Annotated in this window: 52 protein-coding genes (2 of these 52 cut by a window edge); all 52 read left to right on the plus strand. The window is 44.6% G+C overall.

What is annotated here, in order from left to right:
* Positions 1 to 532 carry the 3' portion of a tRNA lysidine(34) synthetase TilS gene (gene tilS, locus EO124_RS03965; RefSeq protein WP_127058431.1) on the plus strand. The gene continues 881 nt to the left of window position 1, outside the view, so only the last 532 of its 1413 coding nucleotides appear in the window; its start codon lies beyond the left edge, outside the window; its stop codon occupies positions 530 to 532.
* Positions 533 to 1075, plus strand: a complete 543-nt coding sequence (hpt, locus tag EO124_RS03970) for a hypoxanthine phosphoribosyltransferase (protein ID WP_021840855.1) — start codon at positions 533 to 535, stop codon at positions 1073 to 1075.
* Positions 1076 to 1213: 138 nt separating this feature from the next.
* Positions 1214 to 3151: an ATP-dependent zinc metalloprotease FtsH gene (ftsH, locus tag EO124_RS03975; protein ID WP_206512533.1), complete on the plus strand. Its 1938-nt coding sequence runs from the start codon at positions 1214 to 1216 to the stop codon at positions 3149 to 3151.
* A gap of 73 nt (positions 3152 to 3224) precedes the next feature.
* Entirely contained in the window at positions 3225 to 4211 is a 987-nt protein-coding gene (locus tag EO124_RS03980) for a biotin--[acetyl-CoA-carboxylase] ligase (RefSeq protein ID WP_127058433.1), read from the plus strand.
* Positions 4212 to 4218: 7 nt separating this feature from the next.
* Positions 4219 to 4986, plus strand: a complete 768-nt coding sequence (locus EO124_RS03985) for a type III pantothenate kinase (protein ID WP_006556385.1) — start codon at positions 4219 to 4221, stop codon at positions 4984 to 4986.
* Complete coding sequence (dusB, locus tag EO124_RS03990) at positions 4970 to 5965, plus strand: tRNA dihydrouridine synthase DusB (RefSeq protein ID WP_127058434.1); 996 nt, start codon at positions 4970 to 4972, stop codon at positions 5963 to 5965. The genes EO124_RS03985 and dusB overlap by 17 nt, the downstream gene beginning before the upstream one ends.
* A gap of 157 nt (positions 5966 to 6122) precedes the next feature.
* The gene (gene greA / locus EO124_RS03995) at positions 6123 to 6596 is read left to right on the plus strand and encodes a transcription elongation factor GreA (RefSeq protein ID WP_021840860.1); all 474 of its coding nucleotides are present in this window, start codon (positions 6123 to 6125) and stop codon (positions 6594 to 6596) included.
* Positions 6597 to 6713: 117 nt separating this feature from the next.
* Positions 6714 to 8252 carry a lysine--tRNA ligase gene (lysS, locus tag EO124_RS04000; RefSeq protein WP_127058435.1) on the plus strand — a complete coding sequence of 513 codons (1539 nt, stop codon included), beginning with the start codon at positions 6714 to 6716 and terminating at the stop codon, positions 8250 to 8252.
* A 157-nt stretch (positions 8253 to 8409) separates the two neighbouring features.
* The gene (gene serS / locus EO124_RS04005) at positions 8410 to 9690 is read left to right on the plus strand and encodes a serine--tRNA ligase (RefSeq protein WP_127058436.1); all 1281 of its coding nucleotides are present in this window, start codon (positions 8410 to 8412) and stop codon (positions 9688 to 9690) included.
* Positions 9691 to 9779: 89 nt separating this feature from the next.
* Entirely contained in the window at positions 9780 to 10424 is a 645-nt protein-coding gene (gene fsa, locus EO124_RS04010; protein ID WP_021840863.1) for a fructose-6-phosphate aldolase, read from the plus strand.
* 55 nt (positions 10425 to 10479) lie between these two features.
* Entirely contained in the window at positions 10480 to 11445 is a 966-nt protein-coding gene (glpX, locus tag EO124_RS04015; RefSeq protein ID WP_021840864.1) for a class II fructose-bisphosphatase, read from the plus strand.
* A 217-nt stretch (positions 11446 to 11662) separates the two neighbouring features.
* Positions 11663 to 12925, plus strand: a complete 1263-nt coding sequence (gene murA / locus EO124_RS04020; protein ID WP_127058437.1) for a UDP-N-acetylglucosamine 1-carboxyvinyltransferase — start codon at positions 11663 to 11665, stop codon at positions 12923 to 12925.
* On the plus strand, positions 12897 to 14075 hold the full coding sequence (locus EO124_RS04025; protein ID WP_127058438.1) for a rod shape-determining protein: 1179 nt from the start codon (positions 12897 to 12899) through the stop codon (positions 14073 to 14075). The genes murA and EO124_RS04025 overlap by 29 nt, the downstream gene beginning before the upstream one ends.
* Positions 14076 to 14317: 242 nt before the next feature.
* Entirely contained in the window at positions 14318 to 15715 is a 1398-nt protein-coding gene (locus EO124_RS04030) for an AMIN domain-containing protein (protein WP_127058439.1), read from the plus strand.
* A gap of 111 nt (positions 15716 to 15826) precedes the next feature.
* Positions 15827 to 16129: a biotin-requiring enzyme gene (locus tag EO124_RS04035; RefSeq protein WP_127058440.1), complete on the plus strand. Its 303-nt coding sequence runs from the start codon at positions 15827 to 15829 to the stop codon at positions 16127 to 16129.
* A gap of 66 nt (positions 16130 to 16195) precedes the next feature.
* The gene (locus EO124_RS04040) at positions 16196 to 18079 is read left to right on the plus strand and encodes a SpoIVB peptidase S55 domain-containing protein (protein WP_241230661.1); all 1884 of its coding nucleotides are present in this window, start codon (positions 16196 to 16198) and stop codon (positions 18077 to 18079) included.
* Positions 18080 to 18325: 246 nt separating this feature from the next.
* Positions 18326 to 19087, plus strand: a complete 762-nt coding sequence (locus EO124_RS04045; protein ID WP_021840870.1) for an MlaE family ABC transporter permease — start codon at positions 18326 to 18328, stop codon at positions 19085 to 19087.
* A 181-nt stretch (positions 19088 to 19268) separates the two neighbouring features.
* The gene (locus EO124_RS04050; RefSeq protein WP_127058441.1) at positions 19269 to 20036 is read left to right on the plus strand and encodes an ABC transporter ATP-binding protein; all 768 of its coding nucleotides are present in this window, start codon (positions 19269 to 19271) and stop codon (positions 20034 to 20036) included.
* Positions 20026 to 21330, plus strand: a complete 1305-nt coding sequence (locus EO124_RS04055; protein ID WP_127058442.1) for an MlaD family protein — start codon at positions 20026 to 20028, stop codon at positions 21328 to 21330. The genes EO124_RS04050 and EO124_RS04055 overlap by 11 nt, the downstream gene beginning before the upstream one ends.
* Before the next feature lie 17 nt (positions 21331 to 21347).
* Positions 21348 to 22811 (plus strand): TolC family protein, encoded by a 1464-nt coding sequence (locus EO124_RS04060; RefSeq protein ID WP_127058443.1) that lies wholly within the window; start codon positions 21348 to 21350, stop codon positions 22809 to 22811.
* A gap of 70 nt (positions 22812 to 22881) precedes the next feature.
* Positions 22882 to 27192 (plus strand): translocation/assembly module TamB domain-containing protein, encoded by a 4311-nt coding sequence (locus tag EO124_RS04065; RefSeq protein WP_127058444.1) that lies wholly within the window; start codon positions 22882 to 22884, stop codon positions 27190 to 27192.
* Between the two features lie 19 nt (positions 27193 to 27211).
* Positions 27212 to 27844 (plus strand): sigma-70 family RNA polymerase sigma factor, encoded by a 633-nt coding sequence (locus tag EO124_RS04070; RefSeq protein WP_127058445.1) that lies wholly within the window; start codon positions 27212 to 27214, stop codon positions 27842 to 27844.
* 400 nt (positions 27845 to 28244) lie between these two features.
* On the plus strand, positions 28245 to 28871 hold the full coding sequence (locus EO124_RS04075) for a RodZ family helix-turn-helix domain-containing protein (protein ID WP_127058446.1): 627 nt from the start codon (positions 28245 to 28247) through the stop codon (positions 28869 to 28871).
* A gap of 138 nt (positions 28872 to 29009) precedes the next feature.
* Positions 29010 to 31157 carry a BamA/OMP85 family outer membrane protein gene (locus EO124_RS04080; protein WP_127058447.1) on the plus strand — a complete coding sequence of 716 codons (2148 nt, stop codon included), beginning with the start codon at positions 29010 to 29012 and terminating at the stop codon, positions 31155 to 31157.
* A 2-nt stretch (positions 31158 to 31159) separates the two neighbouring features.
* Positions 31160 to 32434, plus strand: a complete 1275-nt coding sequence (locus EO124_RS04085; protein ID WP_127058448.1) for a hypothetical protein — start codon at positions 31160 to 31162, stop codon at positions 32432 to 32434.
* 82 nt (positions 32435 to 32516) lie between these two features.
* Positions 32517 to 33026 carry an OmpH/Skp family outer membrane protein gene (locus EO124_RS04090; RefSeq protein WP_127058449.1) on the plus strand — a complete coding sequence of 170 codons (510 nt, stop codon included), beginning with the start codon at positions 32517 to 32519 and terminating at the stop codon, positions 33024 to 33026.
* 43 nt (positions 33027 to 33069) lie between these two features.
* Positions 33070 to 34053, plus strand: a complete 984-nt coding sequence (locus EO124_RS04095) for a hypothetical protein (RefSeq protein ID WP_127058450.1) — start codon at positions 33070 to 33072, stop codon at positions 34051 to 34053.
* Between the two features lie 15 nt (positions 34054 to 34068).
* Complete coding sequence (locus tag EO124_RS04100) at positions 34069 to 34590, plus strand: OmpH/Skp family outer membrane protein (protein ID WP_127058451.1); 522 nt, start codon at positions 34069 to 34071, stop codon at positions 34588 to 34590.
* 37 nt (positions 34591 to 34627) lie between these two features.
* The gene (lpxD, locus tag EO124_RS04105) at positions 34628 to 35659 is read left to right on the plus strand and encodes a UDP-3-O-(3-hydroxymyristoyl)glucosamine N-acyltransferase (protein WP_127058452.1); all 1032 of its coding nucleotides are present in this window, start codon (positions 34628 to 34630) and stop codon (positions 35657 to 35659) included.
* Positions 35660 to 35667: 8 nt separating this feature from the next.
* The gene (locus tag EO124_RS04110; protein WP_021840883.1) at positions 35668 to 36573 is read left to right on the plus strand and encodes a lysophospholipid acyltransferase family protein; all 906 of its coding nucleotides are present in this window, start codon (positions 35668 to 35670) and stop codon (positions 36571 to 36573) included.
* 141 nt (positions 36574 to 36714) lie between these two features.
* Entirely contained in the window at positions 36715 to 37548 is an 834-nt protein-coding gene (gene lpxC / locus EO124_RS04115) for a UDP-3-O-acyl-N-acetylglucosamine deacetylase (RefSeq protein ID WP_127058453.1), read from the plus strand.
* 1 nt (position 37549) lies between these two features.
* Positions 37550 to 37981 carry a 3-hydroxyacyl-ACP dehydratase FabZ gene (gene fabZ, locus EO124_RS04120; protein ID WP_021840885.1) on the plus strand — a complete coding sequence of 144 codons (432 nt, stop codon included), beginning with the start codon at positions 37550 to 37552 and terminating at the stop codon, positions 37979 to 37981.
* Between the two features lie 190 nt (positions 37982 to 38171).
* Positions 38172 to 38984, plus strand: coding sequence for an acyl-ACP--UDP-N-acetylglucosamine O-acyltransferase (gene lpxA, locus EO124_RS04125; protein ID WP_127058454.1), 813 nt, complete (start codon positions 38172 to 38174; stop codon positions 38982 to 38984).
* Positions 38985 to 39122: 138 nt separating this feature from the next.
* Positions 39123 to 39944, plus strand: coding sequence for an LpxI family protein (locus EO124_RS04130; RefSeq protein ID WP_127058455.1), 822 nt, complete (start codon positions 39123 to 39125; stop codon positions 39942 to 39944).
* Between the two features lie 87 nt (positions 39945 to 40031).
* Positions 40032 to 41273, plus strand: coding sequence for a lipid-A-disaccharide synthase (gene lpxB / locus EO124_RS04135; protein ID WP_127058456.1), 1242 nt, complete (start codon positions 40032 to 40034; stop codon positions 41271 to 41273).
* 18 nt (positions 41274 to 41291) lie between these two features.
* The gene (gene msbA, locus EO124_RS04140) at positions 41292 to 43022 is read left to right on the plus strand and encodes a lipid A export permease/ATP-binding protein MsbA (protein WP_127058457.1); all 1731 of its coding nucleotides are present in this window, start codon (positions 41292 to 41294) and stop codon (positions 43020 to 43022) included.
* 2 nt (positions 43023 to 43024) lie between these two features.
* Complete coding sequence (locus tag EO124_RS04145) at positions 43025 to 44329, plus strand: 3-deoxy-D-manno-octulosonic acid transferase (protein WP_127058458.1); 1305 nt, start codon at positions 43025 to 43027, stop codon at positions 44327 to 44329.
* 43 nt (positions 44330 to 44372) lie between these two features.
* The gene (gene lpxK / locus EO124_RS04150) at positions 44373 to 45503 is read left to right on the plus strand and encodes a tetraacyldisaccharide 4'-kinase (RefSeq protein WP_127058459.1); all 1131 of its coding nucleotides are present in this window, start codon (positions 44373 to 44375) and stop codon (positions 45501 to 45503) included.
* Complete coding sequence (kdsB, locus tag EO124_RS04155) at positions 45500 to 46231, plus strand: 3-deoxy-manno-octulosonate cytidylyltransferase (RefSeq protein WP_127058460.1); 732 nt, start codon at positions 45500 to 45502, stop codon at positions 46229 to 46231. Before lpxK ends, kdsB begins: the two co-directional genes overlap by 4 nt.
* A 65-nt stretch (positions 46232 to 46296) precedes the next feature.
* Complete coding sequence (gene kdsA, locus EO124_RS04160; protein ID WP_021840893.1) at positions 46297 to 47115, plus strand: 3-deoxy-8-phosphooctulonate synthase; 819 nt, start codon at positions 46297 to 46299, stop codon at positions 47113 to 47115.
* A gap of 33 nt (positions 47116 to 47148) precedes the next feature.
* Complete coding sequence (locus EO124_RS04165) at positions 47149 to 48120, plus strand: KpsF/GutQ family sugar-phosphate isomerase (protein WP_021840894.1); 972 nt, start codon at positions 47149 to 47151, stop codon at positions 48118 to 48120.
* Positions 48120 to 48641: a KdsC family phosphatase gene (locus EO124_RS04170; RefSeq protein ID WP_127058461.1), complete on the plus strand. Its 522-nt coding sequence runs from the start codon at positions 48120 to 48122 to the stop codon at positions 48639 to 48641. Before EO124_RS04165 ends, EO124_RS04170 begins: the two co-directional genes overlap by 1 nt.
* A gap of 20 nt (positions 48642 to 48661) precedes the next feature.
* The gene (locus EO124_RS04175) at positions 48662 to 49597 is read left to right on the plus strand and encodes a lysophospholipid acyltransferase family protein (protein ID WP_127058462.1); all 936 of its coding nucleotides are present in this window, start codon (positions 48662 to 48664) and stop codon (positions 49595 to 49597) included.
* Positions 49584 to 50123, plus strand: a complete 540-nt coding sequence (gene lptC, locus EO124_RS04180; RefSeq protein WP_127058463.1) for an LPS export ABC transporter periplasmic protein LptC — start codon at positions 49584 to 49586, stop codon at positions 50121 to 50123. Before EO124_RS04175 ends, lptC begins: the two co-directional genes overlap by 14 nt.
* 16 nt (positions 50124 to 50139) lie before the next feature.
* A complete protein-coding gene (locus tag EO124_RS04185; protein ID WP_127058464.1) occupies positions 50140 to 50853 on the plus strand; it encodes an LptA/OstA family protein in 714 nt (237 codons plus the stop codon).
* Positions 50854 to 50865: 12 nt separating this feature from the next.
* Positions 50866 to 51585 carry an LPS export ABC transporter ATP-binding protein gene (lptB, locus tag EO124_RS04190; protein ID WP_021840899.1) on the plus strand — a complete coding sequence of 240 codons (720 nt, stop codon included), beginning with the start codon at positions 50866 to 50868 and terminating at the stop codon, positions 51583 to 51585.
* A gap of 19 nt (positions 51586 to 51604) precedes the next feature.
* Positions 51605 to 52696 (plus strand): LptF/LptG family permease, encoded by a 1092-nt coding sequence (locus EO124_RS04195; protein ID WP_127058465.1) that lies wholly within the window; start codon positions 51605 to 51607, stop codon positions 52694 to 52696.
* Between the two features lie 312 nt (positions 52697 to 53008).
* Positions 53009 to 54205, plus strand: coding sequence for a DUF3084 family protein (locus EO124_RS04200; protein ID WP_127058466.1), 1197 nt, complete (start codon positions 53009 to 53011; stop codon positions 54203 to 54205).
* 448 nt (positions 54206 to 54653) lie between these two features.
* A complete protein-coding gene (locus EO124_RS04205) occupies positions 54654 to 55127 on the plus strand; it encodes a hypothetical protein (RefSeq protein WP_127058467.1) in 474 nt (157 codons plus the stop codon).
* 3 nt (positions 55128 to 55130) lie between these two features.
* On the plus strand, positions 55131 to 56003 hold the full coding sequence (locus tag EO124_RS04210) for a YitT family protein (RefSeq protein WP_438873613.1): 873 nt from the start codon (positions 55131 to 55133) through the stop codon (positions 56001 to 56003).
* 142 nt (positions 56004 to 56145) lie between these two features.
* The gene (gene lepB / locus EO124_RS04215; RefSeq protein WP_127058468.1) at positions 56146 to 56742 is read left to right on the plus strand and encodes a signal peptidase I; all 597 of its coding nucleotides are present in this window, start codon (positions 56146 to 56148) and stop codon (positions 56740 to 56742) included.
* A 167-nt stretch (positions 56743 to 56909) separates the two neighbouring features.
* A protein-coding gene (locus tag EO124_RS04220; RefSeq protein ID WP_127058469.1) for a glycosyltransferase family 2 protein crosses the window boundary here: on the plus strand, positions 56910 to 57671 show its 5' portion. It continues 213 nt past the right edge of the window; 762 of the gene's 975 nt are visible here — the first part of the coding sequence; it begins with the start codon at positions 56910 to 56912; its stop codon lies off the right edge, out of view.

Here is a 57671-nt window from a genome sequence, read left to right on the forward strand (position 1 = left end):
TGGCCTTTTTGACATAAAAAATACTTTCTCCGGTGCTCATGTGGCCGAACTCAGACAAGTCGTAAAGGGCAAAAAAAGAAAACAATTTATGTGTTCACAGGTGAAGGTTGCGGCGCAATATGATATAATACAAATTGGACGTTTAGTAGCATTTGATTTGAAAATGACTCAATATCGCATAAGGGAATTACGAGCACTCACATGGGCAGGGCCGGTGGTGGAGCCGATGCCTTTAAAAACCGGAGAGAATCTGTTAATTCCGCGCCGCTTGGCAGCTAAGGGCCCTGAAATTCGACAGCGCAAGGCCGGTGACCGTATAGTGTTGACGCGTCGTGACGGTCGTATATGGGGACATAAAAAGCTGAAAGACTGGCTCATAGATCGTAAAGTGCCGACTGAGGAGCGGGATGCTTTATGGTTTATATGCGGTGATAAGGTAGTTTTTTCAAAAGTGCAGCCGAAGACGACCACAATTGTGTGGGATGAGCAAACGAGTGAATATTGGGCTTGTTCTATCGAGGAGGAAAAGTAAATGTTAGATTCCATTAAGGAAGTATTAATCACTGAAGAAGCCTTGCGGGAACGGGTTGCCGAACTGGGCAAACAGATTTCTGCTGATTATAAAGGCGAGGACGTAGTTCTCGTGTGCGTATTAAAAGGGGCCGTAGTATTCTTTGCCGATTTGGCGCGTGCCATTGAAGGCAATGTAGCTTTAGATTTTATCTCTTGCTCCAGTTATGGCAACAGCACGGTAAGCAGCGGTGTAGTGCGCATTATGAAAGACTTGGACAAACCGGTAGAAGGCAAGCATGTCATTGTTGTTGAAGATATTGTAGATACGGGCAATACGCTTCACTATTTATTGGAAAACTTAAAATCCCGTAACGCCAAGAGCGTTCGTTTGGTAGCGTTACTAAACAAACCGGATCGCCGTACGGTAGACGTGCACGTAGATTATCAGGGCTTTGTGATTCCTGATTATTTCGTAGTCGGTTACGGCTTAGATTACGCTGAAAGATTCCGTAATTTGCCATATATCGGCGTACTTAAAGAAGAAGTATACACATCAAAATAAATATAGACAATAATCAATATAAATTACAAATGCATTGTATGTTAACCTAAAATATGGTAATATGTTTGTCAGAATATATTTTTTCGATATAGTGATGATAAATAAATCATATTGAGACATTTTGAAAGGGGTAATAGATTGGGTCGTTTTATGAAAAATGCACTGTTGTACATTTTGATTATTGTGGCAGCGGCTACAGTTATCAATTCGTTCTCCAGTACAAATACGGCAAAGTCAGAGATTAGTTACACCAGCTTTTTACAGTATGTAACGCAGAAGAAAGTAGACAGTATTACCATTACGGATAACCATGCCATTGTTGGTAAGCTTAAGAACGGTACGGAGTTCAGTACCTATGCTCCGACTGATCCTACTTTAATGAATCAGCTGACTACAAATGAAGTACAAATCACTGCAAAACCACCGGAACAACCTTCCTGGTGGATGGGCTTATTGAGCTCTGTATTGCCAATCTTCTTGTTGATTGGTGTTTGGTTCTTTATCATGCAACAGACGCAGGGCAGCGGCGGTCGCGTTATGAACTTTGGCAAAAGCCGTGCTAAAATGCAGGGCGAAGGCAAAGTTAATGTAACTTTTAAAGATGTAGCCGGTGCGGATGAAGCTAAACAAGAATTGGAAGAAGTTGTAGAATTCTTGCGCAATCCGGGCAAATTTAATGCTATCGGCGCGAAAATTCCTAAAGGTGTTCTTTTATTCGGACCTCCGGGCACAGGTAAAACTTTATTGGCTCGTGCCGTAGCCGGGGAAGCGGGCGTACCGTTCTTCAGCATCAGTGGTTCCGACTTCGTAGAAATGTTCGTTGGTGTCGGTGCCTCCCGTGTACGTGACCTTTTCGGACAAGCTAAGAAAAATGCGCCTTGTATCATTTTCATTGACGAAATTGATGCGGTAGGTCGTCAACGTGGTGCCGGTCTCGGCGGCGGTCATGATGAACGCGAACAGACGTTGAACCAGTTACTCGTTGAAATGGACGGTTTCGGTGCAAACGAAGGTATTATTACCATCGCCGCTACCAACCGACCTGATATCTTGGATCCGGCCTTACTTCGTCCGGGTCGTTTCGACCGTCAGGTAACAGTAGATAAACCTGATTTGCGCGGTCGTGAAGCTATTTTAAAAGTACATGCTCGCAACAAACCGTTGGCTGAGGATGTGGACTTACGCACAATTGCCAAAAAGACTCCGGGCTTTACCGGTGCCGATTTGAGCAACTTGTTGAATGAAGCTGCTTTATTGGCTGCTCGTCAGAATCGTAAACAAGTTACTATGGCCGATTTGGAAGAAGCCAGTGAAAAAGTAAGTTACGGTCCGGAACGCCGCAGTCATGTAGTAAGTGACAAAGAACGTCGTTTGACGGCGTATCATGAATCCGGTCATGCCATCGTGGCTCATTTATTGCCTGATGCCGATCCGGTTCACAAAGTAACAATTATTCCGCGCGGTCGTGCCGGCGGTTACACCATGATGTTACCTGTGGAAGAACAGAATTATATGATAAAATCCCAGATGCTCGCACGTATCCGTGTAGCCTTGGGCGGTCGTTGTGCGGAAGCACTCGTATTGAAAGAAATCAGTAGCGGTGCGTCCGGCGATTTACAGCAAGTTACCAACATCGTTCGTCATATGATTACGCGCCTCGGTATGAGTGATGAATTGGGACCACTCGTATTCGGCGAACATCAGGAACAGGTGTTCTTAGGCCGTAGCCTTGGTCATGAACGCAACTATGGTGAAGCGGTAGCCGAAAAAATTGATGCGGAAATGCATAAAATTGTTTCGGAAGCTTATAATGACGTAATGCAGTTGTTATCCGATAATATCGAGTTCTTGCACAATATGGCGAATGTGCTCTTGGAAGAAGAAACCATTGACCATACTCAAATCGAGAACTTGTATAAATACGGAACTATTACGGACCCAAATACAGTGGAAGTAAATGGCGCTAAGAGTGCCTTGGAAGCAGCGGGGATTATCGTTCCTGATGCTATTGCCACCGAATCTGAAGGTGCAAACTCCGGTACAACTAACGGCGACACATCTGACACAAACAAATAATAATCGGTATACACCGATTGGCATAGGGCCGCCGGTAAGGCGGCCCTTTTTCATAAAGGAGGCATCAATTAGGATGAGAGATGCAATATTAGAGCTGCTTCGTGAGAATAAAGGTGAATTTGTATCAGGCCAACGCATGTCGGAACGGTGCAAAGTTTCGCGTACGGCTATTTGGAAACATATTGAAGCTTTGCGTAAAAAAGGGTATATTATTGAATCATTCACTAAAAAAGGCTATCGCTTGGTGGATGAGCCCGACTTAATGAGTCCCCTTGAAATGGAATCGGTTTTGACGACAAAAACATTCGGACGCAATTATCACTATGTACCAAGTCTTGAATCCAGTAACGCAGTAGCCCGTCAATTGGCCACGGAAGGTGCGCCGGAGGGTACTGTAGTAGTAGCGGAAGAACAGGTAGCCGGTCGCGGTCGTTTAAATCGCGGATGGTTTTCACCATATGGCAAAGGCCTTTGGTTCAGTATCGTATTGCGCCCTTCTTTCTTGCCGATTGAAGCTCCTAAATGTACGCTCATGGCGGCGGTGGCGCTCATTAAAGCATTCCGCCGTTTAGGCCTCAATACAGCAGGGATTAAATGGCCGAATGATATTTTGGTAAACGGCCGTAAATTAGTGGGTATTTTAACTGAAATGAACGGTACCATGGAAGCCATCTCGTATATTGTCATGGGTATCGGCATTAATACGGGCAGTACACAGGATGAACTGCCTGAATTTATTAAAGATGTAGCGACATCTTTTGCCATGGAAGGCGTTGAAGTTGATCGCCGGCAGGCATTAAATATTATTTTACAAGAGATGGAAATGCAGTATAATAAAGTGTTGGCTGAAGGGTTTGACAGCACTTTGGCAGAATGGAAGGAATTCAGTATTACTTTGGGGCAGGACGTAGAAGTACGGGCTCCGGGCAATACGTATGAAGGTAAAGCCATCGACCTTGATCGCGATGGCAATCTTATGATAGAACGTGCTGATGGCTCCGTAGAACGAGTGGTGGCCGGTGACGTGTCCATACGACCAGCACATAAAGTAGGAGGCTGACATAAACATGTTATTAGTGGTTGATGTAGGTAACACCAATATTGTACTCGGCGTATATAAAAAGAAAGAATTGGTCGGTCATTGGCGAATTTCCACGGACCGCGTCCGTACGACCGACGAATATGGCGTATTGTTGATGAACTTGTTTTTTCACGATCGCCAAGTCAATATCAACGACATTGAGGCAATTATTATTTCATCGGTAGTTCCACCGTTGATGCCTACATTGGAGCGCGTTTGCCTGCGCTATTTTAATGTTAAACCGATTATTGTAGGGCCGGGAACCAAAACCGGTATGGCCATTAAATACGATAATCCCCGCGAAGTGGGGGCAGACCGCATTGTTAATGCCGTGTCGGCTTATGAAAAGTATGGCGGTCCGTTGATTGTTATCGATTTCGGTACGGCCACAACTTATTGCGCCATTTTGGCAAACGGCGATTATATCGGCGGTGCTATCGCACCGGGCGTGCAGATTTCGGCGGAAGCCCTCTTCCAGCGTGCCGCTAAATTGCCACGTATTGAAGTGAAAAATCCGGGCCAGGTTATTTGTAAAAGCACAGTAACCTCCATGCAATCCGGTGTTCTCTTCGGTTATGTGGGTCAGGTGGAAGGCATTGTGGCTCGCATGAAAAAAGAAATGCCGGAAGGTGTAAAGGTCATTGCCACCGGCGGTTTGGCTCATTTAATCAATGCGGAAACGGACGTTATCGATTATATCGAGCCGATGTTGACCCTAGAAGGATTACGATTGTTGTATGAACGAAATAAATAATTCGACCTGGTATATCGGCGATGTGCCGATTACCGGTCGGGCTGTGCTGGCTCCCATGGCGGGGGTCAGCGATATTGCTTATCGGCTCCTTGCAAAAGAGCACGGCGCCGCTTTGGTATGCACCGAAATGGTGAGCGCCATGGGCATTAAATACGAAAATGAGCATACGAAAGATTTACTCTTCATGGAGGATGTGGAACATCCCGTATCGATGCAAATTTTCGGCTCCGACCCGGAAGCGATTGCTTTGGCGTCGCAAGTGGTGGAGCGTGCCGGTGCCGATATTGTGGATATCAATATGGGCTGTCCGGTTAAAAAAGTAGTATCATCCGGTGACGGTTCAGCCCTTATGAAAACACCGGATTTGGCAGCCCGTGTGGCGGAAGCCGCCGTTAAGGCTGCAAAAGTACCGGTAACGGTAAAGATGCGCCTCGGCTGGGATGATACATCCAAAAATGTACTCGATTTTGCAAAACGTATTGAATCGGTTGGCGTTGCTGCCGTAGCCGTTCACGGTCGTACGCGGGAGCAGATGTACATGGGGCATGCCGATTGGTCCTATATTAAAGAAGTAAAAGAGGCGTTGAAGATACCCGTAATGGGGAACGGTGATGTGGTGGATGCTGTATCCGCTAAAGCGTTACTTGATGAAACAGGTTGCGACGCGGTTCTCATTGGTCGCGGTGCCCAAGGAAATCCGTGGATTTTTAACGAGGTGAATCAGTATTTGGCTAACGGTACTTTGTTGCCGAAACCAACGGCTCATGAACGTTTGAACATGTTATTGCGTCATTTTGAACTCTTGTGTAAATATAAGGGGACGGCGCTGGGCGTACGTGAAATTCGTACCCACGCCGGCTGGTATATTAAGGGGCTGCCGGAGTCGGCTAAATGGCGTAATCGAATCAATACATTATATACGGAAGCAGCCTTTAAAGAGGCTATTGCCACGTATGCTGCCGAATTGACAAGGCAGTAAAATTGCACTGTAGTAAAATTGACAATGCAGTAAAATTATTGTTATAATATTACGTAAATTACGTAAAAAGCGTAAAAATATGTGATGTAAAGCAAAGGTGTCAGTGTATGACACTTTTTCTTTATAGCTAAACAACTATTGGAAGAGGAGTCCTATTATGGCAGAAGTTAAAGAAACACTGTTAACCGCAGAAGGTCTTAAGAAACTTGAAGAAGAATTAGCTCATTACAAATCTGTTCGTCGTATTGAAGTAGCGCAGCGTATTAAAACGGCTATCGAATATGGCGACATCAGTGAAAACTCTGAATATGATGATGCAAAAAATGAACAGGCTTTTATCGAAGGTCATATCATTGAATTAGAAAATAAAATTAACACGGCTAAAATTATTGACGAAAAAACTCGTAAAAACGTAGTATCCGTGGGCAGTAAAGTTAAATTATTAGACGAAGAATTTAACGAAGAATTGGATTATGTAATTGTAGGTTCCTCCGAAGCGGATCCTTTCAACAACCGTATTTCTAATGAATCGCCGGTAGGCAGCGCTATTCTCGGTAAGAAAAAAGGTGCTACCGTTGAAGTGAATACACCGGACGGTGTAGCGACTTTCAAAATTTTAGCAATCAGCTAATACGGCAGTAGCCAGCTAATAAGGTGGCAGCCAATAAAATATACCAAAAATGGGCTCAAAACTGTTATACTATAAGTAATACCGTATTTGAGCAGATGAAGTTAGGAGGCCATGTAAGTGAGCGAAGAAAAAGCGACTACAGTACAAGAACAACAGCAGGAATTAAATGATCAAATGTTAATTCGTCGCGATAAGCTTGCGCAATACGAGGCAGACGGAGTGTATCCTTTTGGCCAGCGTTTTGTAGTACAGCAGCATGCGGCAACAATAAAAGACAACTTCCGTGATTTTGAAGATCAGCCGGTAACCGTAGCCGGTCGTCTTATGACGATTCGATCCCACGGTAAAACGGCATTTGCCAATATTCGTGATTTAACCGGTGATATTCAGATCTACTTGCGTAAAGATATTTTAGGTGAAGATGTTTATAAACATGTGAAAATGCTCGACATGGGCGATATCGTAGGTATCGAAGGCCATGTATTCCGCACACACATGGGCGAAATCACTATTAAAGTTAACAAACTTACATTGCTTTCTAAATCTTTGCGTCCGTTACCTGAAAAATGGCATGGTTTAAAAGATACGGAACTTCGCTATCGTCAACGCTATGTGGATTTGATTGTAAATCCGGAAGTGCGCGATACCTTTATTAAACGCACCCAAATCGTGGCTAAAATGCGTCAGTACATGAACGCTCATCAGTTCATGGAAGTGGAAACACCAATGCTCCACGCTATTCCGGGTGGTGCTGCGGCTCGTCCGTTCATTACTCATCACAATGCGCTTGATATCGACATTTACATGCGTATTTCCCCTGAATTACACTTAAAACGCCTTATCGTAGGCGGTTTGGAACGGGTATTCGAAATTAACCGTTCCTTCCGTAACGAAGGTATCGATAACCGCCATAACCCTGAATTCACCATGATGGAATCTTACCAGGCTTACGGCAACTTCGAAGATGCCATTATGTTGACTGAAAACATCGTGGCTTACTGTGCACAGGAAGTACTCGGTACGACTAAAATCAACTACCAGGGCACTGAAATTGATTTGACGCCGCCTTGGAACCGTATTACTATGCAGGAAGGCATCAAGAAATATACGGGCGAAGATTTCGACGCCGTTGAAACATTGGAAGAAGCGCGCGCTATTGCGGATCGCTTGAATGTGGAATACACGGACCGCGACGGTATCGGCAAAATTATCAATCTTTGCTTCGAAGACTATGTAGAAGAAAACTTGATTGAACCAACCATCGTTTACGGTCATCCGTTGGAAATTTCTCCATTGGCTAAACAGAACCGTGAAAAACCATTGACTACGGAACGTTTTGAAGCCTTCGTATACGGTCGTGAATTGGCGAACGGTTATTCCGAGTTGAACGACCCAATCGATCAGCGTCAACGTTTTGAAAAACAGTTACAGGAACGTGCCGCCGGCGATGATGAAGCTCACCGCATGGATGAAGACTTCGTAACCGCTTTGGAATATGGTTTACCGCCAACAGCGGGCCTCGGTATCGGTATCGACCGTCTCGTTATGTTCTTAACTGATTCCGCTTCTATTCGTGATGTGTTGTTATTCCCACTCATGAAACCGGAAACGGAAGCTAAAGCTGTTGAAGCTGAAGAAGCTGACAAAGCTGAATAAGTAAGATATAATTTTATACGGAAACACTGTATGGTGGCCATGTAATATGCGTGGCCACTTTTTTTCATGGCAAAAACTGTGCAGATGTGGTATGATTAAGTGTAATTAATAATACATTGTGCCATTGGGCACGCATTTTAAGTAAGAGGTTATGGATATGTTAGATTTACGTTTCGTTAGAGAAAATCTGGAAGCAGTACAGCAAAACTTGGACAATCGCCATACCACCGGCGATTTGGAAAACTTTGCCAAATTGTATGATTTGCGCAAGGATTTAATTCAAGAAGTAGAACAATTAAAAGCACAGCGCAACTCAGTAACCGCAGAAATCAGTCAGTTAAAACGCAATAAAGAAAATGCGGACGATAAAATTGCGGAAATGCAGAAAGTGGGCGACAAAATTGCTGAGCTTGACGGCAAAATTCGTGAAACTGAATCTTCACTCCAAAACATTGCCCTCATGTTGCCTAATATGTGCGATGCATCCGTACCGGTAGGGGAAGATGAAAACGACAATCCTGAAATGCGTCGTTGGGGCAAACCTCGTGAATTTGATTTCCCTATTCAGGCTCACTGGGATTTAGGCGAAAGCCTCGATATTTTAGATTGGGAACGTGCCGCTAAAGAAAGTGGTGCCCGTTTCACATTCTACAAAGGCCTCGGTGCCCGTTTGGAACGTGCGTTGATCAACTTCATGCTTGATCTTCACACCGAACAACAAGGCTATACCGAAATGATGACACCGTATATGGTAACTCGTCAGACTTTAACCAACACTGGCCAATTGCCTAAATTTGCCGAAGATATGTATAAAGTAGAAAACACGGAATACTTCCTCATTCCGACCGCTGAAGTTACTCTTACGAACTTCCATGCGGGCGAAATTTTGAGTGCAGATGAATTGCCTAAATACTACACGGCTTTCACCGCTTGTTTCCGTGCGGAAGCCGGTTCGGCCGGTCGCGATACACGCGGTCTCATTCGTCAGCATCAGTTCAACAAAGTTGAAATGGTAAAATTCGCTACCCCTGAAACATCCTATCAGGAACTCGAATCTTTAACTGATAATGCGGAAGAAGTATTACGTTTATTGGAATTACCACATCGTGTAATTACCCTTTGCACCGGTGATATCGGCTTCGGTTCCGCTAAAACCTACGACGTAGAAGTTTGGATGCCGGCTCAGGATTGCTACCGTGAAATCTCGTCCTGCTCCAATATGACCGATTTCCAGGCACGCCGCGGTAATATCAAGTTCCGTCGCGATGCGAAGAGCAAACCTGAATTCGTTCATACCTTGAATGGTTCCGGTTTGGCTGTAGGTCGTACGGTAGCCGCTATTTTGGAAAACAATCAGGAAGCTGACGGTTCCGTTCGCATTCCTAAAGTTTTACAACCATATATGGGTGGCGCAGAAGTAATTAAACCTGTAAAATAGAAGTGTAAGGCATAAGGTCTGACGAATGTCAGACCTTCACCTATGCGATAAAATTTAACGGTCTACAGTGTTTTTAAAAAGGAGTTCCTATGAAAATTTTTATTGATACTGCCAATTTTGATGAAATTAAAGCCGCTTATGAAATGGGCTTCGTTGCCGGTGTAACGACCAACCCTTCTTTGATTGTTAAAGAAAAACGCGACCTTAAAGAAGTGATCAAACAGATTGCCGAACTCGTTGACGGCCCTGTAAGTGCTGAAGTTATTGCTACTGAAGCACCTGAAATGGTCAAAGAAGCGCATGAGCTCGTTAAATTGGGCAAAAACGTTGTCATCAAAGTTCCTATGACGGAAGAAGGTCTCAAAGCCGTTTCGATTCTTTCCAAAGAAGGCATCAAAACTAACGTTACTTTAATCTTCTCCGCTAACCAGGCTTTGTTGGCCGCTCGTGCCGGTGCTACATTCGTTAGTCCTTTCGTAGGCCGTATCGATGATATGAGCATGGACGGCATTACTTTGATTGAAGATATTGCCGAAATCTTTATTATGCATGACATTAAGGCTGAAATTATTGCCGCCTCCGTTCGTACACCAATGCATATGACGCAGTGTGCGAAAGCGGGCGCTCATATTGCCACGGTGCCATACAAGGTGTTAACTGCCTCGATGAAACATCCTTTGACGGATGCAGGTCTTGCCAGATTCTTAGCAGATTGGGAAGCAGCCAACAAATAATTAAGGAGTCGTGTTGCCCTGCTACGTAAGAGGGCATTTTAAGGAGGTAAAAACTGTGGATAGAACATTAGCTTTGGAATTTGTACGTGTAACGGAAGCGGCAGCGCTTCGCAGTGGTCGTTTGCTTGGTCGCGGTGAGAAAGACGGCGCCGATCAACTCGCTGTAGATGCTATGCGTCAAACCTTTGATACAGTACCTATTTCGGGTACCGTTGTTATCGGGGAAGGGGAAATCGATGAAGCCCCTATGCTTTACATCGGTGAAGAAGTAGGTGCCGGCGGTGAAGCTGTGGACATCGCGGTGGATCCGATTGAAGGTACGAATCTGATTGCTAAAGGTCAAAATGGTGCTATCGCAGTATTGGCCATCGCTCCTAAAGGCGGTTTGTTGCATGCTCCTGATATGTACATGCAGAAGCTTTGCGTAGGTCCTCGTGCCAAAGGCGTTATCGATTTGAATGCCAGTGTTACTGAAAACTTGCGTCGTGTGGCTGAAAAAATGGAACGCGGTATTGATGATATGACTATTGTTATGCTTGATCGTCCGCGTCATGAAGCGATTATGCGCGAAGCTCGTGAAGCGGGTGCCCGTATTCGTTTAATCACCGACGGTGACGTAAATCCGGCTATGGAATGTGGTCTTGAAGGCTCCGGTATTCACATGGTTATCGGTACCGGCGGGGCTCCGGAAGGCGTTTTGGCAGCGGCTGCTTTAAAATGTACGGGCGGCGATATGCAAGCGCGCTTGTTGCCTGAAAATGACGAAGAAGTTCGTCGTTGTCATGCTATGGGCATTACGGATTTAAATAAAGTATTGACTATTGATGACCTCGTTCACGGTGAAGACGTAATTTTCTCCGCAACGGCCATTACGGAAGGCAATATTTTATCCGGTATTAAATACTTTGCCGGCGGTGCTCGTACGGAATCCGTTGTAATGCGTTATAAAACAGGAACGGTTCGCTTTGTTGATACTATTCATCGTTTGGACCGCAAGTTAAAATCTATGAAAGCGAAATAATCGTTGACTTTCGCGTAAAGATTATAACAAAACGGCTTTATATCTTTTGATATAAGGCCGTTTTTTATGTGTGTTTTGTGTGGGTGCGGTACTTGATGAACAGCCTGTTTTAAAGTATACTATAAGGTAGAATTTAAAGAAGAACTATCATACTATAGAATAATAGATTGCATGTAAGACTATAGCTTAATAGATTGCATTATGGGAGGAAGTATTGTTGGAAAAGCTCGTCATTAACGGCGGTAAACCGTTGAATGGTCGCGTTCGTGTAAGTAGCGCAAAAAATGCGGTGTTGCCGATTATTGCGGCCACCATGTTGGCATCGACGCCAAGTCGATTAGTAGAAGTACCTCATTTAGAGGATGTACATACGATTTGTGAGGTAATTTCAGCATTAGGCGTTAAAGTTACCAAGGATGAAGCTAATCAGGAAATCCGGTTTGATGCTTCGGAAATTACGGCTACAGAAGCTCCCTATGAATTAGTTCGCCGCATGCGTGCGTCGTTTTTAGTTATGGGACCTTTATTGGCACGCCGTCGTGAAGCCCGTATTTCTTTACCCGGTGGTTGTGCCATCGGCTCGCGTCCTATTGATTTACACTTAAAAGCGTTTGAAGCTTTAGGTGCTACTATCGAAATGGGAGACGGTTATGTATTGGCATCCGCTCCGGAAGGCCTTAAAGGGAATCAGATTTATCTCGACTTCCCAAGTGTTGGAGCTACGGAAAACGTAATTATGGCGGCTTCCATGGCGGAAGGTAAAACGATTATCGAAAACGCTGCGGAAGAACCTGAAATTGTAGATTTAGTAACTTACTTAAATAGTATGGGAGCCGATATTCGCGGCGCCGGCACGAATGTAATTCGTATCCAAGGCGTTAAAGAATTAAAAGGGGCTACGCATACGGTAATTCCCGACCGTATCGAAGCCGGTACGTATCTCATCGCAGCGGCGATGGCCGGCGGTGACGTGTATGTTGAAAATGCTTTATCCGAGCATTTAAAACCGGTTGTGGCGAAATTGAAAGAAGCCGGCGTAACCGTGCAGGAAGATGTGGACGGTATTCGCGTTATTTCCGACGGCAATGTAAAAGCCGTAGATATTAAGACATTACCATACCCGGGCTTCCCGACGGATATGCAGGCTCAATTCATGGCCTTTACGACCATTGCCAAGGGTACCAGTACGGTTATGGAAACGGTTTTTGAAAACCGCTTTATGCATGTCGATGAATTGAAGAAAATGGGTGCTCAGATTCGCATTGAAGAGCGTCGTGCTATTGTTGACGGTGTACCTAAATTGAAAGGCACCGAAGTACGGGCTACCGATTTGCGTGCCGGAGCTGCTTTAGTGTGTGCCGGATTGGCGGCGGAAGGTGTTACGAAAGTAACTCAGTTGTCGCATATTGACCGAGGTTATGACAACTTGGTAGGCAAATTAAAAGGGTTAGGTGCTGACATTGTTCGGGTGGACGAGTAAGAAAAAGGTAAGCCGTGCCGAAGTTTTGCAAAAGCGTGAAGAGCGACGCAAACGAAGCACGCAACCCATTGCGACGACCACGCCTAAAATAGTAGCCAAGAAAGCAGATAAATGGGTATCTCCTTTTGAAAAATTGGCGCTGTGGTGGGCCTATGACGTAGGCATTGACTTGGGCACGACGAATGTATTGATTTACATTAAAGGCAAAGGTGTTGTGCTTGATGAACCGGCCTATGTAGCTTGGAATATTCACACTCATGAAGTGGTGGCTGTCGGTGAGGACGCACGCATTATGCTGGGGCGCACGCCGGCGGATATTGAAGTTATTCGCCCCCTTCAGGACGGTGTTATTAATAACTATGACATGACGGAGTTCATGCTTCGTTACTATATTAAGAGCGTGTTACCGGCCTCGACTTTATTCAAACCGCGCATCGTTATATGCGTGCCGTCCGGCATTACGCCGGTTGAAAAGAGGGCTGTTATCGAAGCGGTACTTCAAACGGGTGCCCGTAAGACGGTGCTCATCGAAGAGCCGTTGGCGGCCGCTTTGGGGACGGGCCTTGATAAAGCAGCGTCTGCCGGAGCCATTGTGGTTGACGTAGGCGGCGGTACTACGGATATTGCCGTGCTTTGCACCACCGGTGTCGTAGTGAGTAAGTCTTTGCGCATGGGCGGTGATAAGTTTGATGAAGCCATTATCAGCTATATCAAACGACGTCGTAAGCTATTAATCGGTCGGCGTACGGCGGAAGAAGTAAAAATCGCTGTCGGTACGGTGGATCGTAAAGCGCCGGTAGAAGAAATAACCGTGCGCGGTCGCGATATTGTGAGCGGCTTGCCGCAGGCTATTAAAGTAAGTTCCAAGGAAGTGCAGATGGCGCTAGAAAAACCGGTCAATGTTATCTTGGAAGGTATCAAAGATATTTTGGAAAAAACGCCACCTGAGTTGGTAGCGGAAATCTGTGATCATGGTATCATCCTAACCGGCGGCGGGGCGTTAATCAGTGGTTTTGACCGCCTTATTACGCGGGCTATCGGGGTAGCGGCCTATTTGGTGGACAATCCTCGTTATTCGGTTATCGTCGGAACCGGTCGTGCTTTGCGTGAAATGGATCGCTTGCAGGATAGTTTGGAAGAATTGCAGTAGGCCCAATAGTCTGGTTTGTTTCAATAAAACGGACCGGATATGGTGAAGCGTAGCTGCGTTGCCTTATGTAATTTGGTCATTGAATAATAAATACAAAGAAGATTGTGAGCGGCAAGGTCGCTTGCAATCTTTTTTTATTTTCACATAATATTTCAAGTAGTTAGCAGGTATATATGTTATAATAGATAAAATGGTACTAAAATAACGATAATAGTTTATAGATTTTTTCAAAGGAGGGAACTATGAAAGCCTGTAAGAAGAAGCTTAGTGCAGTCTTAATGGCAGGGATAATGAGTTGGCTCGTAGGCGGCGCTGCGGATGCGGCGGATTTGACAGCCGTACGTGCTACCAATGAAGTGGGGCACACCCGCATTGTCCTTGACATGAAGGGGTTACCGGATGGCTGGAGTTCTATTTATAATGAAAAAGCACAGCAGGTACGAATCCATTTTGCCGGTACTACGAATCGCACGAGTGGTCCGGTTCAGTATAATAATCGCAATAGCGGTGTTTTGCAAGGCGTAGGCCTGGCGAGCACAGATACAGGCCTCGACTTATCGCTCAGTGTAAATCAGCCGATTCGCTACCACATGTTTACTTTGCAAAATCCGGACCGCATAGTATTGGATTTGTTTAATAATTATGATCAACGAACTACAAAGCCCTTGAAGGACGGTGTGGTATATACTAAATGGGATACCAGTACCGATACGGGCCGCGTAAAAGTAGATGCTCTTACGGTAGCGCCCACAGAGCCGGCCGTGATTAAAGCGGACGGCGATAAGGCGGAGACTTTGGCTGAGGTGACGCCGACCGGTGCCATTTCGGTGGGCCTTGTCAATGCGGCTGATGTAGCGGCCGGGCTCAACGGTGAAGGGTTAGTGGAAGGAACGGTACAGCTTGCTTCCGGTGAAAAAATCCCCGTTGTACCGGGCTATCAAATAACGCCGGTAGGGGTACTTCGTTATATTCCTAATCAAGGGTATACGATTAGTGTGGAAACGCCTAAATTGCAGTTAAAAGAAGGGAATAAAACTTATATCGTAAGCGGTGTTAATCGCACGCGCGGTACGGATGAGCTCATCGCCTATAATGCGGCTTACGGCTCATCGACGCACACCAATGTATACGGCAAAGAGGTTACGTTACGGCGCAATGTGGTTGTAGCTAAAGGTACGAACGACTCTAAATTGGCTGATGCAGATATCGTGTTGTCGGCTCATGGTGCCATTGTGCCGGTGATTGATGCATTACGCATCGGCGATATTGTGAATTTACAAGTGGTTCCTACGATTGTTAAAATCAGTGCGGCCGGCACGACCTTGGCTCAAAGTAAACGAATCGTGTTGGCTAATGGTATGGTGACGGATTTTGACGGCGACAATTATCGTGGTCATACCTTATTAGGGGTGCGACCTGATGGTACATTGATTGTCCTTTTGGCATCCGGCAATTATCGAGCGTCTTCCGGCATAACTTTGGAACAAGGGGGCCGTATGCTGTCAGAGTTTGGGGCGGTTACGGGCATTGATGCGGGTTATCAGCGGGATAATGATTTATATGCCAACGGTATCTACCTCCATCGCGATGAGACCAGTTTTGGCACGGCGCGCTATGGGGAAATCATAATTTTCCCTTAATGGGTCCGTTGCCGATGATGTGAATTTTTAATGATTAGAGGCGGGTTTAGTAATAAATTTGCTTATCCGTGATATAATATATGTAGACGTTAGTCAAAGGAGGATTTACGTATGAAAAAATATATGAAATTTTTAGTAATGGCTGCTGTTGGCGTAAGCCTGGCGACCGGATTCGTTTTCACGGCCTCCGCAGCCAATGTCAACCAGGAATCCGTATTAACCGGTCAGGTTGTATCGGTTGTACCGGTAGGTACAGTTGTTAAAGAAGGGGACGTATTGGTAATAGTACAATCCTTAACGGGCCCAATGCCGGCTGCTCGTTCCACTGTTAACGGTGTAGTTACGAATGTAACGGTTAAAAACGGCGACCAAGTAAACCGCGCACAAGTTGTAGCCGTGGTTGACGGTAAATAATCAAAGCAATTCCGCTGAAGTATTCAGTTAAAACAGTTGACATATAGTTTTAGAGAGGAGCTATGAATGAAGCCATTTCGTTCATCACGCCGGTATATGAAAGGTGTACTGGCGCTTTTCTTTTGTTGCACTGTTGTCGCTTCGGCACAGGCAGTTGATTTTCTGCCAGTAACCGATGTGCGTACAGGCATGGAAGGACACGTTGATACAGTAGTAACGGGAGATGATATCTCCAGTTTTAATATGAAAGTTTTAGGCGTCATGAAAGACCGTGGCCCGTCGGGCGATTTAATTTTAGCTAAATTTTCCGGCCCCGTTATTGATGAAACGGGCGGCATCGTGCACGGTATGAGTGGCAGTCCCGCGTATATTGACGGCAAGCTGGTAGGCGCCGTTGCCTACGGTTGGGGCTTTGCGGATGGCACTATCGGTATGATTACGCCAATCGAAGATATGGTTAAGCTTTGGAATATTCCCTATGAAAAGAACTTAGCCAATCCTTGGCGCGACAGTCAGTTGATTCCCCTTGGTACACCGCTTATGGCTTATGGCTTCGACCCGTCGGCTCTTAAGTTTATGAAGGAAAAGTTGCCGGAATATGAGTACAGCACATATGATACGGCAGCGGCTGATGGCGATGATGTGGTTAAACCGCTTAAAGCGGGCGGTTCCGTAGCGGCTTTGCTCGTTGACGGTGATTTGAAACTGGGCGCAATCGGTACGGTAACCTATGTGGATCAGGATAAAGTCGTAGCATTCGGCCATCCGTTTTTAAAACGCGGCTCTGTAGGTTACTTCATGCATAATGCATCTATTTTTACCGTTGTAAAAAGCTTGGATTCCGGCTTTAAGCTTGGCTCTATGGGCGCTGAAGTTGGGACCGTAACGGAAGATCGCGGTGCCGGTATTGCCGGTACATCGGGCAAGATTACGAGCGGTATTCCTATGGCGATTACCGTGCGTGATCTCGATATGAATCGAACTCGCGAAGCGGGTGTTAAAGTGGTGGAAGCCGATGAGTTGACACCGACATTAAGTACTACGGCAGTTTATAATTTTATCAGTAAAACATTGGATCGCAATGGTGAAGGTACATCCACCTTAACTCTTAAAATCCAACCGCGTGATATTAATATTCCGCCGTTGGAACGGACAAATATGTTCTATTCCAATGATTCCATCGGCATCAAGAGTGTTGATGAATTTTACAATATTATTGACGTGCTCATGAATAATCGTTTTATCAATTATGAAATTGCGGGGATTCAGGTGGATGCATCCTTAACGAAGGAAAAGAAAACCGCCGTAATCGGTGATGCCACGTTATCACCGGCTGTTGCATCGCCGGGGGATACAGTTGTAATTAATGTTAAATTACAACCGTTCCGTGAAGAACCGATAACGAAGGAAATCTTCTTTACCGTGCCGAAGGATCAACCGTATGGGGAAGTAACTTTGGAAGTTCGCGGTGGCGGCGTGGTACCATTGCCATACCTTTTGGAAAAACAAAAATACAATTTAACCGATGAAATTATTCGTCGTTTGAAAACGTATAAAGATTTTGACGAGTTCTATAAAGAACTGCGCAATACGGATACGAATAACCAGATTGTGGTTGAAATCTTGGAAGATGGCGTCAGTATGGTAGAAGACGGTGAAAAAGCCGATACGAAAGGTGCTAAAATTGATGTGGCCGATGAGACTAAAATTCCGGGCGCTGTACCGAAGGGAAAAGCGAAGGAAAGTATTCCGGGCATTGATGACAAAGATGACAAAGAACCGTATAAAGCTAAAATCGATACGGAATACGTTATCCGCGGCGACGGTCAATTCGTATTGAAAGTTATGTCCCCGGCCGACCGTGATAAAGAAAAGGCTCGACTTGCCCGTGAAAATGCGAAGAAGTTGAAAAAAGCAGTGGACAATTCCGGCGAAACTGTAAGTCAATAAGAATAAACTGAATAGTAAGCAATGAAGGCGATGGACAGTGATGTTCATCGCCTTTTTATATTGTGGGGCCACAGCTTGCCGGAAAATAGAATTTTTTTCAAAAAGATTGTAAAATTTAGATATATTCATCGTTGGTACTGATGACAATGACTAAAGTTTTGTGATAAAATGAGGGGTAGTAATCATACTCAATTATAAGCAGATGTGATGAACTTCAATAGATGTGATGTAAGAGGAGGAGAACTTTTGCAGTGGTTAGAAGCGCTTGGCCGTGAAGTGATACGTTGGTTGGCACGTTGCGGTGAAGCTGTAATATTAATCGGCCAAACCATTAAACAGTTACCAAAGGCCAATTGGCGCCATGTTATATTTCAAATGGCTCATTTGGGCGTAGATTCGTTGCCGATTATCAGTTTAACTTTATTGTTTGCCGGGGCTGTAATGACCTTGCAAATTGCCGATATTTTGATTCGTTACGGTGCACAAGGTACGGTTGGTGGTATCATGGCCATTGCCATGGGGCGTGAATTGGGACCGGTACTGGTAGGTGTTGTGTTATCGGGCCGCGTTGGGGCAGCCATTACTGCCGAGATTGGTACCATGAAGGTAACCGAGCAAATTGATGCCCTCAAAGTAATGGCCGTTAATCCTATCGGCTACTTGGTAGTGCCTCGCGTGATTGCGTGCATGATTATGGTGCCGATTCTGGCTTTTTACGGTGTTATTATCGGTATCGGTGGCGGTTACGTGGTAGCGACGTTGTTTAAAGGCATGGCGGGCATGACTTATACCGATTCCATTCAACTTTTTGCCGTTACCAGTGATTTAACTTACGGTTTAATCAAAGCCAGTGTATTTGGCGCCGTAATTGCTCTTGTTGGTTCGTACAAGGGCATGTATACTAAAATGGGGGCTGAAGCAGTAGGTAATGCAACTACCAGCTCCGTAGTGACCAGTATTATTTTAGTATTCGTATTAAATTATTTCTTATCCATGGCGTTATTCTAGTTGTTAGTTTGCTACGTCGATTGATTTTAGTATTATTTTCATGAAAAATATTGCCCCGTTGCTTAAAAGGCGGGCGTTTTATCATTGAATTTTGAAACAGATATTTTATAATTATAGTAGTAACTGTAGGTTCGCTTAAAAATCGGACTTATAGTTTGAGATTAATTGAGGCCGGAGATTCATGATTGAATTACAGGATGTGGTCGTTGCCTACGGCGATAGGGTTATCCTCGACCACGTAGATTTGACAATAGAAGATGGCGAAACGTTGGTTGTCCTTGGCGGCAGCGGCGCCGGTAAGAGTACGATTCTGCGTCTCATAATCGGTTTGCAACGGCCGAACAGCGGACGTATTCTGGTGGACGGCGTTGATGTAGTCGGCTTAAGCGAAGACGAATTTAACAAAGTTCGTGAAAAAATGGGGATGGTGTTCCAATACTCGGCGCTTTTCGACTCTATGACCGTGGCTGAAAATGTAGCTTTCGGGCTAAGACAGCATACGGAATTAACTAATGATAAAATTAAGGAAATTGTGCAGGACAAATTGGATTTGGTGGAGTTGCCTAATACGGGCAACTACATGCCGAATGAATTGTCCGGGGGCATGAAAAAACGTATCAGTTTGGCCCGGGCCATTGCTTTAAATCCTCGCATTATTTTATATGATGAACCGACGTCGGGGCTTGATCCTATAACATCGGGGACAATCAGCAAACTTATTCGGAGCATGCAAAAGCATCTTCACTGCACTTCGATTGTAGTAACTCATGATATGCAATCGGCTTTTTATGTGGCAGATCGCATTGCCTTATTGGATAAGGGTAAATTTATAGAAGTTTCGAGTCCGACTGAATTTAGCAAATCTAAAAACAAGTTGGTCCAGCAGTTTATACATGGCGGCGATATTATGGAAGGCGCCGGTGAGGGGGAGAAAACAGATGAAGTTTAATACAGAGGCTAAGGTGGGCTTGTTTACCATTATCGGCCTTTGCTTATTTGCAGCGGCGATCATTTTTGTTGGTCGTTTGGAATTATTTGAACCGCCGCGGATGCATATTACCGGCGATTTTCAGTCGGTTACGGGCCTTAAGACCGGTAACCAGGTTAAATATTCCGGCGTTACGGTGGGCCGTGTAAGCTCTATGGAAGTTACCGCCAAAGGGGTAACGCTTACTATGGATATTGATAAAGATACGGAGATCCCGATTGACTCCGAGTTTGCCTTGGCCAATGACGGTATTTTGGGTGATAAATTCATTCAAATTACACCGGGCCACTCTCAAGTTTATTTAAAAGACGGTGATATGATTCGCGGTGACGGTCATAGCGACATTGATAAAACGATGCAGCAAGCTACCGTATTGATGGAAGAGGCTAATAAAACATTGGGCTCTATTAATAATATTATCGGCGATGCGCAGACTCAGACATCACTTCGCAACGCGCTTCGTTCTACAGAAATCATCGCCAATAATACGGCGGAACTTACGGCTCGTTTTAATCAAATGGCTCTGGATAATCAGGGTAACATTAATGAAATTACAGCCAACATGACTGATATTACACGTAATATGACGGCGATTACGGGTCAGCTTGATACATCCTTACAAAATTTGGATGGCGACGGTCAGGCATCTCGTGATATGCGTACTATTTTAGATAATTTGAAAACAACAACTGACAGCTTGAATTCCATGGCTGCTTCTATGCAGGGTATCGTAACCGACCCACAGAGCAGTCAGGATATTAAGGAAACTTTGCATAATACGGCACAGTTGACAACTAAGTTAAATCGTCTGACCGGTGGCGACGTAGATAGTCGTGAATCCGGAAAAAAGTACCCTTTTAAGGCAAGCGCCAATATGGAGCTCTTATATAATACAACGAAGAATAAATATAATCCGAATGCCGATTTCCGTTTGCAATTCGGTCAGAGTTTATTCACGTTGGGAGCGAATAATATTGGTAACGGCAGTCGCTTAGAACTTACGTATGGCAAATACGTAGGGGATGATTTTTCGATTCGTGGCGGTCTGTTTGACGGTGACGTAGGTGTCGGGGTCGATTACGGCCTTGGCGGTCCGTTTACGATATCCGCAGCAGTTATGGATTTAAATGATGTGCGCTATCGGATTCGCAGTGAAGTCAGATTGTTTGATGATGTATATGCAATCGCTCAATTCATTCGTCCATTTAGCGAAGAAAATGGTGGTAATTTCTACGGCATTCGATATGTCTTTTAATTTTGGGAGGTAATACCATGTTAAATAAAAAAGCTCTTTCTTTAGCCATTGCAATGTCTTTAACAGCAACCGGCGTATTCGCAGCCGGTTCTGGTGATGATGCCAAAATTGCTAAATATCAGCAGGCAGCATTAGTGATTACACAGCAAACTTTGGCCGATCGAATTGTTAAAGACGAAGTAGTGGGTGACAAAGTGTCTTTAACATTACCTCATACGGTGGAATTGGCTTTAGCTAATAACCGTGATGTAAGACAATCGGAATGGCAGTATGAAGCAGCGCGTGCACAGGTAAGTGTAGCGGCAGCGGCTAAAAATCCTAGCGTAGGTTACGCATATAGCGGAGAGCGTTCCGGAGGGGACACAGGAACTGGTACGAAAGCTGGCAATACATTTTCATTAGAAGTACCAATTTATACAGGCGGTAAAGCGGAAGCGGCTATCGAATCGGCTCGTTACTCTCGTGAAGGTTATAATGCAGCCTTGGAAGTAGCGCGTCAAACCGCTAAATTGACAGCTGCTAAAAATTATTACTCCTTGATTCAAGCGCGAAATAAAGTAGACATTGCGCAACAATCGGTTCGTGATTATGATGGTCACTTAACAAATGTAAATCAGCAATACAATGTGGGCATCGTAGCTAAATCCGATGTTTTGGCTTCGCAAACATCCTTGGCTAACGCTCAGACTTCCCTTGTAGAAGCACAGAATGCGGCTGATTTGGCGGAAGCAACCCTTAATAACTCCATCGGTATTCCGGTTAATACGAGTGTCGAAACGGCGGATAGTTCCCTTGGCTATACGCCGTATCCCGTAACTTTGGCTGATGCCCAGGCTTATGCTTTATTACATCGTGCCGAACTTGTGCAAAGCACAATGGCGGTAAAAGCGGCAGAAGAAGAAATTAAATCCGCTAAATCCGGCTATTTACCGACTTTAAGTGCAACAGCTTCACAAGGATGGCAGGGAAATAACTGGGGCGGTACGTCCAATGATGGTTGGACCATTGGCGCAAAAGTATCATGGAGCCTCTGGGATGGCGGTAATACCAGCGAAAGTATTAAAGTGCAGGAAGCAAATTTAGAACGCTATAAAGAAGCTAACTACCAGGTTATGGACAGCATTAATTTGGCTGTTCGCCAGGCCTATTTAAATATGAAATCCGCTGAACAGACAATTGACAGCACGCGCGTGGCCGTAGAACAAGGTCAGGAAAACTTCCGTATTGCCTCCTTGCGTTATCGTGCCGGCGTTGGTACCAACCTTGATGTACTTGATGCGGAAACGGAATTGGAAACAGCTCGTAACAATTATGTAGATGCTTTATTTAATTACAATATTGCCGTTGCTACTTTGGAAAACGCTATGGGTGTACCTTTGGAAACACCAATCGGCGGTGCGGCAGCACTCGTTAATGAAGCCAATCCGACTCAGGCATTGAATACTTTGGTTGCCGATCAAGCGGCTAAAACTAATAAATAAAAAATCCTTGTAAGTGTGTGATGTGAATTAAATTTGTTTGTAAGATACTGTTTTGTGCGAGGAGTTTTAAATGAAAAAGGGACAGCGTAAATGGCTTGCCGGTGCGGTTGTGTTGGCCGTAGCCTTTGGCGGAGCACAACTATTGCGCCCCGTTGGGGAACAGATAGTGGGACCTATCGTACAAGAACAATTGAATACAGCAATTAATGGGCAGGCGGATTACTCATCCTTTAAAATCGGTTGGGATGGGACGGTTCATATTGACGACTTGTCGATTAAGGACACTGAAGGCAAAGTAGTGGCCGATGTGCCGAATACGGAAGTATCGCTGGACATGTTGGAAGCGGTAAAATTGCCGTTTGGGCAATCCGCACCATTGCGCTTGATTCGGTCGGTTACGCTTAACCAACCGACAGTTCATGCCGTGGAGAAAGCGGACCGGTCGTGGAACATTACGTCCCTCATCAAAGAGAGCGACAGCGAAGAACCGTTGCAGTTTAGAGGCAATGTCATAATCAATGACGGCATAGCTACCCTTGATTGGCTAAACGGTCGCCACACAGCAATCGAAGCTATTAACGGGGCTGTTAAGTTTGCAGACTATCCTAAGTTGGACGGCGCTTTGTCGGCTAATGTGGATAAGCAGGCTGTAACGCTTAAGGGCTCCTATACTAATGATGATTCTGCTGACTTTACCCTTTTTGTTAAAGCAGACAGCTTGCGTTTAGATTATGTTAATGACTTGATTCCGAGCGATATTAATGCCAAAGTAATTGGTGGTACCGCTAAGAATATAGCTTTAACCGTTAGTCGCAATGACAATCAATTTAATTTTGAAGGGGCCGTGGATATTAATAATTTGGCCGCCGATTATCAGAATGACTCTATAAGTCCTAAGCCGTATGAAATTCGTCAAGGTGCGGCTCATGTTACCTTTAACGGCACAGATATTATGGTTGCGGATGGTCGGGTGGCTATTAACAATCAGCAATTTTTTGCTCACGGTAATGTTAATATTACCGACATGGCGGAACCAAATTTTAACCTTACTTTGCGCGGTCAGGATATTCAAATCGAGTCTTTGCTTGATAAGGGCATTACCGGTTCAATAGGTACGGTTGCTCATGTGTATGGCACAGCGACGGCGCCGATTGTAAATGCTACGGTTGAAGCGTCTAATGTTAATTACGAAGGCTATATTTTAGAAAAAGGCTTGGCCACCTTAGCGTATCAGAATGACATTGTCGATATGTCCGATATTCGACTTAGTTTAAATGGCGGTGAAGCCGGTGGTCGCGGTACTTTTAATACGAAAACTCAAGCCTATGAGGCATCGCTGGAAGGTACCGATATCCCGTTGGCCTTAGTCGGTCAGGCGGTAGATCAACCATTGTACGGTACCGTTAATGGTAAAGCTTATGTTAAGGGGATCGGCACTGATGCCTTGCCGGCTATTGCGGCAACTTTTGAAGGTAACGGTATCGGCTATGATTCGATTACTACCGATTCTCTATCCGGTCAAATTGCCGGCGCAAATGGCAATTATTTTATTAATTATCTCAACGGAACAATCGGTTCCGGATCCTTTAGCGCCTATGGCAATGTAAGTCAGGATGCACTGGATATAGCGTTTGATGCCAAAGACATTCCGCTTAATTTGTTTAGTGATTATGCTAAACAAGAACTTGACGGTAAAGCTACCGTTACCGGTCGTGTGACGGGGCCAATCGACAATCCGAATGCTACCGTTATAGCTGCTTCTGATGGTGGTCACGTAGGTCGAATTCGTTTCGATAATGCCTATGCGGAAGCAACTGTAAGTAATAAATTGGTAACTGTTAACAATGGTTTTATCCAAGACGGCCATGGTTATTACAGCTTAAACGGCACTATTGATATGGGACCGTCTAAAGCTTTACAACTACAGGCGAATGCCAATACGGTTCGTATTGAAAACATAGCCGGCATGGTGGACCCTGACTTACAAGTTACCGGTTGGCTTGATGTGCGTACAGACATAGGCGGTACTTTAGATAATCCTCAAATTCGGGGGTTTGTCCATGCTTGGGACGGTTCGGTACAAGGTAAACTCTATTCTGATGTGCGCTTTGGTTTCCGTTATGCCTCGCATTATATCGGTATTAGAGATTTGATTGCGTCCGCCTATGGGGCTACTTTCTATGGAGCCGGTCGTTATCAGAACGGTAACTTAGATTTTAAATTCTTCGGTGATACTATTTACTTACGCCCTTGGCTTAAAGACTATGCCGATGTGGAAGGCTATATGACGATTGAAGGGACGCTCACCGGTACCATTGATAAGCCGATTGTACAAGGTACGTTAGGATCCAGTGACATTAACGTTAACGGTATGGCGTTGCGTAACATTGCAGGCAATATTTATGCCGAGCCGACCGTAGTATATTTGCAGAATGTGTCCTTTGAAGAAGGGGAACATGGCAAATTCCTTATCGATGGGGGCATGACGTTAAACGGCGAGCAACGGTTATTCGGCTATGCTACCATCAGCGACGGTGAGTTGGTTAATTTTATGAAACTGGCCAAACTTGATGTTCCTGAATCGGACGGACATATTAACGGTCGTCTTGATTTAGGCGGTACAATCAAGAATCCGGATTTACGCTTAATCGGCACCATTGATGATATCGTTATGGGCGGTAAGCCATGGGGCACTGCCAAGGTTGATGTGGCTTTGCAAAACCGCAAATTAACGATTCACAAAGGGGAATTACCAATCGGTGACGGTATGTTGGCCGCTTTGGGGACTGCTGATTTAGATGGTCAAAGTGATATTCAGATTGCTGCCAATAATGTAGCTATCGACTCTTTAACGCCGCTGTTTAAAACGTCTATTCCGGCATCCGGCAATATTCATTTAATTGCCAATGTAACCGGGGAAACGTTAAATCCTCATGTTGAATTATCCACAGAGTTGACAAATGCCAGCCTTAACGGCGTACCAATCGATCGCCTCTATGCGATGGCGACGATGGAGGACAAAGTTATTCATCTGCAGCAATTGGTAGGTCAACGGGGTGAGTATAAGGCGAAACTTCGCGGTGATGTACCGTTAGCAGCTTTTTATAAATCCGGTTATTTGCCACCGGGCGATAAATCGGCCATGGATTTGACCTTTGATGTAAATGAAGCAGATCTTGGCGTATTACCGCTTATGTTCCCGGCTGTTACACAAGGGACGGGGCCGTTAAAAGGAGCCCTTCATATTACCGGTACCTATGATCAACCAATGGTTAACGGTACTCTTAGTGTGGAACATGGTTTGGTACATTTTAAAGATGTAAAAAAAGACTTGAGTGATATATCGGCACAGTTTATTTTTAAAGGGCAAAAAGCCGAACTAATCGGTGGCGCGTCCATGGGTAAAGGCAATGCGGGCCTTTCCGGTGAATTCAGCTGGAATGGTACAACGCTGACAAATTACGCCGGCGTTATTCAAATGAATGACCTTGAGGTAGAACATGAATTCTTCAAGGGGCCGTTGAACGGTGAGGTTGGAGTTATGCTCAAAGATGGTTTACCGACGGTGGTAGGTCATCTCGATTTAGAAAATGACACTATGACTATTCCGTTATCCCTCACAAGCGAGGAAGGCGGTTCGCCGATCGGTCTTGATTTCACTGTGAATGTGGGCAAAAAAGTGCGGCTCTACAGTGGTGGTCTCTATGACTTCACGCTCGGCGGCGGTGCTCATATTGGCGGTACTACGACGGATCCGTTTATTGACGGGGAATTCCATGTAGTAGAAGGTAATTTGAAGTATCTTAACAATACGTTTAAGATTACGGAAGGTAAAACCGACTTTGTACGCGGTTCCTTCTTGCCGATTTTAAGTGTCAAAGCGGAATCCCGGGTTCGCTCTTATCGCGTATATCTTGAAGTGAATGGTCCGGTGGAACAGATGGATTTAAAATTAACATCCGATCCGCATCTGGAGCAACGTCAAATTGTATCGCTCTTAACATTCGGTTACAGTTCCGGTAATGACAGTAGTGTTTCTTCCGATGATGTAAATGCCTTGTTTGCGGCCGGTGTACGGTCTGCTTTAATGGGGTATATTGAAGGCGCCTTCAAGGATACCTTAGGCCTGGATTTAATCAACATTACTACGGGCTCGCTGGATCCGAATGAACCGGTCAATGAAGATACAAACAGTTACTATAATATTGAAATCGGCAAATATTTGTTGCCGGACTTAATGGTAACCTTTAGTACGGGTATTAATAATGATACCCAAGCTTATGGGATTATGTATGATATTAACAGCCACTATAGCGTTAACGGGTGGATGAACAGCAATGGACATTCATTCTTTGGCGGTCAGTGGACCACTCAGTTTTAATTAAGAAAGGAGGGTCGGCATGCTTGACTCATATTTAGCGGAATTAGAGAAAATTAAATTATTGTCGCCTGAAGAAGAGCGCGCTTTATGGCAGGCATACAAAGAGCAGGATGATGAGTCGGCACGTACGGCCCTTATTGAACATTATCAGCCCCTTGTTTTCCGTGAAGCCATGGCGTATTATCGCGTTGTACCGGATGTGATGGACTGTGTCCAGGAAGGTACGGTAGGCCTCATTGAAGCGGTGGAACGTTTTGATTATGCGAAGGGGGTAGCCTTTTCGTTATATGCGGTCCATCGCATACGCGGGCGTATCTTGGATTACCTTCGTAAAGAAGGTAAGGGCGGCACCGTGTTAGCCGGTTCTGCCGATGATGATGAATATTGGTGGGAACAGCTTCCTGATGAAGGACCGTCCATTGAGGCGGCAGTAGAAACAAAAGCCTTTCAGCAGGTAGTGGTGGAGGCATTGGAACGTTTGCCGGGCAAAGAGCGGCATGTCATGGAACAAGTGTATTTGGCGGATCGTTCCATTGCATCTGTAGCCGGTGAACTGGATACGAGCAACAGCTATATTCATCGTTTGCACCGTCAGGGCATTAAGCGCTTGCGGGGGATGCTCAGTCGTACGCGAAAATTCTGGAATGATTAATAATTCAATTAAAATTGCGTTCACATAGGAAGGTTGTAATCTGTTGCAGCAAGGTCACACAAATGGCTACGCTGAACGGGTTGCAACCTTTTTTATTTTGAACAGCTTAGTGTTCCCAGCCTTTTATTTTGCCCTGTCGGTTACTCATATTTTTTCACCAGCTAATCAATTTATTTTTGAATTGTAAACTGTGATTTTGGTTGTTATAGATTTTTGTTCATTGGTTTTCTATACAAATCGTTTAAAATAAAGAGGTTATTTCAGGTGAAAAAGGGCTAAGATTGAAACAAATTGTTAATAAATAACCTTAAGTATGGTATAATAATTGCGATTAATGTGATATAAATGGTTCACAAAATCATCCTTTCTTACGAATATAAATGTATGAAAGGAGGCCGTTATGAATAAGACTGGCGACAATATGGAGAAACGAATCCGCTCCGTTAAGACTTGGCTGGATAAAGCCGAGCAGGCTTATGCGGATGATTCTGCCACTAAAGGTCAATTACAATTGATGCTGGCTCAGGCGGAGATGCAACATCTTAATGAAAAACGAGCACCCGCTTTGTGGCAACGCTTAGGCTATTGGTCCATTGCCGTAGGTTTGGCTTTGCTGTTGGGCGGTGGTTATTATGCGTGGCAACATCAAGGTGATGTCAAAAATACAGCACCGGTGATGGAAGAACAGACCCAACCGATGTCTGAAACGCCTCATAGCAATATGCCGGCAGTTTCACAAACACCGACAAATTCTGTTGATGCCCCTAATAGCACAACGGATACAGCGGGCGGCACAGTCAATGCTTCAGCTGAAACGTCTACTGCCGACACGAATCAAAATGCGGAAGCGGTAACGACACAATCGGACAGTATTGTGGAGACACCACAAGCTACGGAATCAGCTGTTCAGACGGCAACACCTGAATCACAAACTAGCGAATCAGTAGCGGCACCGGTAATCAGTACAACTCAGATTCAAGAAGCCGTACGTGAAGGGGGACGAAGTCTGCGCGGACAAGAACAATAGAGAATCAGGATGTATAAGCTGACCATAGGTCAGTGAAAATAATGGAATGAGAACATTAAAAACATTAAAGGTATTAACAAAGCATTAAAAGCAATGTGTTTATAAATATGAAGGCATTATTTTAGGAGGATGTAGTAAATGATGAATAAGAGAGCCTATAAAAACATGTTGGCTGTAGCAGTGGTAGCCGCGTTGAGCGGTACTACCGTATGGGCTGCGGATGAAACGAGTACAGCAACCACGCAGAATTCAACTACCGCAGTTACCGCGGTAAGTGCCCAAGACCAAGCGGCTCAAGACGCTATTACAGCGGCTCGTGGCGGGATTGAAGAAGCACAGAAATCTGACGAACAAGAAGCCAAACGTATCGAGTTGGACAATTCATCGTTAGCTACTACCGATTCAGCGGTTTTGACCGTTGCCAAAGGTGAAGGCGCCCGTTTAGAAGAACAACAGGCGGCCGGCGTACAGACGGCTATTACCACCCCGGATGCACGTTATTTCTCCAGTGTTACAGATGAACAATTACAGCCATATGAAGGCAAAGTAATGACCGGTTTTTCCATCGAAGGCTTACCGGCTGAAGTACAGGATGAATACATGGCCTTGTTAAAAAGCCACATCGGCGATACACTAACGCCGGCGGCTATTAAAGCGGATATTTCCGCGTTAGGTTCCAGCGGTTATTTATCTGAAATCAATCCGGTAATTACCGTTGTGCCGGAAGGTGTTAAAGTTGCTTATAAAGTAACGGTTAACCCGGTTGTAAAATCCGTACAGTTCGAAGGCAATACGGTTTACAGCAATGAAATGCTCGTTAACTATTTGAACGTACAACCAAATACCGTTCTTAATACGGTTCAAGTAGGCGAACGTATTCAAGGTATCAACGCAGCTTATAATCGTGACGGTTATATTTTGGCCCGCGTTAATGATATGGCCGTTGACCAAGACGGTGTCCTTCATATTTCCATTACGGAAGGTATCGTAGAAGATATCGTGCCTCATGGCAATAAAAAGACTAAAGATTATGTCATTCTTCGTGAATTCAACCAGAAAAAAGGTCAGCCGTTCAATAAATTCCTCGTACGTCGTTCCGTAGAAAAAGTATATAACTTAGGTTACTTCGATGATGTTAATGTACGTTTGTTGGAAGGTTCTACGCCTGACAAAGTAGTTATCGAAATCGACGTATTGGAACATAAAACAGGTACCATTACCTTAGGTGCCGGCTACTCTGATTCCGACGGTTTCGTAGGTATCGTAGAAGTTGGGGAAGATAACTTGCGCGGTACCGGTGACAAGATTAAAGTTCACTGGGAATTCGGTGGTACGGCCGGTTATAAGAACTACTCCGTATCCTACTTACGCCCTTGGATTGACAGCAAAGGCACATCCCTTGGTTTAACCATTTTCGACCGTGAAGATACGTACACCGACTATAACTCTGACGGGGACGAAATTTCTCAATATGTAAAAACTCAGAAAGGGATTAACGTGTCCTTAGGTCGTCAGACCGGCGAATATACCCGTGACTATGTAACCTTGGAAACCCGTAAAGACGGCTGGAAGTTTGACGAAGATGAAAACAGCGGTTATAACTATGCTGAAAATGGTGGCGATGGTTATATGCCAGAAAAATATGGTAGTTATCGTTGGAACAATGGTAAAGTAAATGATGATGGAACTTATACTGCTTATAATTTTAAAGACGATAACTACATCGAAAATAACTTCGGCCGTACGAACAGCGTATCTTGGCAGAAAGTTTACGACTCCCGTGATAACATTTACGATCCTAAACGCGGTAAACGTGTATCCGCTACCGTTCAATGGGCAGGCCACGGCTTAGGTGGTGACTTCGATTACTACAAATTCACCGGTGAATATCGTAACTACAAAGCTATCGGTAACAATCAGGTAATCGCTTTCCGTGCACGTTTAGGTTGGGCACAGGGCGACGTACCATACAGCGCTCTCTACACCTTAGGTGGTGCCGATACATTGCGTGGTTTTGAAGACGATCAGTTCCGCGGTAAGAAAATGTACAATGCTACCTTGGAATACCGTGTACCTATCTTCAATAAAGTAACCGGCGTACTCTTCACCGATATGGGTGATGCATGGGATGCACCGCACGTAACTTGGTACGATGATGATAAATCCTTTAACATCTCCGTCGGTGCCGGTGTTCGTATTTCCACACCAATCGGACCTATCCGTCTTGACTATGGTGTAAGCAAAGATGACAACAAATTCCACTTCAGCTTCGGTGGACAGTTCTAGTTATGAAACAAAAGGGCTTACGAGTTGTAGTCGCCGGCTGTATGCTGGCGGCTATAACGGCAGTTGCTCAGGCTGAGCCCGTTGAATCGGTAACGGTTAGCCTTTCAGGCAGTCGGCAACCGTTGCCGCCCGTATTGGCCAAGCGCATGACCGCTGCCGTGCAAACGGCGGCGGATAAGCTTTATGTAGGTGCCGACACGGATGCAGTGGCAGCCGGGCATGCTACCTATCAGAAAGTAACGACCGACATTATCGACCGAATTTTATACGGCTATACGGTAGAATCATTAGCAATTACACCGGGTGTTAACAGTCGGTTGGATGTACGTTTACGGCCTTACGGCCAAACGATACAAGCAGTAGCTGTTTCGGTGGAATACGGCAACTTAACGCCGGTGGCCCAAGAATTGGTAGCTCGTGATGTGGCTTTTGTAGAACCGCGGATTGAACAAATTCTCTTGGGTGCCCCTCTTGATTCCCTGGATTGGGCAACGGCCGTTACGAGTCAGTTGGTTCGTAATGAGCTGGAAGGGGCATTGCCGGAATTTATTCCGCAAGTAGACATCATCCCGGGCGTTCAAACGAAGGTTAAGGTTTACTTAATTCCACAGGGAGCGGTAGTGCGTCACGGCAGCACTGAAATATCTTCCAATACGTTGCCGAGTACTGTTTTTTACGCTACTAAACGTTACTATGATGAGTATTTAGTCGGGTTAGAAGGCGTACCGGTTGCCTTTGTGGCAAGGCATGAAAATGATTTGCTCAGCTTTATTCAACAGGGCCTCGATAATAGTCGGGCCAGTCAACGCTTCGGCATTTCTATGAAGCCGACGTTGCAGTTGGGGACTGATTTACTCCTCAAGATTCAAGTCGATTCATCGCGCTATATTGTACGCGCTGAAGGATACTTGGATATGGGGACGGAAACGGATCACAATGTAGGGATTAAGTTATTTACGGGCATTAAGCAAGGTAAGGGAGATTGGTATTTGGAAACAAATTTCTTCCCTGATGATTATAAATGGGCGTTTTATCCGTCCTATGCGTATCACTTTACGCAAGATACTACCTTGGCTTACCAATATAACTTGTCCGATAAATATAGTCGTGTGTGGCTCCGCCAAGATATCGGCAGGCGTTGGCATGTGAGAGCTCAACGAGATTTTGAAATCAAGCGTAATGAGTTCGGTTTAGCCTATGATTTGAATAATTATTTGACCTTGGAATACGTGGTCAATGATGACGATAATTGGTTACGCCTAATCGGCTATATTTAATGTAAAAATAAGAATCTTGACATATAAAGTTTAAGTCGATTATGCATAGATTTTTTCAAAAAAGAAAGAAGGTATATTACCTATGATGCGGTTAATTAATAACCAAAAGAACAAGAAGTTTGTATCCTTATTTGTTGCCGTTATATTCCTCTTAGGTATCGGCGCCATCGCGTACACACAAATGGCTACGCCAACCATGGCATCCGATACGGACAGCAACATTGGCGTTATCGATACGACTAAAGTATTGAATGCTGCTTCACCGGCAGTTATTGAAGCCAATAAAGAATTGGATGACTATAAGAAACAGTTAAGCGATGAATTTAATACTAAATCCGCTAATATGGACGATAACCAAAAAGCAGCGCTTGCTTCTGAATACCAAGGCAAAGTTCAGGATAAAATGATGGAAATCCAGAATAAAATTCAGAGTCAGGTAAGTGATGCATCCAAAGCTGTTGCCGATGCTAAAGGCTTATCCATTGTTATGGATAAACGTACTGTTTTATACGGCGGTGTGGATATTACCGACCAGGTACAGCGTAAATTAAGCGGTAGCTCGGATGCTGCCGATTCAAGCAGCCAGAAATAATTGGACAGATGATTCGTTTGTTAAATAGAGAGGAGGCGGTACAATGAAGCCGCAGTATCGTTGGATTTCTGTTGTTGTCGTTGTAATGGCCGCCTTACTCGCGGGCTTGTTTATTCATAATCGTTTGGATGATAAAAAAACGACTTCAACCCCTAATATGCCGAAAATCGGCATTGTCAAAATGGAAAAGGTCATCAAATTTAATCCATCCTATGATGAATATACGCAAGCCAAAAAAGAATTAGATGATTTGCAGGCCCAATATAAAAATGAGCAACAAAGCTTAACGCAAAAATCGCAGCAACAGTCTTTAGCACTTCAGGCCTTAGGTTCCGACAAGGAAATCACCGATTTACTGAATACGGAATTAATTACTAAGGTAAAAGCTAAAGAACAGGAACTGAATGTAGCTTATCAAAAACAGCGTATCGCTTTAATCAATAAGTATCGCGGTGAAGTTAAAACGGAAATGACCGAAGCGGATTTACGAATTGTTAATTTGCAATTGGAATTAAGTGCCAATACGGCACCGATAGCGGTAACGGAAGAACAAAAAGCTGTTATTGAGGCGGAACGGGCTGCTAAAGAGAAAGAATTGCAAGAACTCTTGGCATCGCGCAGTCAATCCGTACAGGGAAATTTGCAAGACTTAGAGCAGAAAGTCGATGCCGAGTTGGCACCGATTCGTGCGTCCGGTCAAAAAGAACTGGATGACTATGCGGCTAATCTTCAAAAAGAATTACTCGCCCGTCGCGATATGATGGTAAAAGCTAAAGCGGAATCTATTATGGCAACCAATAATCTGCCAAACCCGGTAGAGTGGAATACGGCTTGGGATTCACGCATGAAAGCAAAACAAAGTGAAGTAGAAGCCCTTCATGACGCCATTTTGGAAGATGTACGCATGCGCGCCATGGTGGTGGCAAAGGAAAAGAACCTTGATTTAATAGTTATTGATGAAGTTTCAAATGTTAATGCAACTGATGTGACCGATGCTATTATTGCATCCTATTCGGTTGCTCAATAAAAGGAGTTTTTTACAATGAATAAGAATGTAAAACGTGTTTTGGCCGGTTTAACTATGATGGTATCCGTAGGCTTAGTTGCCGGTTGCGGTACTACTGAACAGGTTGGTTATGTAGATATGCAAAAAATCATGACTGATAGCCAAAAAGGTCAGGATACGAATAATAAATTACAGGCTAAATTTACTGAAATTAATGCTCGTTTAGCTCAGGATCAAAGTGCCGGTCAAGATGCCAACACGATGATGCAGAATCAACAGAAAGCTCAGCAGGAATTTCAGGCTTATCAGCAGGCTATGATTAATGATTTCCGCAATTCTGTAGATACTAATGTACAGGCTATTGCGAAAGAAAAAAATATTACTGCCGTAGTTGAAAAGAATGCTTTAATCAGCGGTGGCGTTGATTTGACTGAAGAAGTATTGAACAAAATGGGCAAAGCGGCTAATGCAAGCGATGCCAATGCCAATCAGGCAGCGAGTGGTGACGCTAACGCACAGAGCACAGCAACATCCGGCAGCACTGAAAGTAACAAATAATAACGATTAATTCGATCAGCGAGAGGAGACTTTCACGGTGAAGTATACAGTTGAGGAACTGGCAAAGAGTGTAGAAGGTAAAGTAGTAGGTGACGGTAGCGTTGAGATTACGGAAACCCGTGGTCTCGATCAAGCGGCACCGCAGGCAATTTCATTTGCCATAGGCGAATATTGTGAACATGTAGGGCAAAGCAAAGCAGGCGCTGTCATTGTAGAAGCACCGTTGGCCGATGTGAGCATTCCTCAAATTGTAGTTCATAATGCTAAGGCCGCTTTTGCGCAGATTTTACAAACTTTTCATCCGCCGGTAGTATTTCCTACCGGTATTCATGAAACGGCGATTATCGGCAACAATGTAACATTAGGCAAGAATGTAACGGTAGGACCGTACTGCATAATTTATGATAATGCGGTTATCGGTGACAATGTAGTATTACATCCTTATGTTTACGTAGGCCACAATGTACGCATTGGCGACGACTCTACTTTATACAGTGGTGCCATTGTTCATGAAAATTGTATTTTAGGTAAACGCGTAATTCTTAGAGCTAAAGCCGTTATTGGCGGTGAAGGCTTCGGTTTTGCTACCGAAGCGGGGAAACATACGCATATCCCGCAAGTTGGCAATGTAATTCTTGAAGATGATGTGGAAGTAGGCTCTTGTTCCTGCATTGATAATGCAACTATGGGTTCCACCTTGGTAAGAAGAGGCACTAAGATTGACAATTTGGTGCATTTAGGGCACAATGTTGAAATCGGTGAAGATTGCTTCCTCATTGCTCAGGTTGGTATTGCAGGCAGTACTAAATGCGGCAATCATGTAATTTTTGCCGGTCAGACCGGTTGTACCGGTCACATCACAATCGGTGATAATGTTACCTTTGCAGGGAAAACAGGCATTGTCGGTAATGTTCCGGCCAATGGGACCTATGCCGGCTATCCGCATCGACCTCATAAGGAATGGCTTAAATTGGCTGCTTATGAAAATCGTTTGCCGGATATGGCCAAAACAATTAAGCGTTTAGAAAAAGAACTGGCTGCCTTAAAAGAAGAATTGGCGGCGAAATAGGAGAGTATATGTATAGGTTTATGAAGCTCTTTAGTGCTTTTATCTGTATGATGCCTCATAGTATACAATATGGTATCGGCTATTTGCTGGGCGAAATTTTTTGGTTGTTTTTACCGCCGAAACGCCGCAAATTGGCTATAGGGCAGATTTTATTCTGCAATATTACAGACGATCCTAAAGAAGCAAGACGAATAGCTAAAAAGAGTACAACCCGCTTCGGACGTATGATCATCGATGTATTGCGTTATCCGGAAATTAAGGATGGCAAATATAAAGAAATGTTCGAATGGGTTGACCGTGAATATTTGGATGATGCTCAAGAAGGCGGTAAGGGGGCTGTGCTCATGGCGATTCACAGCAGCAACTGGGAACTTCTGGGTGGTATTTTAGCATCCGAAGGCTATCCGTTAATATCGGTTGCCATGAGACAGAATGGGGACGCCGATAAATTTATCAATGAATATAGAGCGCTCATGCATCAGCATGTGACGTATAAAACCGGTGTACGCGAAATGATCAGAGAGCTTCAAAAAGGCTCTATGATTGGACTTATTATGGACCAGGATCCGGCTGCTCAAGGGCAATTGGTGCCGTTCTTCGGCTATGAAACCTTGACCCCGGTAGGACCTGCCGTAATGGGTCGTATGCAGGATGTTCCGATTATACCGGTAACCATTCGCTACGATGAATTTGAAGAAAAATACATCGTTACCGCTCATCCGCCGTTCTATGCGGAGCATACGGATGACAAAAAACGAGATACCGCAGTTACGTTGACTCGTTTGAATGAATGGATTGAAGACTATATCAGACGCTATCCGGAAGACTGGTTCTGGCTTCACAATCGTTGGAAGTGGACACGCCGTTATTATGCAGGTAAAATGGAAGTACCACCGGATCCAATGAAGGACTGAGGCCATACTTGCCATGTCTTTTGAGAATAGTATATAATAAAAGACAGTGTATTGAAGAGTGACCTTTCGCAATGTATGTGCAATCGAATAGTAGGGTCACTCTTATCGTTCCCAGGTTATGACAAGGAAAGGAGGAGTCTGATGGTACTTAAGCAAAAGACCCTCGTTAAAGAAATTGCCTATGAAGGCACAGGACTCCATAGCGGTCTGCCGGTGACCATGACATTACGTCCGGCAACAGCTGATACAGGGATTGTGTTTGTGCGCACTGATTTACCGGGGAATCCTTCAGTTAAAGCAACTCCGGCCAATGTTACCAATACAAACCGGGCTACTACCTTGGAATCGGGTGAAGCCAAAGTATTTACGGTAGAACATTTATTGGCGGCTTTTTATGGATTGGGCATAGATAATTGCTATGTAGAATTGAATTCGCCGGAACCACCGATTGGTGACGGCAGTGCAGCTGTGTTTGTAGATTTGATGCAAACCGCAGGCGTTAAAGAATTGGCGGCGGAGCGTAAGGTATATGCAGTAAAACAGGCTCATACTGTATATGACGGCGATCGTTATATTTTAATCGTACCTTATGATGGTTTACGTGTAACTTTTACTTCGGTCAACAATCATCCGCTACTGGGGACACAACAGGTGGATATTGACATAGATTCTGACGTGTTTGTCAGTGAAATCTCACCGGCGCGAACTATCGGTTTTATGAGTGAATTAAAACAGTTGCAAGCAATGGGACTCGCTAAGGGCGGCAATGTGGATAATGTTTTGGTCTATGATGATACCAAATGTTTATCGGTACCGCGTTTTGATGATGAATTGGTTCGACACAAAATATTGGATATTCTTGGGGATTTATTCCTCCTTGGACCAATTAAGGGACATATTATTGCGTTGAAGTCCAGTCATGAATTGAATTCCCGTTTGGCCCGTGAAATTTTGCAAGAAATGAAGGAGGATTAAGATGATTCTTACAGTTGAAGACATTATGGAAATTTTACCGCATCGATACCCACTATTATTGGTTGATCGTATTATTGAATTGGAACCTATGAAGCGTGCCGTAGGCATTAAAAATGCTACAATGAACGAACTGTTCTTCCAAGGTCATTTCCCGGGAAACCCGGTAATGCCCGGCGTATTGTTAACGGAAGCGATTGCTCAAGTTGGCGGCATTGCCCTTCTTTATCCGGAAGAAAATCGTGGCCTTACACCTATGTTTACAGGCATTGATAAAGTACGTTTTCGTCATCCTGTAAAACCGGGCGACCAAGTTCGCATGGAAGCGGATGTTGTAAAAATTAAAGGCATGATGGGTAAGGTAGAAGGCAGAGCCTATGTTGGTGATAAATTGGTAGCCAGTGGCGAGTACATGTTTGCACTTGTAAAGAAGTAAAACCTTAAAAACTCGAGATAAAATGTGATAAAAGCATATTTTCTCATAATTATTATAAAATTTCTCTGTTCCTGATTGTAAAACTTTCTAAAATGAAAGTTCACTAATTTAAGTTTATTACGATTATGTTATTAATAAAGCAACATTTAGCGTAATAGTCGCAATCTCAACAGAGCAAGGAGTGACATAGATGATAGTAGTAGGCATGGAGAATGCTACCTCTAATATACATAGCACCGCGGTGGTACATCCGGACGCTAAGATTGGCCAAGGGGTAATTATCGGCCCCGGTGCCGTAATCGGTGAAAATGTATCAATCGGTGACGGAACCAAAATCGGTGCCAATGTAGTCGTAGGCGGTTGGACTACCATTGGACAACGTTGTGAACTTTACCCGGGATCGGCTGTAGGGTTAGAACCTCAAGATCTAAAGTTTAAAGGTGAAAAGAGCTTTTGCAATATTGGTGATGAAACAGTCATTCGTGAATGCGTTACCATCAGTCGTGCTACCGGTGAAGGTGAAGAAACTCGCATAGGCAATAACTGCCTATTCCAGGCATGCACTCATGTTGCCCATAACTGCATCGTAGGCAACAATGTAATTATGAGTAACTGTGCCGGTCTCGCCGGACATGTTATCGTCGAAGATCGAGTAGTTATCGGCGGTATTGCAGGCATTCATCAGTTTGTAAAAATCGGTCGTAATGCCATGGTTGGCGGTATGGCTAAAGTAGTGCAGGATATTCCGCCTTACGTAATTGCCGACGGCCAGCCGGCTCGTGTAATCGGCCTTAATTCCGTAGGTTTATCCCGCGCCGGAATTTCTGAAGAAGTACGCCATGATTTGAAACAGGCATTCCTCATCATTTATCGCTCCGGTTTTAGCTTGTCCAGAGCGATTGAAGAAATGGAAATGCAATTAAACTCTTCCGTAGAAATTGAGAACTTATTGCGTTTCTTGCGCAATGCAGACCGTGGCATTATGCGTCTTCGCCGCGATTAAAAAGTAAGAGTCTTGCCTTGACGGGTCAAAAGAGTGGTTTGACCCTGAAAGGGAAGGCTCTTTTTGTTCAAAAATAAGGTAAAATTTGATATAATATTATATATTATGTCTTTAAATACAAAGAACTGGGAGGAAACGATGGCAAAAGTCGGATTACTGGCCGGCGTAGGTAAATTGCCGGTGGAATTTTTACGAGCAGCGCAATCGGAAGGCTATGAAGTAGTCGTTATTGCTGTTATTCCCGACACGGAACCGGAGCTAAAAATAGAAGCTGATGCTTTCTATGAAATCAATGTGGCAAAGATAGATAAAATTTTTAAAACACTTCATAAAGAAGGCATCACGGAAGTGACCATGCTCGGCAAAGTAACCAAAGAGATTTTATTTAAAGGGTTGGTTATGCCTGATTTGCGGACCATAAAATTACTCACTAAACTTCGCAATCGCAAGGATGACACGATTATGCTGACTATCGTGGAGGAACTGGCTAAAGAAGGTATTCAGGTGGTGGACCAAACCGTTTATATGAAACCCCTCATGCCTAAGGCGGGTGTCTTGACGAAGGCTAAACCGTCCAAAGAACAAATGGCCGATATCCTCTTCGGTTTTGATGTGGCCAAACAAATGGGCGGACTCGACATCGGTCAAACCGTTGTGGTCAAAGATATGGCGGTTATGGCCATTGAAGCGATTGAAGGGACCGATGCGTGCATTAAGCGCGGCGGCGCCTTAGGGCGTGGTAATGCGGTTGTGGTTAAAACAGCCAAACCTCGACAGGATGTGCGTTTTGATGTGCCTGCTGTGGGCCTTACAACGATTCAATCTATGCTGGATAGTGATTGCAAAATTCTTGCTATGGAAGCGGAGCGCACTATCTTTGTGGAGCAGGCCGAGGTTATTAAATTGGCTAACGAAAAAGGCCTTATTATCTGTGCCGTTGACGGTCCGGAAGAAGAATAATTCTGATAAAGAATGGGTTGCCTTTCAAAGGGTAAAAGCCTTTGAAGTGCATTTTGATAAAGCGTAATTACTATCTTGGAGGTTCTGATGAAAGTCATGTTTTCAGCCGGAGAAGCATCGGGCGATACGCATGCGGCCAGTGTTGCCGGTGCGTTAAAAACCTTATATCCCGAGGTAACCATGCTTGGCATGGGCGGTTCGCGCATGGCTGCTGCGGGCGTTAATATTGTGTACGATATTAAACAGCTCGGCTACATCGGCATCGTGGAAATTGTTAAGGCATTGCCTTCTTTTTTCAAACTGAGAGCCTATTTAAAAGATATTATGATGCGGGAAAAGCCGGATGTTTTGGTTTGTGTCGATTATCCCGGCTTTAATATGAAACTGGCTAAAGTCGCTCATGAATTGGGGATTCCCGTTGTCTATTATATTGCACCTACTATATGGGCCTGGCATCGCAGTCGTGGCAAGGATATTGCCAAGACGGTGACCAAAGTGGCGTCCATATTTCCGTTTGAAGCGGCGGCGTATCGTGAATTCGGCGTAGATGTGGAATTTGTGGGCAATCCGTTGGTGGACATTGTGAAACCGACTATGACGAAGGCTGAAGCGATGGCCTATTTCCATATGGAACCTAATACTAAGCGGGTGTTGCTCATGCCCGGAAGCCGTAAGCAGGAAGTGTTAGGACTCCTCGACCGTATGCTTAAAGGGGCGGAAATTGTCATGCAAAAGCATAGCAATTTGGCTTTTTATTTGCCGCGAGCGCATACGATTGATAAAGAAGAATTAGAAGCTATTGTTAGTAACTATAAGGTGCCCGTTACAATTACAGAAGACCATACCTATGATTTAATGCAAAGCTGTGATGTGTGTCTCGCTGCATCAGGGACGGCCACGCTGGAGACGGCATTGATGGGTTTACCCACAATTTTATTGTACCGTCTGTCGCCGGTTACCTTTATGTTAGGCAAACTATTGGTGAATTTAACCCATGTGGGCTTGCCGAATATTGTGGCGGGCCGCGAAGTGATTCCCGAATTATTGCAAGGGCAGGTAACTCCTGTGAATATTGCTAAGGAATTGACCTCTTTATTGGAGGATTCAGTTAGACGAAATACCATGATTGATGATTTGCATGCCGTTAAAGAAGCCTTAGGCGGTGAAGGCGCGGTTAAGCGTGTAGCTCAAGTGGTAGCTAATGTGGCCGGCGCTGCTAACAGCTCAAATTACGGCAACACTGACAGTGCCAATATTAGCGCACCCGACGGCGATACTGACAGTGCGAAGGTCAGTGCCAATGAGAGCGCCCCTGGTGATGCAAATTAATGGTTCCGGAGGATATGAATGGGAAGTTATAAACGATTATTAGTATACATTAAACCGTATATCGGACGTTTGATTTTCGGTTTAATTTGTATGATTATAGCGGCAGCCGCTTATTTAGTGGTGCCTTGGCTCATCAAAAATGTAGTGGATGATGTGCTGCAGGCGAAAGATATGCAGATGTTAAATCTCATCGTGGTTGCCATTTTGTTGGTCTTTCTGGTGCGCGGTTTTGCCACTTACGGTCAGACCTATACCATGAGTTATGTAGGACAGCGAGTTATCATCGATATTCGTGAAGCTTTGTTTAAAAAGTTACAGCGCCTCGATCAGGCTTATTTTGATCGCCGTAAAACGGGCGTAGTAATGAGTAATTTAACCAATGACGTTGGTGCTTTGCAGACGGCCATCGTCGATAATTTGATTTCGTTCATCACGGAAGGGGTTACTTTAATCGGTTCCTTGGTTTCTATGATTCTCATAGATTGGAAATTAACTTTGGTAACCTTCATCATCGTACCGGTCGTGCTTGGCCTTATCAATGTTTTCGGTAAGCGTCTTCGCTTGGCCGGTCATGATGTGCAGGGCCGTATTGCGGATATTACATCCCTTTTGCAGGAAGTTATTTCCGGTATTCGCGTAGTTCGCTCCTTTGCTCGTGAAGATTATGAAGTCGTGCGTTTTGAGAAGGAAAATAAGCGTAACTTTTTGGCCGCTATGAAAGCCACTAAGTTATCCGCCTTATTGAGCCCGCTCGTTGAATTTTCCGCAGCCATTGCGGTAACGGTCATTCTCTGGTATGGGGGTTATAATGTAGTAACGGGCGCTATTTCCGCCGGTTCGTTAATCGCTTTCTTAATCTATGCGATTAACTTATCTAATCCGGTAAAACGTCTCAGCCAAGTATACGGTAATATTCAAAAAGCCATGGCTGCAGGCGACCGTGTTTTTGAAATTTTGGATACCGAGCCACAGGTTAAGGAAAAGCCGAATGCGATTGCCTTACCGGAATTGACCGGTCAAGTTGAATTTGACCACGTGTCATTCTCTTATGACGGTGAAAAACCGGCTTTAACGGATGTATCCATTACGGTGCCGGCCGGTCGTGTGGTTGCCATTGTAGGCCCATCCGGCGCCGGCAAGACGACTATTGCCAATCTGTTGCCCCGTTTTTATGATGTAACGGCGGGGGCACTTCGCATTGACGGTGTGGATGTGCGCGATGTAACCTTTAACTCCTTGCGTGAACAGGTAGGCTTGGTGCCGCAGGAAACAATGTTATTTAACGCCACAATTCGCGATAATATCTTATACGGTCGTTTAGACGGTACGGAAGAGGAAGTGTATGCCGCAGCGAAAGCGGCTAATGCCCTCGAATTTATCGAAAAATTACCGCACGGTTTTGACACCGTGGTAGGGGAGCGAGGCAGCTCCTTATCCGGCGGTCAGCGTCAACGGATTGCCATCGCCCGAGCGATTTTGAAAAATCCGAAAATCTTGATTTTAGACGAAGCTACATCTGCCCTTGATACGGAAAGTGAAAAACTCGTGCAGGAAGCGTTGGAACGATTGATGAAAGGCCGTACGGCGTTCGTTATTGCTCATCGTCTCAGCACAATCAAGAATGCGGACCAGATTATTGTATTGCGTCAGGGACATATTGAAGAAGTGGGAACTCATGAAGAGCTCCTCGCTCAAAATGGGCTCTATCAACATTTATATTCCGTGCAATTTGCAAGTAAAGGACATTAAGGATGTATTGGGTATACAACGTATTACTAATTATATATTGGATTGGTTTGATACCGGTCATCCTCTATCGACTGGCGTTTGAAGAAGGTTTCTATGAGCGTATTCGGCAGAGTGCCGGTTTTATGCCCGATTCATTGATGCGCAAAATCGAAGGCCGTCGTGCTATTTGGGTGCATGCCGCATCGGTAGGTGAAATTGTGGCAACCAGTCCCATTGTAAAAGATATTAAAAAGAAATTTCCGGAAGCCGTCGTAGTCGTATCGGTGGTTACCGCTACCGGCCATGCCATGGCACATCGCATCATTCCGGAAGCGGAAGGGATTATTTTCTTTCCGTTGGATTTGCCGTTTTTGACGCGTCGTATTTTGGATATCATTAAACCGATTACGATTTTACTCGTTGAAACGGAAATCTGGCCGAACTTCTTGCGCATTGCGGAAGATGAAAAAATTCCGGTTATGATGGTAAATGGTCGCATCAGCGATCGCAGTATGAAGCGGTACTGGATGATTCGTTCCTTTACGAAAGAAATGCTGGCGTCCATTCAATACTTCTGCATGCAGTCTAAATTGGATGCGGAATATATCGAATACCTCGGCGCCGCCAAAGATCGCATTACCGTAACCGGTAATACGAAGTACGATCAGACGTATGCTCAGGTAACGGACGAAGAGAAAAAGAAACTCCAAGATGAATTCGGCTTTGGCCGTAACCATCCGATTATCGTAGCCGGCAGTACGCATCGCGGTGAGGAAGATGCTGTTTTGACGGCCTTTAATGAGATTTTAAAGGTATATCCGGAAGCGCGCTTACTCATTGCGCCGCGTGAAATTATGCGCGGCAATGACGTCAAAAGTTTAGCTGAAAAGTATGGTCTCAAGGCGATTTGTCGCAGTGTCATGACCGGACCGGTTCATGAGAAAACACCGGTAGTGGTACTCGATACAATCGGTGAATTGGGTAGGCTTTACAGCTTAGGTGATATTATATTTGTAGGTGGTTCCTTAGTTCGCACCGGGGGCCATAACATTTTAGAACCGGCGGCTCACGGCAAACCGATTTTGGTAGGGCCGCATATGTTTAATTTTAAAGAAATTTACTCACTCTTAAGCTCAAGAGATGCATGTCTTATGGTTAAAGATGGCAAAGAATTGACCGATACTATGCTCGAACTTTGTCGCCATAAGGAACGTCGCGAAGCGATGGGGCGGAACTGTTTGGAAATTATTTATGAAAACCGCGGTGCCACCCAGCGCAATACGGAAGAGTTACGTAAATTATTTGAAAACTATCACATCATTCCGTAACTTAAACTGAATTATAAAGTTACGGCAAAGGAGGTAAGAGCTCATGAAAGGGGAACAACTGTTTAAAAAGTTGGTGAGCGGTCGGGCAAAAGGGCCGTTGGCAGACGTTGCCAGAGGCGGCCTTGGTTTGTTAAGTATGGTATATGCGCAAGGAGCAACCTATCGCAATCAGAAATTTGATAAGCTCCAAGGCGTTACCAGGGCTACCGTGCCGGTAATCAGCGTTGGCAATATTACGGCCGGCGGTACCGGTAAGACACCGATGGTGCGTTATGTTTGCCAATATTTAGAATCGCTTAATATGGCGCCGGCTGTACTGAGTCGAGGCTATCGGGCCGAGGATAATCAGGATACAATCGTTGTATCCCGCCGCGGTCGCTTGGAAGTAACCCCTGCCGTGAGTGGTGATGAAGCTTGGCTCTTAGGTAAAGGGCTGGGGCACACCAGCGTGGTTATCGGTCGTGAGCGCGCAGCGTCTGCCAAAGTAGCGACAGCAACGCTTGGTAGTGATATACTTGTATTAGATGATGGTTTTCAGCATCGCAAGCTGGCTCGTGATTTAGATATCGTGCTCATTGATGCGGCTAATCCGTTCGGCTATGATCATGTATTACCGCGCGGTCTTTTACGTGAACCGCTGGACGGTTTGCGTCGTGCCGATTTATTCGTTTTGACTAAGACGGATCAGGTACCGGCAGATATTCTATTCGGTATTAAACATCGCCTCGGGCAGTTGGCACCGAATATTCCGATTGTAGAAACCATTCATAAGCCGTTGGGCATGCAAACTTTGGATTCTTGGGAGCGCAATGAAGAAGCGCAAGCTTCACTCGTAGTGTCTCACAAGTTTTTAACGGTGAGCGGTATCGGTCGACCGGAATCATTTCAGCACACCGTAAACAGTCTTGGTTACGAAGTCATTGAAAGTTTGGATTTTGGCGATCATCATGAATATACTACCGATGATGTGGTTAAAATGTGGTGTACTGCTTTTGCCAAAGGTGCTACAGCCATTGTGACGACCGAAAAAGATGCGGTTAAATTAAGTCAAATGCAAGCCGTACATGATTTGAAGATACCTGTATATGTAATCCCTATCGGTATTGAATTTATCAAAGGGGAAGAAGAGTTTAAGGCCTGTATTAAAGGCGTAGGAAAGAAGGATACTTTATGAAAATAGCTTGTGTCATTCCCGCACGATATGCGTCGACCCGTTTACCCGGTAAGCCATTGGCGGATATTGCGGGCAAACCGATGATTCAGCGCGTCTATGAGCAAGTCTCGAAGGCTACCGTGCCTGATGAAGTCATTGTGGCTACGGACGATCAGCGTGTATTTGATGCTGTTGCGGGCTTTGGCGGCACGGCTATTATGACGAAGGCCGATCATTTGACCGGTACCGATCGCTTGGCGGAAGTGGCTGAAGCGAGACCTGATATTGATGTAATTATCAATGTTCAGGGCGATGAACCTTTGATTGCGCCGGATTTAATCGATAGCTTGGGCGATTTATTCCGTCATGACGGTGAGCTTAAAATGGCGACCGTAGGCGCTCCTTTAGGGGAAGCGGAATATAATGAGCCGTCAGCCGTAAAGGTTATTTGTAATTTAAAAGGCCAGGCTATGTATTTTTCCCGCTCGTTGATTCCTTATCCACGCAATGCGTTTGTGAATGCACCATTAAAGCATATCGGCATTTATGCGTATACCCGAGATTTTCTCCTGGAATTCGCGAAGATGGAGCCAACGCCTGCAGAACTTACGGAGTCATTGGAGCAACTGCGTGCTTTAGAAAATGGCATTGCTATTCAAGTTATAAAAACCGATGCTCGTTTTATCGGTGTCGATACGCCGGAAGATTTGGCTGCTGTTAATGAAATTTTTAAAAAACAGGGCTTGTAAGAGCAAAAATATCGGTTTTTCCATATAAATTTTAAATTTGAAGTGTATTATATAAGGAGATATTCATGAAAGAAGTTAAAGTAGGCAACTTAACCCTTGGTGGTGGCAAAGGTCTTTTCCTAATGGCCGGTCCTTGTGTAATTGAAGATCCGGAACGCACGCTCAATATTGGTCGTCGTGCCAAAGAAATCTGCGAACGCGTAGGCATTCCTTATATCTTTAAGGCTTCCTTCGATAAAGCCAATCGTTCCAGCTTTAATTCTTTCCGCGGACCAGGTCTTGTAGAAGGTCTTAAAATTTTAGCTCATATTAAAAAAGAATTACAGGTTCCGGTTATCAGCGATATCCATTCCATTGAACAGATTGAACCGGCCGCTGAAGTACTCGACGTATTGCAGATTCCGGCGTTCTTATGTCGTCAGACCGATCTCGTATACGGCGCTGCCAAAACCGGTAAAGCTATCAGCATTAAAAAAGGTCAGTTTTTGGCGCCGAAGGATATGAGCAATGTTGTAAAAAAAGTAGAAGAAGCAGGTAATCCTAACTTGTTCTTAACGGAACGCGGTGCCAGCTTTGGTTACAATAACTTGGTAGTGGATATGCGCTCCTTCCCAATCATGCGCAGCTTCGGTTATCCGGTAGTTTTCGATGCTACTCACAGCGTACAGTTACCGGGCGGTGCGGGCACCAGTTCCTCCGGTCAGCGTGAGTTCGTGCCTAACTTGGCGAGAGCCGCTGCCGGTGCCGGCGTTGATGGTTTCTTCATGGAAGTTCATGATAATCCGGAAGAGGCTTTGTCCGATGGCCCTAACATGGTTCGTTTGGACGATTTGGAAGCAATGTTACGTGATTTAGTAGCCATTGACAAAATTGTTAAAGGCTAATTGAAGAATACGAATAGAGGGGATGGAACATCCATGAACGTTTTGGAGCAAGCGGCTCAAGTGCTTCATGAAGAAGCTCAAGCCATTGAAAAATTAATCACAACTTTAGACGGTAATTTCATCGATGCGGTGAATATGATTTTAAATTCCCATGGTCGCGTAGTTTGTACGGGTATGGGTAAATCCGGTCACATTGCCCGTAAAGTGGCGGCTACTTTGGCCTCAACTGGGACGCCGGCGTTATTCTTACATCCCGGTGAAGGTGTGCACGGAGACCTTGGTATGGTTACGTCGGAAGACATCGTGCTGGCCTTTTCCAATAGCGGTGAAACCGGTGAAGTGATTAGTTTATTGCCTTCATTACGTCGTATAGGGGCGAAGTTAATCAGTGTAGTAGGCAAACATAATTCGACCTTAGCCAAGAATTCGGATATCGTATTGTTGGTTGAAGTGGAAAAAGAAGCTTGTCCTTTGGGGTTGGCACCGACTACCAGTACGACGGTAGCCCTCGCTTTAGGCGACGCCTTGGCGGTATGTTTGTTGGATCGTCATAAATTTACACCGGAAAACTTTGCTATTTTCCATCCGGGCGGATCTTTGGGACGCAAATTACTCTTAACGGTTGAAAATATTATGCACAGCGGTGAAGATAATCCGGTGGTTCATAAAGGGGCCAGCGTGCGCGATGCTTTATTCGTAATGACGGAAAAAGGTCTTGGCGCTACCAATGTGGTCGACGAAGAAGGTCACTTAATCGGTCTCGTTACGGACGGTGACATTCGACGCGGTCTCGATGCGGGCAGCAATTTCTTGGAATGGCCCGTAGAAGACATGATGACGGCCATGCCACGCACGATTACGAAAGATAAACTGGCTGCCGAAGCACTCCATTTGATGGAAAAAAATCAACCGCGCCCGATTACGGTGTTGCCGGTAGTTAATGATAAGAAAGAATGTTTGGGAATTGTACATATTACAGACTTATTGCGTCGAGGTATTGTATAATGAAAGTGCGCTGTTTAATCTTAGATGTGGACGGCGTCATGACCGAAGGTGGTATTATTTATACCGCCACCGGTGATGAAATAAAAGTGTTCAATGCACAGGACGGACTGGGTCTTGCCTTAGCCCGTCGCGGCGGCTTGAAGTTGGCCGTTATTACGGGGCGCTATTCCAAGATGGTAGAGCGCCGCACTGAAGAATTAAAGTTTGATTTTGTTCGTATGGCCTGCCATAATAAGACGGCAGCTATTAAAGAACTGGCCGAGGAGTTAGGTATTGCTACGGCTGAAATGGCCTATATGGGCGATGATTTAAATGATTTGGGAGCTCTTACCACGGTAGGGTATCCCATGGCACCGGCTAACGGTGTAGCGGAAGTAAAAGCAATTGCTAAGTTTACGGCTTCTAAAGCGGGCGGTCATGGCGCCATTCGTGAAGCCATTGAGCATATTTTTAAAGAATCAGGTCGTTGGGACGAATTGGTTGAAGATTATAAGAATGAAATATATAGTCAAGGTCAATAGCGAAAGGAGGTACGTACGGTATGTCAAATGAATGGCAATATAAACTGTTAAAAGGCTTAAGCGCATTGACTTGTAAGTTGTCGTATCGCACGATACTTCGTATAGGGGCAGGCTTAGGTCCTTTATACTCGCTGTTCGCTAAAAAACAAATTAAACGTGGCATTTATAATGTCACGAAGGGCATGAATGTTTCAGAAAAAGAAGCGGAACAAATTCTCTGTGAGTTATTTAAGAATTTGGGCCGTTCCGCACTGGAAATTTTATACATGCCAAACTTAACGAAGGAATTTATTGCCGAGCATATTGAAATGCACGGTATGGAATATTTAGATAAAGCATTGGCCGAGAAACGAGGCGTTGTTATTTTGACGGCCCATGTAGGCAACTGGGAATGGATGGGCGCAGCGTTGGCTGCCAGCGGTTATCCGTCCACAACCATTGTTAAGAAACAGCCAAATGCACAAGTTACACGATTGCTTAATGAATATCGTGAAATGGTAGGGCTTGAAGTATTTGCTCGCGGCGGTTCCGAAATGATTCGTGCCGTAAAAGCGATGAAACAGAAGAAACTTTTAGGTTTCTTGGCAGACCAGGATGGTTATATTCAGGGATTACCGGTTGAATTTTTGGGACAGGAATCATCGGCGGTAACAGGGCCGGCAACTTTTGCTCAGAAGTTTAAAGCCCCTGTAGTACCTGTATTTACCCACCGTAAGCCGGATGGGTTAGGCCATGTAGTGGAAATACTGCCGCCGCTTTACTATGAAGATACGGGGAATGAAGAAGAAGATATTTACCGCTTGACGGAAGCAACCGTACGCGTTACGGAAGATTTTATCCGACAGCATCCTACCGAATGGTTATGGTTCCAGCATCGTTGGAATACTAAACTAAATGAAATAGTGGATATTGAGGCAAAACTGAAGGTGAGGGACGCAGTTCATGCTAAAAAATAAGAAGACGATTTTAGTCATAGCCATCGTACTTGCACTGGTAGGGGTGTTTATCTGGATATTACTAAGCGGTGAGGCGGAAACGAAAACGGATCCGACGCAACCGACGGGGAATCTAGTGACTTTTGACGGATCGACCATCACAGAAGAACAAAATGGTAAAACTGCTTGGTCCGTTTCGGCGGAACAGATTAAAGTGAATCCGAAGACTAAGGAGATTTACCTGACGAATATGAAAGGAACATTTTATGATGGTGATAAAACACTCGTTGTAACGGCACCGCGCGGTTACATGACGGGGGACCATAATAAAATGCAATTAGCCGGTGGTGTAAAGGGTACTAATGGTGCCGATGTGGAACTTACTACCGAATCTATTTCCTTTGATAATAAAACAAAAAAATTGACTTCTGAAACACCGTTTACATTCTCTAACAGCGATGCTGTAGTGACCGGTGATCAATTGGAAGCCGATACGGTATTGAATAAAGTCATGGCCAAAGGTCATGCTAAATTAGTAAAAAAGTGATGGGAGGATTTGACAGATGAAATTGTCAAAAATAATGGCGGTTACTGCACTTGTGGCAGGCCTTACGGTACCGGTTTGGGCGGCTCAGTCCAATCTGTCCATTACCGCCGATACCTTGGAATATGACGGTAACAGCGGTATTGCCAGAGCCAATGGCAATGTGGTAATTATCAATGAAGACAAGACGATGACCGGTAAAACCGGCTGGTATAATACAAAAACGCAGGAAGCTGATTTATCCGGCGGTGTCAGCATGATTGGTTCGGATACATCCTTATCCGCTCAGACGCTTCACAGTACCAATAATGAACAGCTTCAGGCAACCGGTAATGTACGTTTGCAAAAAGAAAATAAACAAGTTTTCGGTGATACCGTAACGTATAATACTAAAACGGAATACGGTACATCTCGCGGCAATGCTAAACTCGTTATGGATGATGCCGTATTGACCGGTGATTATGTACAAGGATGGCTCAATGAAATTCGTGCCACGGCACAAGGAAATGTAACCTTGCACAGTGCTAAGCACAATTTGGATGCCAGTGCAGATAATGCTGTGTACACCCAGACGCCCGGTCAGGATGATGGGGTAGCGTATTTAACCGGTAATGCTCATGCCGTACAAAACGGTAATGTGCTTAATGCGCCGGAATTAAAATTAGAAATGAAAGATAATTCGGTACAAACTGTAGGTGGACGTAGTACGTTGATCATCACGCCGCAGCAGTAAGGAGTAACTTGAATGTTTATTGAAACCCGAGATTTAGTAAAAACATATAAAGGGCGCAATGTTGTAGATGGTGTCAGTGTTCGTGTCGAAGAAGGCGAAGTGGTGGGCTTGTTGGGCCCTAACGGGGCCGGTAAGACAACCACCTTCTACATGATTGTTGGCATTGAAAAACCAAATAGCGGCACAATTACCATCGGTGAGAAAGACATTACCAGAATGCCTATGTATAAAAGAGCCGATCAGGGTATCGGTTACTTGCCGCAGGAAGCATCTGTATTTCGTTCACTCTCCGTGGAAGACAATATCCGCGCCATGCTGGAAACAACGACTAAATCGAAGGCGGAGATTGAGGAAACGGTAGAAGCGTTATTGCAGGAATTCCACATTGAACATGTGCGCCAACGCACGGGGATGCAATTATCCGGCGGTGAACGACGCCGTGTGGAAATTGCCCGGTGTATCGCCTTGGCACCGCGGTTTATTTTGTTGGATGAACCGTTTGCCGGGGTTGATCCTATTGCCGTAGCCGACATTCAGTCCATCATTCGCCATCTAAAAGCACGCGGTATCGGCGTCTTAATTACGGACCATAATGTGCGTGAAACTTTAGGGATCGTTGACCGTGCTTATATTTTGAGCAATGGTAAAATTTTGCTGGAAGGTTCCGCTGATGAAGTGGCCAACAGTCCGGTGGCTCGTAAGCATTATTTAGGCGACAGTTTTAATATGTAGGGGCTGGTGATATACAAACATGCGAATATTAGATAAATATATTTTAAAAAGTTTTATAGGCCCCTTTCTTTTCGGTATTTTTGCCTTTACCAGTATTTTCGTAGGGACCGGTACTTTATTCCGTATCGCTCAATATATTACGGAATACGGGGCATCCTTATGGTCGGTAACCAGGGCCTTTATTTTAGCCTTGCCGAGCATTGTGGTACTTACATTCCCGATGGCCGTACTTTTGGCATCGCTGTTGGCTTTCGGCCGTTTGAGCGGTACCAGTGAGATTATCGTAATGCGTGCCGGTGGCATGAGCTTTTTGCGCTTGGCCATGCCGGTGTATATTGCGGCATTCTTCATTTCTATCGGTGCCATTGCGTTCAATGAATATGTAGTACCGGCTGCTAACCATGCGTATCAAAACATTATTCGTAATGAAATTAAGAAGCAGGCTGAACCGCCGGCTCAGGAACATATTGTTTTGAAAACTATGGAAGGGGACAATATCAGTACCCTCATGTATGCGAAGCGTTATGATTCGACAACTAAACTCATTAACGGCGTTACGGCTCAGCTTTTTACCAATGGTGAAGTAACCCAGATTGAACATGCCGATACGGCAACCTGGAACGGTACGTATTGGGTAATGCACAACGGTGTTATTTATGATTTGGCGGCTGACGGCAATGGTGTAGAACGTACGATGCGTTTTAAAGACCAGATTTTGCCAATCGCTAAAGATCCGGATCAGATTTCACAGGAACAACGCGATCCTGACGAAATGACGATTAAAGAATTGCGTCAACAAATTAAGGCGTTAAATGCGAGCTATGTAACGGCTACCAAGTGGGAAATGGAAATGTATCAACGTTTTACCATTCCTATTGCCAGCTTCGTATTTGCCTTGGTAGGGGCGCCGTTGGGCCTTCAAAAACAGCGTTCCAGCTCGTCCATCGGGTTTGGTCTCAGCGTCATTATTATCTTCGTGTATTACGGGGTAATGACCTTTACCGGTGCACTGGGTAAAGGGGGAGCGTTGCCACCGCTTGTAGCGGCTGCTATTCCTGATACTTTGGGGATTATCGCCGGTTTGTGGTTGAACTGGAAAGTATCTAAATAAAAGAAAAAAAGAAAACGAAAGGCATCTAATACAATAGATTCAGAAGTTTTGCAATAAAATATTGGATATAGATACATTGACCTTGGTATTCGCTTTGCCAAGGTCATTTTTTTCATGAAGTTTACTTTTTCTTTTCTTGAAAATAGAGTACAATAGAAACGGAAACTATAAGATTCAGTTTTCAATTAGGACAGGTTATAAGAAGATAAATACCTTAAGCTTGTGTAGCTGTGTTAACGATAAGTCTTAAGGATAAATGGTTTAGTGATAAATTGGTAAGTTTGATTATAAGAGGAAAGGAGTGCGCTCGACATGTTGGTCGGTTTAAATATTATTTTAATTATTGCTATCATGGGCGGCGCCATTGCTTTCATTGGCGATAAATTAGGTACTAAAATCGGTAAGCGTCGTATGTCCATTTTTGGCTTACGGCCTAAACATACATCCATTATTATGACAATTGTTACGGGGATTTTAATTTCCGCCTTTACCTTAGGAGTGTTGGCCATTGCCTCGGAAAATGTTCGTATCGCTCTTTTTGGTATGGAGCAGTTGCGGGCTGAAATGGATCAGTTGAATAGCGATGTAGCGGCTAAGAATCAAGAGTTGGAAGCGGGCAAAAAAGAGTTAAGCGAAAAGACTGTCGCTTTAAATACGATGCGTAAAGATGTGCAAGCAACGCAGGAGGAATTGGAAGAAGCTCGCGCCGTTCGTAATGCTATGAGTGAAGAGCTCGTTTCCGTTCAAGAAGCGTACCGTCAAGCTGATGCACGCTTGGCCCAATCGGCCAAAGATATTCAAACCTTGGAAAATACCAGAATCGAATTGGAACAACATATTGAAGATTTACGGGTAACTACGAAACGCTTGGAAGAGGGCATTACCCATGTTCGTGAAGGTACCGTACTTTTCCGTGTCGGTGAAGTATTAAGTGGGGCCTTGGTTCGTCCTGGCTTAACCGAAGATGAAAGCGCTAAGGCGATTACGAGTATTTTGAATGACACAAACGGTTTGATTTTGCGACGTCTCGGTATTGATGAAAACCGTGCCGTTATTTATGTAAGTCGCAATAATTTGGAAGAAGTAGCCAAACAGGTGGCCAGTGCTACGGAACCGATGACGATTCGAGTAACCGCAGCGGCCAATATTATTTACGGCGAAGCCGCTTTGGCTGAAATTCATGCTTATCCATATCAGAAAGTATACGATAAGGGCGATGTAATTTGGTCTGCTGAAGTTGAAGGGGGCGACAATGCGCAGTTTGCCGTATTATCTTTCTTAAAAGACGTAAATGCCCAGGCGAAGTCTAAAGGTATTTTGCCGGATCCGATTTCCGGCGACGTAGGCTCCTTACCGGGTGACGAATTATTTGATACCATTCGTCAATTGAGCCGCTTGAGTGGTCCTGTTCGCATCAGAGCTATTGTAAATGAAGATACGTATACGACCGGTCCGGTTCAGATTGAACTGCGCCTTGATCCGGTGCGCACCGCTAATGCGGAGTCGTAAGTCAAATTAACAGTCATTAAATAACTCGCACTAAGTTGATACGTGTAATTTGAGGATGTGAATTGGATTTTGCGGTTACGAATGCAATTTTAGGGGCAATACCTTAAAATGAGATTCAATGATTTTAATTATGCGAAAAAAGCATAGGCTATATAAGATTTAGTAACTAAGCCTTGTTACTTATATGGTATAATAAAACATATCGAAAAGATTCGTTTGAAAAGCAAATGGAACATTCACCTGTTGCAGCTATGTTTGTAGGGCATGTAGGCTGAGTATTGCTTATAAACTGAGGTATCGATTTGATTACTATGCCGGAACAGATAGAATGCTGCCGATAGCTTAGCTACCGACAGCATTTTTTGTGAAAATTTTTAGGTAATAGGGTAGGGCTATGTTCGATGGTTGTGCCTAATAGTTGGCACGAGTATAGTAAAGGAGGCTGGGGATGCAATTAGACACAGATGCTTTATATAAAGCGGCTAATGTAGACGCCAAGGTGCCTTTGCTGTTGGCGGTGGATCCGGGACGCGAGAAAAGTGGCGTTGCGGTCATGACGAAAGCGACCGCTACATTAGTATATAAAGCAATTTTTCCGACTGCGGAGCTTGAAACATCACTCACATCCGTTCTTACACAGTTTAATGCGATTAATGAATTAATTTGCGGTAATGGGACGAATCATAAATTTGTATTTCACATATTGGAAACCTTAGGCAAAACACAAGATCTACCGGTAGCGCTGGCTGAAGAAGCACATACTACGGAAGTGGCGCGTAAACGTTATTTTGAGTTTCATCCGCCTACCGGTTTGAAACGATTGGTGCCGAAAGGCATGCTGTATCCACCGGTGCCGGTTGATGATTTTACGGCGTGGATAATCGGTGAACAATATATTTTGGGCAAGAAAGAAAGGGGATAGACAATGGCAGCAGCTAAACGTTCACAAAAATTAACATGGAAGGATCATGCAATTCGTTACTTTTGGATGATTGTAGGGTCTTTGATTTATACCTTCGGTTTGGATGTATTTCTCGTACCGAATAGCATCATCGACGGTGGTGTAGTCGGTATTTCTTTGATGGCAACGGAACTTACGGGCATATCTTTCAGTTTGTTCGTAGTGATTCTTAATTTACCGTTCCTCTATATAGGCTATCGCCTTATCGGACGCAGTTTTACCATTGCCACCTTATTCTCGGTAATGTGTATTTCCGTGTTTTCCATCTTCATGCATGATGTGCCACCGGTGACTATCGATCCATTCCTGGCTTCGATTTTCGGTGGGATTATCCTTGGTTTAGGTGTTGGCATGATTATTCGTAACGGCGGTTCGTTGGATGGCAGTGAAATTGTGGCCATTATTTTTGACAAAAAATCCAGCTTCTCCGTTGGCGAAATCGTTATGTTCTTAAACTTATTCATCTTAGGTGCCGCCGGCTTTGTATATAGCTGGAATAGTGCCATGTACTCCTTGATTGCTTACTTCATCGCCTATAAGATGATTGATATTACCATCACCGGTCTTGAAGAATCCAAGGGTGTTATGATTATTACGGATTATCCTGATGAAATCAGTGAAGTGCTTACGAAACGACTCGGTCGTGGCGTAACCGTTCTTTTTGGTGAAGGTGGCTATTCAAAACAACCGAAAAAAGTGCTATACTCAGTAGTGACGCGTTTGGAAATTACCAAGTTGAAAGACGTGGTATATGAAAACGACGAAAATGCGTTTATTACTATTTCTGACGTGCATGATGTATTTGGCGGTCAGTTCGGGAAGAAGACGATTCACTAAATAGCAGCACGGTTCTTTGAAGAAAGGAGTCCGGTTTTAGCAACAATGGTTGAGTCTTGGTAAGAAACTTGTAACACAGTGGTTGAAAGTTTTAAGCAATATGGCTTGGCAGTAGGGTGTTGTAACGAAGCCGGAAGGTTGTATGGCAGAAGAAAAGTCAATTGGAAAACAGATTATACATGAAATCGGTGAGTGGTTATATGCCATTATTATTGCCCTCGCTATTGCGATTGTAGTTCATTTGTTCTTGGGTCAGATTACTCGCGTATCCGGTGAATCCATGGAAGATACACTGCATAACGGTGATTTTCTGGTTGTATCTAAATTAGATCATATTCAAGGCAATATGCCGCAATACGGCGATATTGTTATCATCGACAGCCGTGTTAATCGTGATCGTACCTGGAAAGATGATGTGGCTGATGTTGTATCGAACTACGTTTCTATTTTCAGTAAAGATGCGGAACGCCATGATGCTTGGGTAAAACGTGTAATCGGCTTGCCGGGCGATACGTTAGAGTTTAAAGATGGCCATGTATGGCGTAATGGCAAGGAATTGGAAGAACCATATACGAAAGAACCGACTATGCAATATAGCCAAACGGCACCGGTCGTTGTACCGGAAGGTCATGTCTTCGTAATGGGGGATAATCGCAATCATTCCAGTGACAGTCGCTTTATCGGCCCTGTGCCTATTAAAAATGTAATCGGTCATGTGGTATATGATTTAAGCTTTTAATTTGAATTGAAAGTTTAACGCGGAGTCGATTACATAACAGATTTTGCAGAAAGTCAGTTGAACTCTGCTTCGGCGGGGTTCAACTTTTTATTTTAAACTTTGTTTATTTGCCAAGGGCCTTGAAATTTAGTAAAATAAAGTCGCAATTAAGGAAACGGAGGCGGCCTATGTTATTGTCAGTAGTAGTGCCCGTATATAATGAAGAGGCAAATATAAAAAAATTCTACAGCTCGGTCAAAAAAGTGCTGAACACGCTACCTTACGACCAGGAAATTATCTTCGTCGATGATGGTTCGTCCGATGATTCGGCGACTATGCTCAGCCATATTGCGGCTGAAGATAAAGATGTTAAGGTGTTGTTGTTGGCCCGTAATTTCGGCCATCAATTGGCACTGACCTGTGGACTTGATTATTCCACCGGTGATGCGGTCATTACTATGGATGGTGATATGCAGCATCCGCCGGAATTGATTCCGGAATTAGTTCGACTTTGGGAAGAAGGCCACGATGTAGTGCGCACCATTCGTGATTCCACGGAAGATGCGGGCTGGGCTAAATCTTTCACATCAAAATATTATTACAAATTAATGAACATAATGGCCAATGTGCCAATTGTAGAAGGGGGCTCCGATTTCCGTCTGATGAATCGTCGCGCCTTGGATACCTTGCTGCGTTTCCGTGAGCACGGTCGCTTTTTGCGCGGCATCGTAGGGGCTATCGGCTATAAGCAAGCGGAAATCCACTTTGTGGCGCCACCGCGTTTTGCCGGCAAATCCAAGTTCAGTGTGCGCAAAATGTTGCACTTTGCCTTGGACGGCATTGCGGCTTTTTCAAAAGTACCGCTAAGGGCCGCTTTTTATATCGGTCTGATTTGCGGCTTATTGAGCTTGCTCATGATTTTGCATATTCTATATGTGCATTTCTTCACC

Source organism: Veillonella ratti (genome assembly GCF_003992115.1).
GTDB classification, from domain to species: Bacteria; Bacillota; Negativicutes; order Veillonellales; family Veillonellaceae; genus Veillonella_A; species Veillonella_A ratti.

Bases quoted from the DNA above. Each gene is read 5' to 3' on its own strand.
- msbA (WP_127058457.1), top strand. From the start codon at position 41,292: ATGGGAAGTTATAAACGATTATTAGTATACATTAAACCGTATATCGGA.
- kdsA (WP_021840893.1), top strand. From the start codon at position 46,297: ATGAAAGAAGTTAAAGTAGGCAACTTAACCCTTGGTGGTGGCAAAGGT.
- EO124_RS04080 (WP_127058447.1), top strand. From the start codon at position 29,010: ATGATGAATAAGAGAGCCTATAAAAACATGTTGGCTGTAGCAGTGGTA.
- EO124_RS04170 (WP_127058461.1), top strand. From the start codon at position 48,120: ATGAAAGTGCGCTGTTTAATCTTAGATGTGGACGGCGTCATGACCGAA.
- lptB (WP_021840899.1), top strand. From the start codon at position 50,866: ATGTTTATTGAAACCCGAGATTTAGTAAAAACATATAAAGGGCGCAAT.
- EO124_RS04055 (WP_127058442.1), top strand. From the start codon at position 20,026: ATGAAGTTTAATACAGAGGCTAAGGTGGGCTTGTTTACCATTATCGGC.
- EO124_RS04060 (WP_127058443.1), top strand. From the start codon at position 21,348: ATGTTAAATAAAAAAGCTCTTTCTTTAGCCATTGCAATGTCTTTAACA.
- fabZ (WP_021840885.1), top strand. From the start codon at position 37,550: ATGATTCTTACAGTTGAAGACATTATGGAAATTTTACCGCATCGATAC.
- EO124_RS04185 (WP_127058464.1), top strand. From the start codon at position 50,140: ATGAAATTGTCAAAAATAATGGCGGTTACTGCACTTGTGGCAGGCCTT.
- EO124_RS04050 (WP_127058441.1), top strand. From the start codon at position 19,269: ATGATTGAATTACAGGATGTGGTCGTTGCCTACGGCGATAGGGTTATC.
- EO124_RS04210 (WP_438873613.1), top strand. From the start codon at position 55,131: ATGGCAGCAGCTAAACGTTCACAAAAATTAACATGGAAGGATCATGCA.
- lpxB (WP_127058456.1), top strand. From the start codon at position 40,032: ATGAAAGTCATGTTTTCAGCCGGAGAAGCATCGGGCGATACGCATGCG.
- lptC (WP_127058463.1), top strand. From the start codon at position 49,584: ATGCTAAAAAATAAGAAGACGATTTTAGTCATAGCCATCGTACTTGCA.
- kdsB (WP_127058460.1), top strand. From the start codon at position 45,500: ATGAAAATAGCTTGTGTCATTCCCGCACGATATGCGTCGACCCGTTTA.
- EO124_RS04090 (WP_127058449.1), top strand. From the start codon at position 32,517: ATGATGCGGTTAATTAATAACCAAAAGAACAAGAAGTTTGTATCCTTA.
- EO124_RS04030 (WP_127058439.1), top strand. From the start codon at position 14,318: ATGAAAGCCTGTAAGAAGAAGCTTAGTGCAGTCTTAATGGCAGGGATA.
- EO124_RS04175 (WP_127058462.1), top strand. From the start codon at position 48,662: ATGTCAAATGAATGGCAATATAAACTGTTAAAAGGCTTAAGCGCATTG.
- EO124_RS04085 (WP_127058448.1), top strand. From the start codon at position 31,160: ATGAAACAAAAGGGCTTACGAGTTGTAGTCGCCGGCTGTATGCTGGCG.
- EO124_RS04110 (WP_021840883.1), top strand. From the start codon at position 35,668: ATGTATAGGTTTATGAAGCTCTTTAGTGCTTTTATCTGTATGATGCCT.
- EO124_RS04205 (WP_127058467.1), top strand. From the start codon at position 54,654: ATGCAATTAGACACAGATGCTTTATATAAAGCGGCTAATGTAGACGCC.
- EO124_RS04065 (WP_127058444.1), top strand. From the start codon at position 22,882: ATGAAAAAGGGACAGCGTAAATGGCTTGCCGGTGCGGTTGTGTTGGCC.
- EO124_RS04035 (WP_127058440.1), top strand. From the start codon at position 15,827: ATGAAAAAATATATGAAATTTTTAGTAATGGCTGCTGTTGGCGTAAGC.
- EO124_RS03980 (WP_127058433.1), top strand. From the start codon at position 3,225: ATGAGAGATGCAATATTAGAGCTGCTTCGTGAGAATAAAGGTGAATTT.
- lepB (WP_127058468.1), top strand. From the start codon at position 56,146: ATGGCAGAAGAAAAGTCAATTGGAAAACAGATTATACATGAAATCGGT.
- lpxK (WP_127058459.1), top strand. From the start codon at position 44,373: ATGAAAGGGGAACAACTGTTTAAAAAGTTGGTGAGCGGTCGGGCAAAA.
- serS (WP_127058436.1), top strand. From the start codon at position 8,410: ATGTTAGATTTACGTTTCGTTAGAGAAAATCTGGAAGCAGTACAGCAA.
- EO124_RS04075 (WP_127058446.1), top strand. From the start codon at position 28,245: ATGAATAAGACTGGCGACAATATGGAGAAACGAATCCGCTCCGTTAAG.
- EO124_RS04200 (WP_127058466.1), top strand. From the start codon at position 53,009: ATGTTGGTCGGTTTAAATATTATTTTAATTATTGCTATCATGGGCGGC.
- EO124_RS04130 (WP_127058455.1), top strand. From the start codon at position 39,123: ATGGCAAAAGTCGGATTACTGGCCGGCGTAGGTAAATTGCCGGTGGAA.
- lpxC (WP_127058453.1), top strand. From the start codon at position 36,715: ATGGTACTTAAGCAAAAGACCCTCGTTAAAGAAATTGCCTATGAAGGC.
- EO124_RS04195 (WP_127058465.1), top strand. From the start codon at position 51,605: ATGCGAATATTAGATAAATATATTTTAAAAAGTTTTATAGGCCCCTTT.
- dusB (WP_127058434.1), top strand. From the start codon at position 4,970: ATGAACGAAATAAATAATTCGACCTGGTATATCGGCGATGTGCCGATT.
- EO124_RS04100 (WP_127058451.1), top strand. From the start codon at position 34,069: ATGAATAAGAATGTAAAACGTGTTTTGGCCGGTTTAACTATGATGGTA.
- EO124_RS04070 (WP_127058445.1), top strand. From the start codon at position 27,212: ATGCTTGACTCATATTTAGCGGAATTAGAGAAAATTAAATTATTGTCG.
- EO124_RS03985 (WP_006556385.1), top strand. From the start codon at position 4,219: ATGTTATTAGTGGTTGATGTAGGTAACACCAATATTGTACTCGGCGTA.
- EO124_RS04095 (WP_127058450.1), top strand. From the start codon at position 33,070: ATGAAGCCGCAGTATCGTTGGATTTCTGTTGTTGTCGTTGTAATGGCC.
- EO124_RS04145 (WP_127058458.1), top strand. From the start codon at position 43,025: ATGTATTGGGTATACAACGTATTACTAATTATATATTGGATTGGTTTG.
- hpt (WP_021840855.1), top strand. From the start codon at position 533: ATGTTAGATTCCATTAAGGAAGTATTAATCACTGAAGAAGCCTTGCGG.
- fsa (WP_021840863.1), top strand. From the start codon at position 9,780: ATGAAAATTTTTATTGATACTGCCAATTTTGATGAAATTAAAGCCGCT.
- EO124_RS04040 (WP_241230661.1), top strand. From the start codon at position 16,196: ATGAAGCCATTTCGTTCATCACGCCGGTATATGAAAGGTGTACTGGCG.
- EO124_RS04165 (WP_021840894.1), top strand. From the start codon at position 47,149: ATGAACGTTTTGGAGCAAGCGGCTCAAGTGCTTCATGAAGAAGCTCAA.
- lpxA (WP_127058454.1), top strand. From the start codon at position 38,172: ATGATAGTAGTAGGCATGGAGAATGCTACCTCTAATATACATAGCACC.
- greA (WP_021840860.1), top strand. From the start codon at position 6,123: ATGGCAGAAGTTAAAGAAACACTGTTAACCGCAGAAGGTCTTAAGAAA.